Consider the following 57,671-nt stretch of genomic DNA (forward strand, 5'->3'; position numbering starts at 1 on the left):
AGCGGGCCCGACCAGCGGATCAAGGTGTTCCTGCCGCGCGCGGGCGAGGTCGTCCCGCACGTGCCCACGGGCCCGGACTGGTACGCCCGCTACCGCGAGCTGCCCGAGGCGGAGCGGCCGGTGATGCGCACCTACACGATCCGGCACGCCCGCGACGGCGAGGTCGACGTCGACTTCGTCCGGCACGGCGACGTCGGCCCCGCCTCGCGGTGGGCGGGCACCGCCGCCCCCGGCGACCGCGCCGTCCTGCTCGCGCCCGACCGGCGCTTCCCCGGCTACGCCCGCGGCGAGCGGGTGGGCGCGGACCACCTGCCGCCCGCCGGCACCGCCTGGCAGGTCGTCGTCGGCGACGAGACCGCGCTGCCGGCCATCTCCGCGATCGTCGAGTCGTTCCCCGCCGACACCGTCGCCCGCGTCTTCCTGGAGGTGCCCGCCGAGGGCGACCGGGCGGACTGGGCGCTGCCCCCCGGCGTGACGGTCACCTGGCTGGTGCGCGGCGGTTCGACCACGTCCGCCCTGGCGTCGGCGGTGCGCGCCGCCGCGCTGCCCGAAGGCCCCGGCTACGCCTGGCTCGCCGGGGAGTCCGGCCTGGTGCGCGAGCTGCGCCGGCACTTCGTCTCCGAGCGCGGCCTCGACCGCAAACGGGTCTACTTCTGCGGCTACTGGCGGCGCGGCAAGACCGAGGACGCGGCGTACGACTCCGCCGAGGACTGACACCGGCCCGGACGGCCCGACAGGGGGACGACAGCGCAGCCGTGGGCTCGACGCGGTAGAACCTGGGCCTGCCCGCGTACCAAGACCTGCCGGCGGTCGAGGCCGGGAAGTCCCTCGGCACCGGCAACTTCCACGCCCTGCACTACAAGGCGGCCCTGGCCTCCCAGGACGAGGCGGAGGAAGGTCCTCCAGGGCTTCCGACCGGATCAGGCCGCGCCCGGGTTCCGTCCGGTCCGGACGGAACCCGGAGGTCGTCGTCGACGTCCGACGTGCGTGGCTCAAGGTCGGACAACGGCTCGGATCGCGGCGGTCGTCGCGGTCGCCGTCGCGCTGGTGACGGTGAACCCGGCGGTGTCGGGGGCGTGCGCGTGCGGCGCGTTCGTGGCGAACGACAAGCTGCGCACCCAGCAGGAGACCGCGTTGGTCGAGCTGGACGGGCGCACCGAGTCGATCACCGTGGCGGTGCAGGCGCGGTCGCAGGCGCGGCAGGCCGCCTTCCTGATGCCGGTGCCCGCCCGCGCCCGGTTCGAGGTGGCCGACGGCGGGCTGTTCGCCGAGCTGGACCGCCTCACCCGGCCGCGCGTGGAGACCCGCCGGGTCGTGGTGGACGGCGACGGCGTCGGCGGGTCGGCACCCGGCCGGGGCGCGACCGTCGTGGACCGGGTCGAGGTCGGGCCGTACGACGTGGCCCAGCTCGGCGGGACCGACGAGTCGGCCGTCACGCAGTGGCTGGGGGACAACGACTTCACCCTGCCCGCCGCGTTGGGCGGCGCGCTGCGGCCCTACCTGGCGGACGGCTGGCTGGTCGTCGCGGTGCGGCTGTCGCCGGCGTCGGGCAGCCTCGCCGGCGGACTGCCGCCGATGCGCCTGACCTTCGAGACCGACACCCCGGTCTACCCGATGCGGCTGTCCGGGACGGCCGAGCACGTCCAGCCGCTGCGCCTCTACGTCCTGGCCGACCACCGCGTGGACGTCGGCAACCCCGCGCCGCAGGACGACGCCCCGGAGCTGACGTTCGCGGGCGAGGTCCGGGCCGACCCGGAGCACCCCGGGCTGTCCGCGCTGCTCACCGCGCCGCGCTACCTCACCCGGTACGACGCCGAGTTCCGGCCGGAGCGCATCACCGACGACATCCGCATCACCCGCGCCGCGACGGACGAGCCGTACCGGGCCGTCGTCGTGGTCACCGAGTACGTGCGGTCGCCGTGGCGGTCACCGGTCGTGCTGGTGGCGGCCGGGGGAGTGCTGCTGGTCGGGGTGGCGCTGCTCCTCGTCTGGCGCCGGAGGAGGAAAGCCACCCGGGAGTCCACTGAGGACGGTAGGTGACCGCCGCCCGGGTCGGCCGTGACGCGGCCGATCCGGGCGGCGGGGATCACGCGACGTCGAACCGGTCGAGGTTCATGACCTTGTCCCACGCGGCCACGAAGTCCTGCACGAACTTCGTGCGCGCGTCGTCGCTCGCGTAGACCTCGGCGACCGCCCGCAGCTCGGAGTTCGAGCCGAAGACCAGGTCGACGCGGCTGCCGGTCCACCTGACCTCGCCGGTGGCCCGGTCGCGGCCCTCGAAGGTGTCCGCCTCGGACGAGGTCGGCCGCCACTCGACGCCCATGTCCAGCAGGTTCACGAAGAAGTCGTTGGTCAACGACCCCGGCGTGGCGGTGAGCACGCCCAGCGGCGACTGCTGGTGGTTGGCGCCCAGCACGCGCAGGCCGCCGATGAGCACGGTCAGCTCCGGCGCGCTGAGGTCGAGCAGGTTCGCCCGGTCCACCAGCAGGAACTCCGCCGGCAGCCGGTGGCCCTTGCCCAGGTAGTTGCGGAACCCGTCGGCGGTGGGCTCCAGCGCGGCGAACGAGTCCGCGTCGGTCTGCTCGGCTGACGCGTCGGTGCGGCCGGGCGTGAACGGCACCACCACGTCGGAGCCCGCGTTCCGGGCGGCCTGCTCCACGGCGGCGACGCCGCCCAGCACGATCAGGTCGGCCAGCGAGACCTTCTTGCCGCCGGTCTGCGCGCTGTTGAAGCGCTCCTGGACACCTTCCAGCGCGCGCAGGACGACCGCGAGGGCGTCGGGCTCGTTGACCTCCCAGCCGCGCTGCGGCTCCAGGCGGATGCGCGCGCCGTTGGCACCGCCGCGCTTGTCGCTGCTCCGGAACGTCGAGGCCGAGGCCCACGCGGTGGACACGAGCTGGGAGACCGACAGCCCCGACGCGAGGATGTCGCGCTTGAGCGCGGCGACGTCGTCGGCGTCGACCAGCTCGTGGTCGACCACCGGGACGCGGTCCTGCCAGAGCAGCTCCTCCTGCGGCACCAGCGGGCCCAGGTAGCGCTGGATCGGGCCCATGTCGCGGTGGGTCAGCTTGAACCAGGCGCGGGCGAACGCGTCGGCGAACTGGTCCGGGTTCTCCAGGAAGCGCCGCGAGATCGGCTCGTACACCGGGTCGAACCGCAGCGACAGGTCGGTGGTCAGCATCGTCGGCGGGCGGGCCGGCGAACCGTCCTCCGGGTCGGGCACGGTGTTCGCGGCGGCGCCGTCCTTCGGCTGCCACTGGAACGCGCCGGCGGGGCTCTTGGTCAGCTCCCACTCGTGGGCGAACAGGGTCTCGAAGAACGTGTTGTCCCACCGGGTCGGCGTGGCGGTCCAGGTGACCTCCAGGCCGCTGGTGATCGCGTCCCGGCCCTTGCCGGAGCCGAAGCTGTTGCGCCAGCCCAGGCCCTGCTCCTCCAGCGGTGCACCTTCGGGCTCCGCGCCGACGTGCTTGCCCGGGTCCGCCGCGCCGTGCGCCTTGCCGAACGTGTGCCCGCCGGCGATGAGCGCGACGGTCTCCTCGTCGTTCATCGCCATGCGGCCGAACGTCTCGCGGATGTCGCGCGCGGCGGCCAGCGGGTCCGGCCTGCCGTTGGGGCCCTCGGGGTTGACGTAGATCAGGCCCATCTGGACGGCGGCCAGCGGGCCGGCCAGGTCGCGGTCACCGCTGTAGCGCTCGTCGCCCAGCCAGGTCCGCTCGGGACCCCAGTAGACGTCCTCGTCCGGCTCCCACACGTCGGCGCGACCGCCCGCGAAGCCGAAGGTGGTGAACCCCATCGTCTCCAGCGCGCGGTTGCCGGTGAAGATCATCAGGTCGGCCCACGAGATCCGGCGGCCGTACTTCTTCTTGACCGGCCACAGCAGCCGCCGCGCCTTGTCCAGGTTGCCGTTGTCCGGCCAGCTGTTGAGCGGCGCGAAGCGCTGCATCCCCGCGCCCGCGCCGCCGCGACCGTCCTGGATGCGGTAGGTGCCCGCGCTGTGCCACGCCATCCGGATCATCAGCGGCCCGTAGTGGCCGAAGTCGGCGGGCCACCAGTCCTGCGAGGTGGTCAGCACCGCGTCGACGTCCTCGGCCAGCTCGTCCAGGTCGACGGTCAGGAACTCCGCCGCGTAGTCGAAGTCCCCGCCCATGGGGTTGGCCACGGCGGGGTGCTTGCGCAGGATCTTCAGGTTGAGCTGGTTCGGCCACCAGTCGCGGTTCCCGCCGCCCTCGGTGGGGTGGCTGATGCGCCCCGCCGAGACCGGGCAGCCACCCGCGCCCTCCTCGTTCATCTCTCCAACGACGGCGTTCGGACTGTCGGACACTGGAATCCTTCCGGGTGGGGGATGCTCGTCAACTGGTTGCTGCGGAGCAGTCGGGGCACAGGCCCCGGTACACGACTTCGGCCTCGTCTATGACGAAGCCGTGGTGGTCCGAGGCGATCAGGCACGGCGCCGCGCCGACCGCGCAGTCCACGTCGGCGATCGTGCCGCAGGAGCGGCAGACGACGTGGTGGTGGTTGTCCCCGACGCGGGCTTCGTAGCGCGCCACCGAACCCGGGGGTTCGATGCGCCGCAAGAGGTTCGCGGAGGTGAGCGCGCGCAGCACGTCGTACACGGCCTGGTGCGACACCGCGCCGAGCTTCTCGCGCACGGCACCGATGATGGAATCGGTGTCGGCGTGGGGGTGGTCGTGCACGGCGGACAGCACGGCCAGCCGTGGGCTCGTCACGCGCAGCGACGCTCCGCGCAGCATCTGCCGGAAGTCGGAGGCCGTGGGCACGCGCCGCAGTGTTGTGCACCTTCTGGAATCAATCAAGTCTTGGCAGGGTTGCGAAGGACACAGTTGACGCCCGCCCCGCCGTCCGGAGAGAGTGTCCGTCCGCTCCGGTCGCAGTGGACGGAAACCGACCCGGTTCGCGGTCGCCCGGCGCGTGGTCGCCCGGCGCGCGGTCGGCTGCGGGGAAGGCGCGGCGCAGTTCGGCGCGCGAGGTCGTGCCGGTTGCGGCGTGCGCTTCCCGGACCAGGTCGCGGACGTTCTCCAGGCTCAGCGGCATTCCGTGCGCGATCTCGGCTTCCGAACGGCCTTCGGCGGCCGGCTCCGCCACCCGGCGCAGGCGCGGTGACAGGGCGTTGACCCGGCGCGGCCGGTCCGGGGTGGTGCCCAGCGCGGTCAGCCGGCGGGCGGTGTCCGCGCGCAGCGCGAGCGCCCCGCAGTCGTCGGCCGGCGCGAGCGCCTCGGCGGGCGTCCGGCGGGCGTCCGAGGTGTGCCCGGACCGCGCCAGCGCCCGGCCGAGGTCCGCCAGGGTGTGCAGGTAGTGCAGGCGGTCCGGCGCGTCGCGCAGCAGGCGGGCGGACTCCTCCAACGCACCCACGCCCGCGCCCAGCGCCGCCACCGCGCGCAGGGCACGCCCCCGGGTGGCCGGGTCGCCGAAGACCTCCGCCTGGTCGTGCGCGGTGGCGGCGATCTCCCGCGCCTCGGCCGGCGTCGAGTGGCGCAGGGCGCGGGCCGGCTCGAAGCGCCACGGGCACACCGCCGGGTTGGTGATCGGCGCGGCGTCGAGCCGGCGGCCCACCTCGCGCAGCGCCGTGATCGCCTCGTCGGACCGGTCCCGAGCCGAGGCCGGCGAGCCCGGCACGATCCCGGGCACCGGCCGGACGCGGTGATCCTGCCGGTGCCTGGGATCGTGCTGGGACACCACCGCCTCCGCCCGGGTCGGCTCGCCGCGCGCCAGGTACGCTTCGACGGGGATGCCGGTGGCGAACCACTCGGCGGGCGTGCCGTTGCCGCTGCGGGCCGCCGGCCGCAGGGGGATGTCGGCGTCGGCCACCGCGTCGGACAGCCGGCCGCACCGCAGCGCCGCACGCCCCCGGTTGGCGTGGGCGAAGGCGAGGTGGGTGCCGTGCCGGCCCTCGCGCTCGAACTCCCCGATCGCCCGGTCCAGCAGCGAGTCCGCGACAGCGGCCTCGCCGGCGTACTCCTGCGTGAACGTGGTGATGGTGGCGATCTCCATGCCCGTGAAGGCATCGGCGAACACGACACCGGGCCGGAGCACGCGCCGGGAGGAGGCCAGTACCTCGGCCCTCGGCCGCCCGCGCAGCACGAGGCTCCACGCGTGCAACGTGATCAGCAGCCGCTCCACCACGCCGTCGCCGGCCGGCGACGGCGCGATCCGGTCGAGCAGGCGCGTGCGGTCGGCCCGCAGCGGGTCGTCGACCCACCACGTGGCCCACAGGAGCTGCTCGGCCAACGCCTGCCGGCGCAGACCGGGGTCCGCGCAGCGGTCGATGGCGGCGTCGAGCAGCCGGACGCTCTCGCCGAGCTGGTGCGCGTAGCCGTGCGTCTTGGCCGGCGCGACGGCGGCCTCGGTGCGCAGCGCGTCGTCGGGGGCTTCGCGGTAGGCGTCGCACCCCGGCAGCGCGGCGGCGACCTGGCCGAGCGCGAGGGCCTGCCCGTAGCGCAGCCGGACGCGGCACCGCCGGTCGGCGGGCGGCGGCTCCTCCACGGCCCGCGCGAGGTGGCGGGCGGCGGTCGCGGACAGGCCCGCCGCCCGCGCCGCCTCGCCCAGCCGGTCGACACCCACGGGTCGCCGGCCGCCAGCACGTCGAGCAGGTGCGCGGCCACGACGTCGGCCGCCGCACCCTGCGCGTGCAGCAGCCGCGCCGCCTCCCGGTGCACGTCACCGCGCCGGGACGGGGCCAGCTCGTCGTAGACCGTGCTGCGGATGATCGGGTGCTGGAAGTCCGACGTCCGACCGGGTGCCAGGACCGCCGCGTCGCACAGCCGGTGGTACTGCGCCTTCGCCACGTCGGGTGCCGGCCCGGCAAGCCCCGCCGCGTACCCGAGCGGCGTGCCGGGGCCGAGCACCGCGAGCGCCTGGGCCGGCGAGGCGTTCCCTGAGGTACAGCACCACGTCGGGGTGGCGACGGCGTCGGCGTCCGACGCGGTGGGGGACAGGCCGCGCTCGCGCGCGACATCGAGCATCCGGCGCAGGTGGAAGGGGTTGCCGCCGCTGCGCTCGTGGAACGCGGCGCAGAACCGCTCGTCGACCGGGTGGCCGGCGGGCAGACCCCGGTCGACCACGGTCCGCACGGCGTCGAGCCCCAGCGGGCGCGGTCGCACCACCTCCCCGGCGCGCAGCGCGATCCGGGCCAGGGCGGCGTCGTGCCGCTCGTTCGGCCGGTAGGCCGGCAGCACCACGACGGGCAGCCCGGTGAGCCGGTCGGTGAGAAACTCCAGCCAGGAAGGGACTCCTCGTCCACCCAGTGGGCGTCGTCCACGGCGAGCAGCAGCCCCTCCCCGGCCCGGCCGGTGCCGGTGGGCGAGGTGGCGTCGACCACGAGCCGGCACAGCGCCTCGGTCAGCCCGATCACCGAGTCGGGGCCGCGCCGCCCGGCGCGCGGCACGGCCGGCGGGATCCGGGCGAACTCGGCCGCGCCGGCGAGCAGGGTCGCGCGTTCGCGGGCCGGGCGGCCGGTCACCCACCGCGTGAGCAGCGCTCGCGCTGGTTGCCGCGCACGGCGGCCTCGGCGCAGAGCTGCGCGGCCACCTCCGACTTGCCGATGCCGGCAGGGCCCTCGACGGCGAGGGTGGCTCCGGTGCGGGCGCGGACGGCGTCCAGGACCGCCGAACAGCGGTCCAGGTCGTCGTCGCGCTCCAGAATGCCCGCGTCGACGGCGGTGTGGCCGGGCAGCCGCAGGGCGTGCGAGACCCGCCGCGCGTCCAGCGGCGCGTGCCCGCCGGCGCGCGCGGAGACCAGGCACCCGGCGACCACCTTGGCCACGAACTCCCCGCGCGGGCGGCGCTTGCCGGACATCAATTAAAAAAACGCGGCGGGGGAGATCCCGCCGCGCCGCGAGAGCACGCTGTCGGGCGGCGACCCCATCACTCCGCTGGAGCGTGCGCGACCGCAGTCGGACGTTGCGGTCGGGATCCGCTTGAGCCGACCCTCGCCTCCGCACCGGCCGGACCGGGCCGGCGCGGCGCGATCCGGCCGGTTCTTCCACGCGGCCGGCGGACCCGCCGCGCACCGGTCATCCCGGCGCAGGACGACATCCCGGTGGACCACCCGGGAGACGGGGCGGAGGGCGGTCGCCGTGCTTCCCGGACCTCTCCGGTCGCCGCGTCAGGGGCGGCGGCCGGAGAGGTCGAGGAGCCGGTCCTGGAGCGGGCTGCCCTCGCCGAGGGCGCCGCTGGGGCCTGCGCCGAACACGCCCAGGCCGCCGATGACCGGTGCCAGGTCCCGCATGGCCTCCCAGGTCCGCGCCACCAGGTCCGGGTCCAGCACGTCGTCGACGTCCAGCGCGCGGGCCAGGTCCCAGGCGTGCACCAGGTGCTCGGCCACCCGGAACTCGACGGCCTGCCGTCCCGGGACGGGGCCGACCGGGTGCTGCACGACCCGGTCCAGCGCACCGGGGCCGCCGGCCGCCGCGTCCAGGGCTGCGGTGGCGGCGTCGAACGCGACCAGCGGGTCGTCGGCGGCCAGCCAGTCGACCGAGAACGCCTTCACCGCGACCCCGGTGGTGGCCCCGTCGAGCAGGGCGGCGGTCATGCGTTCACCGCCGACGACGTGGTTGACCAGGTCGCGGGCGGTCCAGTCCGGGCACGGCGTGGCGGCGGCCCACGTCTGCGGGGTGAGGTGGGCGAGGCGTCGGCGGAACTCCTCGCGGGCGGCGTCGAGCACGGTGTCTCCTGTCGGGTCGGCGGTCTACCGGGGGGCGTGGGTGATCGGCCAGCACACCTCGGTGCGCCGGGCGTCGAGGTCCAGCTCGGGGTCGAAGTACAACTCGCGCAGCGGACCCGGCGCGGCCACGCCGAGCGCGGTGACGTGCGCGCCGAGCGGGCCGTAGGTCTCGTCCAGGTCTTCGTAGCGGCCGAGGTGCACGGCGACCGCCAGCGTGGCCGCCGGGACGACGAGCGTCGCGGCGGCGGTGCGGACGGGTCGGAACGCGGTCACCTCGCCGACGCCCTCGGTGAACAGCACCTCCGGGAACAGCGCGCCGAGCGGACCGGTGCCGTCGTCGGGCAGGGCGGCGTGCGCCTCCTCGCAGAACGGGCCGACCTCGGTGCGCCGGACCCGCCGGGTGATCCCGGCCGCCGGCGTCGCGGGCACCGACCGGTACCGGACGGCGGCCCCGGGCGCGGGCCGGTCGAGCAGCCTGCGCAACCCGGCGATCGCCAGCCGGGTGCGGTCCAGCCCGCTCTCCAGCCGGTCGAGGTGGGCCAGCAGGACCCGGTCGCGGTCCACCGGGTGCGGCGCGTCGAGCAGGTCCTTGATGTCGGCGAGGGGCATGTCCAGCTCGCGCAGCCGGCGGATGGTGCGCGCCGGGCGCACCTGGTCGGCGTCGTAGGCGCGCAGACCGCTGCGCTCGTCGACGTGGCGCGGTTCGAGCAGCCCCAGCCGGTGGTAGTGGCGCAGCGCCTTCACCGTCAGGTGCGTCATCTTGGCGAACTCGCCGATGGGGATGGTGCCTGGCATGGGGAGAGCATCCAGGCTCCCCTCGGGGGAGGCGCAACCCCGTCCCGTGAACCCGGTGCGGGACCGCCTGTCCACAGAGGATGCGACGGGCCGGCGGGTCAGCGGGGGTTGTCGGCGACCAGCGCGTCCACGATGTCGGACAGCAGCCGGTCGCGGAACGCCGTGGCCGCTGTGCCGTGGATGAGTTCCTGCGCCGTCGTCCCCTCGTGCAGCGCGGTGAGGAGGCGGGCGACGTCCTCGGCCCGGTCGCGGCTCAGGCCCGGCAGGGAGCGTTCCAGCAGGGCCGCCAGACCGGTGGTCAGGCGGTCCTCGTGCGGGGCCAGCTCGGCGGCCAGGTCCGGGGTGCGGGCCGCGTGCAGGGTGAACTCCATGGACACCAGGAACCAGCGGTGGTTCTCGCGGCGGTGCGCGCCGACCCGGTCGATGATGTGGCGGACCGGGTCGTCACCGGGGGTGACGGTGTCCACGGCCTGTTCGATGTCGGCCAGCACCCGGTCTGCCTCGACGTCGTAGAGCGCCAGGAAGAGCTGTTCCTTGGTGCGGTAGTTGGAGTAGAACGCGCCCCGCGTCAGACCCGCGTGCCCGCAGATGTCGCTGATGGACGTCGCGTGGAAGCCGTGCTCGACGAATAGCGCGAGCGCGCTGCGCATCAGCGCCGTCACGGTCTTCGGGCGGGTCTTGGTCGGGGACTTCGGCATCGGCTTCCTGTCAGGGCTGGGGGTAGTCGTCGTAGAACCCGACGCCGCTCTTCACCCCGAGGCGTCCCCGGTCAATGTAGTCGCGCAGCAGCGTGCGCGGGCCTTCCGGGTACTCCGGGTGCTCGGCCGCGTAGTGCTCCTCGATGTCCAGCACGACGTCCAACCCGACCTGGTCCATCATCCGGAACGGGCCGCCCTTCATGCCGGTGTTGGCCTGGAACATGCCGTCCACGTCCTGCGGCGTGGCCACGCCCTCGGCGACCAGTTCGAGGCACTCGCGCTTGATGGCCGCCCACACCCGGTTGAAGATGAACCCGGTGCTCTCGCGCTTCGCCTCGAACGGCAGCACGCCGTACTCCGGCAACGTCGCCATGACGAAGTCGAGGACGTCCCGGTCGGTCTTGCCGCTGGACATCACGTCGACCGCGTTCTGCTTCGGCGGCATGTAGAAGTGCACGTTGAGCACCCGCTCGGGGTGTGTCACGCGGTCGAGGAACAGCCTGCTGGCGTATGACGACGAGTTGCTGGCCAGGATGGCGTCGGCCGGGGCGAGCGCGTCCAGTTCGCCGAACACCTGCGTCTTGAGGTCCAACTTCTCCGGCACGGCCTCCACGACCAGCCACGCCCCGTCGACTGCCGTGGCGAGGTCGTCCGTCGTGGACACGGTGCCGGGGCTGCCGCCGTCGACGGTGGCGGCAACGGCGTCGAGGTTCTCCCGGACGTAGGTGGCGGCAGCGTCGCGCTGCTGCCCGGCGGGGTCGTAGACGCGCACCTCGCCGCCGCGCGTGGCGAGCATGAGGGCGATCCGCCGCCCCAGGGTGCCCGCGCCGATGACGGTGGCCGGACGGTGTTGGTGGTCGGACGGCACGGTGAAGCTCATGGGTTGTTCCCTTCGTGGCGCTCCCGTGAGGGGGGCGTGTTCCGGCGGTCACGTCGTCGTGCGGCGGTCGCCGAAACGAGTACGGTATGTATCCGATACGAACTGTACTCGTTTGGAGGTCGACATGCAGCCCGACCGACTGCTCCACAGCCCTGTGACACCCCTGACAGCCCCGCCGTACCCGCTGCGGGCGACCCGGTTCGTGGACCGGGAGTACTTCAACGTCGTCTACCGCACCGATCCCGACGCGATGAGGGCGGTGGTCCCCACGCCGTTGGAGGTTGTCGAACCCTTGGTGCGCTTCGAGGTCATGCATATGGGCGACGTGGACGGCTACGGCCCGTACACCGAGGCTGGGCAGGCCCTCGCGGTCCGCTACGACGGCGAGGACGGCGAGTACCTGCACACGATGCACCTCGACCACGTGGGCGCGATCCTGGCCGGCCGCGAGCTGTCGGCCTACCCCAAGACCTCCGGCCGCCCGAAACTGTTCACCGAGGACGGTGCGCTGGTCGGTACGCTCGATCACGGCAGCCAACGGGTGGCCACCGCCACCATGGCCTACAAGCACGAGCCGCTGGACCCCGAGGAGGCGCGCGCCCAGATCGGCGTGCCGACGTTCGCGGTCAAGACCGTCCCCGACTACACGGGCGGCCTGCGCGTGTGCGACCTGGTCCGCACCGAGATCACCGAACTGGTGGTCAAGCAGGCGTGGCGCGGCCCGGCCCGGCTGCAACTGCTGGCCCACGTCCTGGCACCGCTGGCCGACCTGCCCGTGCTGGAGGTCGTCTCCGCCTCGCACGTGCTCACCGACCTCACCCTCGCCCCGGCGCTCCCGGTGCACGACTACCTGCGCCCGTGACCCGGCCGGTACCACCCGGGCGACGCCCCGACCTGCGCGTTCGAGGACATCACCCGGGTGTGGTCCCCGGGATTGTCGGTGGTCGCGGGTAACTTGTACGCCGTGAACGCTCGGGAACGGATCCAAGAACTCGCCGACCGGATCGTGGCGCTGCGCGAGGCGTACTACCAGGGCACGCCGTTGGTGGCGGACGCGGAGTACGACGTCGTCGAGGACGAGTTGCGGGGGCTGGTCGAGGCCAACCCGGAACTGGCACCCGACCCGAACCCGCTGGAGCAGGTCGGTGCCCCGGCGGTGCTGCACGCCCCGGTCCGCCACTCGCGGCCGATGCTGTCGCTGGAGAAGGCGACCAGGCCCGAGCAGGTGGCCGCCTTCTTCGACCGCTTCCCCGGCCAGCCGGTCGTGGTGATGCCGAAGCTCGACGGGCTGTCGCTGGCCGTGGTCTACGAGAACGGGCGGCTGGCCCGCGCGGTCACCCGGGGCGACGGCACGACCGGCGACGACGTGACGCCGCTGGTGCGCGCCATGGTGGACGGCGTGCCGGAGCGGGTGGACGTGCCCGGCCGGGTCGAGGTGCGCGGCGAGGCGGTGATGCTGCGCTCGACGTTCGCCGCGTACAACGCCGCGCACCCGGACAAGCCGCTGATCAACCCGCGCAACGCGGCGGCGGGCACGTTGCGCGCCAAGGACCCGGCCACCGTCGCCGGGCGGCGGATGCAGTACTTCGCGTTCGACCTCGACACCTCCGAGGGCGGTGCCGCCGCCGACCTGGAGCACGGGCTCCGGGCGCTCGGCTTCACCGTCGCGGACATGCGGCACTGCGACGACGCCGAGTCGGCGCAGGCCGTGATCACCGGCATCGAGCAGGGCCGCAACGACCTGGACTTCGACCTCGACGGCGCGGTGCTGCGGCTGGCCGACCGCAACGCCTTCGCCGCCGCCGGCACGCGGTCGAACTCGCCGCGCGGCGCGCTGGCGTTCAAGTTCGCCGCCGAGGAGAAGACGACCGTGCTGTCCGATGTGGTCTGGGACGTCGGCAAGACCGGCAAGATCGTCCCGGTCGCCTGGCTGGAGCCGGTGTTCGTGGGTGGCACGACGGTCACCAAGGCGACCCTGGCCAACCAGGAGGTGATCCGCGCGCGTGACGTGATGATCGGCGACACGGTGCTGATCCGCCGCGCGGGCGACGTGATCCCGTTCGTCGCGGGCGTGCTCGACCCGGCCGCGCGGACGGGCGCGGAGAAGGAGATCGTGCCGCCCGTGGCGTGCCCGTCGTGCGGGCAGGCGGTGGTCGAGCAGGGCAACAGCCGGGAGCTGTTCTGCACCAACGTGGCCTGCCCCGCGCAGACCGTGCGCCGGCTGATCCACTGGGCCTCGCGCGCGGCGGCCGACATCGAGGCCGTCGGTCCGGTGTGGATCGAGCGGCTGGCCGAGGCGGGCGTGCTGGAGCGCCCGTCGGACTTCTACGACCTGACCAAGGAACAGCTGCTGGAGTTCGACCGCATCGGCGAGACCTCCGCCCAGCGCATGGTCGACTCCATCGCGACCAGCCGGGCGGTCGGCTTGCGCAGGGCGCTGATCGGCCTGGCCATCCCGATGGCGTCCGAGGGCACCGCCGCCCGCCTGTGCCGCGCGGGCTTCGGTTCGCTGGAGGACGTCGCGGACGCCGGCGAGGAGCGCCTGGTGGCGGTCGAGGACATCGGCCCGAAGGTCGCCGCGTCGCTGACCGAGCACCTGACCCGGCTGCGCCCGGAGCTGGAGCGGCTGCGCGAGCGCGGCGTCTCGCTGGACGTGCGCGACGAGGACCTGCCGCCGGTCGTCGCGTCCGACGCACCCCTGGCCGGCAAGACGGTGGTGATCACCGGCGCGATCAGCGACCCGCGCTCCGGCGAGAAGATCCCCCGCCCGACCTTCCAGCGGATGTGCGAGAAGGCCGGCGCGACCACGGCGACGTCGGTGTCGGCGAACACGGACATGCTCATCACCGGCGCGGACGTCGGCGCGAGCAAGCTGACCAAGGCGGAGAAGCTGGAAGTGGCGGTCGTGGACCAGGGCGAGATCTGGCCGCTCCTCATCGCCGCCGGCATCGCCTAGCGCGCTGACCACGGACGTTCGCCGGGTTCGGGTAGGGGTGGCCGGAGCCGGTGATGACGAGGTGCGCAGTGGCCCGGACTGCGGTTCGACCGGGGGTGGCCCAGGAGGCGGGTGTCGGAATCGCGGATCCGCCGGTCGGGGTTGTGGTGCAGGTGGGTGGCGAGTCGCGCAGGCTCCACGCCTGGCGCATCCGGATCGTGCCCTTTTGCCCGAACCGGCCTCGGGCATCTTGTTCGGCGTGTCCCGACCCGGTGGACTCTGCCGAGGCCGGAGGGATGTTCGACGCCACGGCGTCCAAGCCTCGCCCGTCGGAGGAGCCGCGCCGTTTCGTGGCGTGACCTCTGCTTGGTGGTGGTGTCCCGGGTGCTGTGGGCGCGTTTCCGCATCGCCGGTGTCGTGGACGTTCCGAGACGGTGTGGCGGATGGGCGAGTGTCGCTCGATCGGTCGGGCCGAGGCCGGCTGTGACGTGCTTGCGTCATCGTTGTGGTGGTGGGGTTGTCCGCAGTAGTGCGTAGTGGTGTGGCCGGGGATGCGGTCGGGTGGTCGGCGTCCGGTGTGATCGTGTTCTGCACGGGTGGGTGGCCGGCGGGGGTGCTCGGCGTGGGTGTTGGTCGGGGGGACGGGTTCGGGGTCGGTCAGTCCGGGGTGGTGTCGGGCGGGGGAGCGGTCATCCAGGCGGGCCGCGACGTCACGATCCACCCGCCTGGACGCGGTGCGGCCGGGTGGTGGCGGGGTTCGCCTGATCCGGGCGCGGTGGCCGACCGGTTGGCGGCGGCGGTGTGGGCCCAGTGGAGCGCGGCGGCGTCCGACCGGGGACTGCTGCAACCGGCGGCTCTGCCGCTGCGCTGGCGTCGCAGCACCGCCCCGGTGGCCGGGCCGGTGTCGGCCGCGACCTCGCCGCGTCCGGGCGCGCTGGCGTTCGCCCCGCTTCCCGGACTCGCCCCCATCACCCCCGACCGGCTGCGCGACCGCACCCACCACACGCTGTACCAGGTCTACGGAGGGTTGCCGTCCGGCAGGGTGATCGTTACCGGCGGGCCGGGCACCGGCAAGAGTTCGGCGGCGATCCTGCTGTTGCTCGACGCCCTGCGCCATCGCCACCACCTCCCGCCCGAGGCACGCGCCCTCGTCCCGGTGCCGGTGCTGTTCACCCTGCACGGCTGGAACCCCGACACGACCCCCGTCGCCGACTGGCTGGTCGGCAGGCTCTCCGAACTCGGCCCCCTCGCCGGCCGCCGCGGCCGACGCCACGCCGCGCAACTGCTCGCCACCGGCGGGATCGCGGTGTTCCTCGACGGCCTGGACGAGATCCCCGACCACCACCGGCCCACCGCCCTGCGCGCCCTCGCCGACCAGGCCACCTTCCGACTCGTACTGCTCACCCGGACCCGCGAACTCGCCGCCGCCGCCGAACACCACATCCTCACCGGCGCGATCGCCCTCGAACTGCAACCGCAGACCCCATCGGACGCCGCCGCCTACCTCCGCGACGGCCTGCCCGACCCACCACCCCCGGCCTGGCGCAACCTCCTGCACGCCCTCGACAACCCCGCACGCCACCCGACCATCGCACGAGCCCTGGACAACCCGCTCACGATCACCCTGCTCCGCGACACCCACCACCCACCCCCGCCACCAGACTCGCCCGTCGCACCCCTGGACCACCTGCTCAACACCGCCTGGTTCCCCACCCCCGACCACATCACCCACCACCTCCTCGACCACGCGATCACCACCGCCTACACCCCACGCCCCGGCCGGCCACCACCCCGCTACACACCCCGCACCGCCCACCGCACCCTCACCGTCATCGCCCGACACCTCCGCGACACCGGCACCCGCGACCTACGCTGGTGGCACATCCCCACCTGGCCACCCCGGACCCACCGCATACTCCTCACCCTCCTGTCCTACTGGCTCGTCCTCGCACCCCTCTCCACACTCCCCACACTTCTCGAACAGTGGCACGGCAGCAGATACGAACCCTCCTTCTTCAGCATCTTCTCGACCTCGTTCGGGATGTTGTTCTGCCTGGCCAGCGTCGGAGGCCGGCCGCGATTCGGCAAAGACGCGCGTGGCCGGGCCCTGGCCGGGATGCTTGCCGGATGCCTTGCCGGAATAATCACCTTCGCCTCCTTTTCGGTCTTCGGCTGGCTGGCGCGAATCGATGTCATCTCGTTAACGTCGATCGACCTGGTTCTCACGACAATGCTGGTTCTCGTATTTACCGCCGGCCGCACGGCGACCAATTTTTCCACTCACGAGAAACGGCGCGGAGACCTCTCCTACCGGGCCACGTTCGGACTCCTCGCCGTTTTCGCGTTCACCACTCTGATTTCACTCGTCGATACCGGTGTGATATCTCAAGACGGGGTTCTAGCTATAACTGCGGTGACTGCAGGGCAGGGACTGATGTTCGGCATGGTGTTCAGTCTTGCCAACACCGGTGCCCCCTGCAGAATCGGTCGACACGGCCAAAGCCGCTTCGGCCGCAGTCGCAGTCGAACCTTGGCGATCATACTCAGCCTCGGGTTGGGCGCGGGCGCTCCGCTGGGGATCAGCACGAAGCTGCTTGCGGACGGTGCGGCGATAGAATCCGGAATTGTGCAGGTGGTGCTCATGGCGGTCATCTGCGTGCTGGCGGTCGGATGTGGCTTCGCGCTGGCCGACCGGTTCAATGTCGGCACCACCGCCTTGACCACTACTCCTCGCGGACAACGACGCGACGACCTCGCCTACTGGTTCGTATTCGGGGGCACAGCCGGGTTGGTATACGCGTTCTTCTTCCCTGCGATGACCGTGGTTCTGGGCTACCCGCCCGCCTTTCCGACGAGGGACCTCGTACTCGGCGCCATCACCGGACTCGCGCTCGGGTTGGTGTCCTCCTCGGCCTGGTGGACCGCCGTCGGCCAGGTCTATCTCACCCTCCGGTACCGCATCCCACTACGACTCGGCCGGTTCCTCGACGACGCACACCACCGCCACCTGCTGCGCACCGTCGGGCCCGTCTACCAATTCCGCCACGCCACCCTCCAGGACCGGCTCGCGCCAGTCCCGAGACCCCAGACGCCACCTACTGCTGCGTCGCAGCAGAACCCTCGTGGGGGACCGCCGTCGGTGGCATGGTGATCGTCCTCGACATACGGGCCGCCGACAGGGTCCGCACGACAGCCCGCCCGATCTCGCCCCGAGCGTCGGGACACCGAGGTGTTCTGGCAGCCGGTCCATGCTCCGGTCGAACTGACCGGCAGAAGCGTCCGCCATGCGGCAGATAGCCATCCCGCAGCGGTGGCCATCGCCGCAGACGGAGCCGTTTCCGGAACGGCCGCGCGGTATCACGCCAGTGATCGCCCGCTGCAACGTGGACACGGCTCCGGGTCTGGACAAGGTCCGCCGGCCGGTCGAACGCACCTTCGCCTGTACCAAGGGCTTCCGCCGACTCCGCATCCGCAGCCAACGTCGAGCCGACGTCCACCACATCCCAGGTCGGTGGGGAGCCGCCGAGGGCGTTGCCTGCGTTTGCCGCCATGCCGCGAAGCGGCGGCACGACGGCGATCAGCGGGACCGACCGGGCTCGGCCCGGTGTCGGCCCCTTCGGGGACACGCAGGTGCTGGAGTCCACCAGCGTGGCGGACAGGCCCGGCAGGCCGGCGGCGTGCAGCTCAGCGAGCAGGAATTCGTGCAACCGCTCCCGCACGCCGGCCTCGTGCCACTCGGTCAACCGCTGCCAACAGGTGGTGCCGGTCACGGCACGGCCCGCTGCGTGCCATACCGGGCGCTCCTCCACAGCAGGGGTGCCTACTCGGTGACGGTGGTCTTCAGCCACGGCACCAGGATGGGCAGGACGGTGGTCGCCTGCATGGCGCTCATGTGGTCGGTGCCCGGCACCAGGTGCACCGACCACCCCCGGCGCACCAGCTCGTCGCGGTGGCGCTTGAGCACATCGGCGATGACGACGTGGGCGTCGTCCCACTGCGCGCCATAGGTGATGTTGTCGTTCTCGCCGGCGAACGCCAGCCGTGGCACGGTCACCCGGTCCAGCGCCGCTCGGTCGTCGAAGTCCTGAAGGGACTCGTAGAGGGTCACGTACTGCCCGGTCTGGTCCTCGTCCAGGTCGACCTGCACGGTGTCCCAGTCGCCCGGGACGGACGGGGTGGTGGCGGGTGCGCGGTCGGTCCGGGCCATCCGGTGGGCGGCCCGGGTGACGGTGAGCATCGGCCCGTACGGGCCGTCGAGGGGCGGGAAGCCGCCCATGGCCAGGCCCGTCAGCCGGTCGGTGCGGATCGCCAGTTGGAGGCCGGCGAGCGCGAGCCACGAGTAGCCGTAGTAGGCGAACCGGTCCGCGCCCGCCGCGTCGGCCATCGCCAGCAGGTCGGCGGCGGCTGCGGCGGCGTCGAGCGTGCGGGGTTTGGGGTGGCGGGCGAGGTGGCCCTCGTAGTCGGCGGCGACGACGCGGAAGCCCTCGTCGGCCAGCGCCGTGGCGAGGGTGTGGCCGAGGTTCGGGTCCGCGCCCCACGCGCGCGCCTGCTCGGCCGCCTCGTCGTCGCGCACCTCCGTGCCCACCGGCAGCAGGACCGCCGGCCCGTCGCCCAGCACCGCCACCTCCAGGGGCGAGCCGTCGTGGAGCCGTGCCGTGACCATGGTGAACCCCCTGCGTCGAGAACCGGATGAAAACACTATACAGTGTAAGGACTATGGTGACGAACGACGAGGACGCCCACGTCCGCCGGCTCTGGCGGCACCGGGGCACGACGCTGCCCACGCCGCGCCGAGGCCCCCGGCAGCAGCTCGACCTGGACGACATCCTCGACGCCGGCATCGCGATCGCCGACGTCGACGGCCTGGTCGCGGTGTCGACCCGGGCGGTCGCCGCGCGGTTCGGCAAGACCGCCATGGCGCTCTACCCGTACGTCGGCACCAAGGAGAACCTGCTGGCCCTGATGCAGGACCACGCCTCCGCCCTGCCCACCTGGGAGAACCCGGCGACGAGCCTGGCCGACGCGCTGCGGGCGTGGGCGGAGGCCCTGTTCGGGGTGTGCCTGGCCCACCCGTGGCTGACCGAGCGGTCGTGGTCGCAGGCTTCCCAGGGGCCCAACGAGCAGGACTGGCTGGAACGCCTGCTGGAGATCTTCGACGCGTGGGACGTCCCCGCCGAGGCACGTCCCCCCGCGCTCACCATGCTCTACGCCACCGTCCGGGCCACCGCCGCCACCGCAGCCGCCTACGACCGCCTGGACGGGCGGGAGATCACGGAGTGGACCCGGCACGCGCGGGCGACGGCGGCGCACGTCCCCGACCTCGGCACCCGCTACCCGCTCTCGACCGGCCTGGCGCCGCTCACGCCGGAGTGGCGCGACAACCCCCGCGCCGCGCTCCTCGGAGCCGTCCGGCTCGTGGCGGCGGCACTGGGTGCGACCGACCCGCATCCCTGAGCGCGGGCACGGTGTGAGGGTGCCCGCCGGCGCGCGGTCGAGCACGAGCCCGTCGGCCGAGGCTCGGGCGGACGCGTCGGCCGGAGGCCGGTGCCCGGCACGCTCACCGCCCGCACCTGCCGCCGCCCGCGCCCTGCCGCCGCCCGCACCTGCCGCCGCGCGCCCCGCCCGCGCCCTGCCGCCGCACGGTGCCGAAGCGGCAGGGGGTGCGGGCGTCAGCCGGCGCGGGTGATCCAGTCGGCCCGGTGCGGGGCCTCGGTGCCGATGGTGGTGTCGTCGCCGTGCCCGGTGTGCACGACGGTGTCCTCCGGCAGCACCAGCAGCCGGTCGGTGATCGACCTGATGATGGTGTCGAAGTCCGAGTAGGACCGGCCGGTCGCACCCGGCCCGCCGTGGAACAGGGTGTCGCCGGTGAAGACCGCGCCCAGGTCCGGCACGTGGAAGCAGCACGCGCCGGGCGCGTGACCGGGGGTGTGCAGGACGTGCAGCGCGGTGCCCGCGACCTCCACCACCTGCCCGTCGGCCAGGTCGCCGTCGGGTGCCGAGTCCGGGTGCACCAGGTCCCACAGCACCCGGTCGGCGGGGTGCAGCAGGACCGGCGCACCGGTCGCCGCGCCGAGGGCGGGCGCGACCCGGACGTGGTCGTCGTGGGCGTGGGTGGCCAGGACGGCCTTCACCTCGCGGTCGCCGACGACCTCCAGGATCCTGTCCACGTCGTGCGGCGCGTCGATGACGACGCACTCCCGGTCGTCGCCGATCACCCACACGTTGTTGTCGACGTCGAAGGTCTGCCCGTCGAGGCTGAACGTGCCCCGGGTGACGGCGTGGTCGACGCGCACCATCAGAACACCACCACCGAGCGCAGCACGTCACCGTGGTGCATCTTCGCGAACGCCGCCTCGACCTCGTCCAGCGCGATCGTCTCGCTGACGAACGCGTCCAGGTCGAGCCTGCCCTGCAAGTACAGGTCGATCATGTACGGGAAGTCGCGGGAGGGCAGGCTGTCGCCGTACCAGGACGACTTGAGCGCGCCGCCGCGCGAGAAGAAGTCGATCAGCGGCATGTCGATGCGCATGTCCGGCGTCGGCACGCCGACCAGGACCACCGTCCCGGCGAGGTCGCGCGCGTAGAACGCCTGCCGCCACGTCTCGGGCCGGCCGACCGCGTCGATCACCACGTCCGCGCCGAACCCGCCGGTCAGCTCCTGCACGCGGGCCACGGCGTCCTCGGTGGAGGCGTCCACGGTGTGCGTGGCGCCCAGGCCGCGCGCCCACTCCAGCTTGCGCGGGTCGATGTCGACGGCGACGACCGTGGTGGCGCCGGCGAGCCGGGCGCCGGCCACCGCCGCGTTGCCCACGCCGCCGCAGCCGATCACCGCGACGCTGTCCCCGCGCCCGACGTTGCCGGTGTTGACCGCCGCGCCGAACCCGGCCATCACGCCGCAGCCGAGCAGGCCGGCCACGGTCGGCGACGCCCGCCGGTCGACCTTCGTGCACTGGCCCGCGTGCACGAGCGTCTTCTCCGCGAACGCCCCGATGCCCAGCGCGGGGGCCAGCGGCGTGCCGTCGGCCAGCGTCATCGGCTGACGGGCGTTGTGGGTGTCGAAGCAGTACCAGGGCTTGCCCTTGAGGCAGGCCCGGCACGCGCCGCAGACCGCGCGCCAGTTGAGCACCACGAAGTCGCCCGGTTCGACGTCGGTGACGCCCTCGCCGACCGCCTCCACGACGCCGGCCGCCTCGTGGCCGAGCAGGAACGGGAACTTGTCCTCGATGCCGCCTTCCCGGTAGTGCAGGTCGGTGTGGCAGACCCCGCAGGCCTGCACCTTCACCACGGCCTCACCCGGACCGGGGTCGGGGACGACGACGTCCACCACCTCGACCGGAGCGCCCTTGCCCCGTGCGACCACGCCGCGAACCGTCTGAGCCACGAAGTTCCTCCTCGAATGCGTGCAGTCCGAGTCTGTTCTATGTCACGCGGCGCTGCACGCGAAACCCGGTGCGCGGGAGACCCGGCGCACGCGAGAGGAGGCTCACCGCCGGCGTTCCACTGTGGAGGCACCCGGCGTCGCCGCGCGAACCCGACCCCGTGGAGGGTGCGGCCGTGTTCGGGGACTGCGCGGCGGCGTCGGCACCGCTCAGGGGCGCAGCAGGGCGTCGCCCAGTCCGGTGCGGTGGTAGTGGACCTCGTGGCCGTGCCGGGTGGTGGCGAGCAGGCCGGCGGCGCGCAGCGCGGTCAGGTGGCCGGACACCGTGCTCGGGGCGAGGCCCAGGCGGCGGGCCAACTCCGTCGTGCCGGCCGGGCGGTTGAGGGTGTCCAGCAGCGCGGCCTTGGTCCGGCCGAGCACGCCCGTGAGCGCGCCGGGTGGCCGGTCCGGTGCCGACCACAGCTCCGCCACGCCGCGCGCGGGGTAGAGCAGGGCCGGCTGCCACGGCCCGCCGGCGACCACGCCGAGACCGGGCCAGGCGAACACGCTGGGCACGAGCTGCAACCCCCGGTCGTCGAGGTGGATCCGCTCGCGGGACGCGCTGTCCACGCACACCGCGTCGCCGGTCAGCCGGACGCCCGGGTGCAGGTCGGCGAGCGCGTGCGCGAGGCCGCCGAGGGCGAGCCGCCGCGCGCGGTGCCCGATGTCGGCGAGCAGGGCGTCCCGCAGCCGGGGCCAGTCCGGCTCGACCAGCTCGGTCCACGCGATCTCCAGCTGGTCGGCCAGCAGGTCGCGGGCGCGCTCCGGGTCGTCGGGCAGCGCGCCCAGGTCCGCGTCCACGCGGGCCAGTTCCAGCGCGACCTGCTCCGGCGGCGTCGCCCGGACCTGCGCCAGTTGCGCGGCGGCCGTGGTCTCGGGCGTGGTCGGCGGAGGGCTGAGGAAGTCGGTCAGGTAGTGCCGGTGGCCCAGTACCCGGAACAGCTCGCCCAGCGGCAGCCGCCGGGCCCGTTCGGCGGCCCCGCGCAGCCACGGCAGGTGCGCCGGGTGGCCCCGGCTGCCGGTGATGACCTGGATCGCGCCCAGCGCCTCCTCCAGCGGCGAGACGGCGAACCGCAGCCGGTGCGCGCCCGTCGTGCCCAGCACCAGTTCGATCACCGCGTGCTCCCGGATACGGCCATGTCCGAAGCAGTGTGCCGGCGGGACCGGGCCGCGCACCGTGGCCACGTGACCCACGTCGTCCCGGACCCGCTGCGCACCAGGGCCTACTGCCGCTGGTCGGCCGGTGCCCAGCTCTCCCGCCTGCCCCTGGCCATGGCCCCGCTCGCGTTCACCCTGCCGACCACCGCCACCACCGGCTCCCACCGGCTCGGCGGGCTGATGATGGCCGTGTTCGTCGCGGCGGAGCTGGTCGGCGCGGTGCCCCTCGGCCGGCTGTTCGACCGCGTCGGGCCGGGGAGGGGCCTCAAGCCCGCCCTGGTGGTCGCGGCGGCCGGGCTGTGCGGGGTGGCGGCGGCCTCGGCGCTGGGGGCGTCCGGCCCGGTGCTGACCGCCGCGGTCGTGCTGCCCGGGGTGGTCGGCGAAGGGGTCGCGGGCGGCTTCCGCACCCTGCTCGCCCGCGCGGTGCCGCCCGCCGCGCTGCCGAGGGCGGTGGCCCTCGACATGATCGTGTTCGAGTGCGTGCTCGTCGCCGGGCCGGTCCTGGCGAGCGCGGCGGCCCTGGTCCACCCCGTCGTGCCGGCGCTGGTCATGGGAGCGTCCTGCCTGCTGTCCGCGCTGCTCGTGCCACGCGGCGAATCCGGCGGGACGCCGCGCCCGGCGACCGGCACCCGGCTGCCGTGGCGCTCGGCCGCAGGCCGGCCGGCCACCGCGTACGCGACCGGGCACCTGCTGTCCACGGTCGAGGTCGCGCCGTGCCGCTCGTGCAGCGGATCGGGGCCGACCCGGCGGCGTCACCCGCCGTGCCGATCGCGCTGTGCCTGGCGAGCGTGGTCGGCGGCGCGTTCTACGCGTGGCGGGGCCTGGCAACGCGCTCGGCCGCGCGCACGCGGGCGGTCGTCCTGTTGGGCGCGTTCACGGCCGGCGCGCTCACCCTGCCGGCCGCCCCGACCTGGCCCGGACTGCTCGCCGGCACCGCGCTGATCGGCCTGGCCACCGCGCCGCTGGGTGCCGTCGCCTCCACCGAACTCCAGCGCGCCGTGCCCGCCGACCGCTGGGCCGAGGGGTTCTCGCTGGTGTTCGTGGTGCAGGAGCCGGGTTCGTGGCCGGCTCGCCGGCGGTCGGTCTGCTGCCGACGCCCGTGACGATCGCGGTCGCCGTCGTGGCCGTCGCGGTCGCCGGGTGCGGCCTCGCCCTCGGGGCGGGCGCACGGCCCGGCTGGACGGGTTCGTAGCGGAACGCGGACATCGCGTGGATCGGGCGGGGACATCGCCCGGACAGGGTCGGAGGTGTCAGGTGCGGCTCTACCGGTGAGGAAGCGATGTACAGCATTGGGGATCGTGTGGGCGGTGGCCGGCGGGTGCTGGCGGTGGTCGGGGTGCTCGCCGTGGCCTTGTCGGGCTGCGCGGCCGAGTTCTCCGGGAGGGCCGCGAACGGGCACGCCGCCGGCCGTGCCGAGGAGGACGGCAGCATCCCCGACAACGGCAGCATCGCGCTGTCCGAGGTCGGTCACGCCGCGATCCGCAAGCTCGACCCCGACCTGCTGGCCGCCGTGCGGAAGGCGGCCGAGGACGCCCGCGCGGCCGGTGTCGAGCTGCGCGTGACGTCGGGCTGGCGCAGCAAGCCCTACCAGCAGCGCCTGCTGGACGACGCGGTGACCCGGTACGGCAGCCTCGCGGAGGCGCGGCGGCTGGTGAGCACGCCGGAGACGTCCAAGCACGTGGTCGGCCAGGCGATCGACATCGGCCCGACCGACGCCGCCGACTGGCTCGTCCGCAACGGCGCGGAGTACGGGCTGTGCCAGACCTACGCCAACGAGATGTGGCACTTCGAGCTGTCGACCACACCGGGTGGCCAGTGCCCCGTGCCGCGCAGCGACGCCTCCGGCTGACCGGGCGCGGCACGGCCGGCGGGCGGTGGTGCGGCGGGCCGGGAGGTTGCCACGGAATGCCGAAGCGGTGGTCGGGGCCGGTCGCTTGACGTGGTGGCGGCTCTCCCGGATGCTGGTGGTGCGGAGGGGAGTACCCGCCCGGTTCGTGATCGTCATTACGGCCGCTCCACAGCGGCTCGGTCACGACGTCGTCGCCTTGCGACGACCGGGGAGACCTCCGGTTCGGATGAGCCGGAGGAGTCCTGATGCGTTCCCACGTCGCACTCGCGTTGTCCGCTGCCACCCTCGCCGTCGTCGTGGGCGGGTGCGGTGCCGCGCAGAGCGTCGCCGACACCGCCAACGCGGTCGCCGACACCGCGACCACCGTGCAGGTGTGCACCGACGCGCTCAGCCGGGCGTCGCAGGTCTTCGACGTGACCTCGCCGGAACGCGCGGTGGACAGCGCGCACGCCGCCGCCGCGTCGCTGGGCGAGCTCGCCGCGTCCGCCGCCGACACGACCGTCACCCAGGCCGTGTCCGCGCTCGCCGCCACGCTGCGCGACGTCACGGTGGACGACCTGGTGGGCCGCCCGGCGGCCTGGCTGGCGACGAAGGCCGACCAGGTGGCGGCGCTCACCAGCGCCTGCGCCCCCTGACCCCGACCGGTCCGGGGCTCGCCGGCCGCAGCGCTCGGTGGCTCGCCTGCGCCGAAACCCGGGGTCCGGCGTTCAGCGGCGGTCGCCGCGCTGGGCGCGGTCCCGGCGGCGGCGGGCCATCCGGTCGGCCACCGGGGCGATCGGCGCGGTGCCGCCGCCCGTGCGCAGGTACTCGGCCAGGCCCGCGACGGTCGGGTGGGCGTAGAGGGCGGTCAGCGGGAAGTCCCGGCCTAAGCTGCCGACCAGTCGGTGGTGGACGGTCGCGGCGGTCAGGGAGTGGCCGCCGACGTCGAAGAACCGGTCGTCCGGCCCGAACCCGCCCCGGCCCAGCACCTCGGCCCACACCGCCGCGATCCGGGCTTCCAGGCCGGGACCGGCGTCGGTCGGGGCGGCGGAGTCGGTGGGGTGGCACGGGAAGCGGGCCAGCAGCGCGGCGGTGTCGACCTTGCCGGTCGGGGTCAGCGGGAGGTCGGCGACCACGTCGACCACCGCCGGCACCAGGTGGTCGGGCAGCACGCGGGCGACGGCCGGGCGGACCTCGTCGGCGCGCAGCCCGCCCGCGTCCGTGACGAACGCGCGCAGCACCTGCTCGCCGGAGCGCCCGTCCGCGACCACGACGGCGCGGCCGACACCGGGCAGCCCGTCCAGCACCGCCTCCACCTCGGCGGGCTCGACCCGGTGGCCGCGCACCTTCACCTGCCGGTCGAGCCGGCCCAGGTAGAGCAGCCGGCCGTCCGGCAGCCGGCGGGCGAGGTCGCCGGTCCGGTAGCGGCGCACGCCCGCCTCGTCGGTGTCGAACCGCGAAGGACCCGGATCGTCCCAATAGGACCCCAGGTGGTCGCTCGTGATCACGATCTCGCCCGCGACGGCGGCCGGTGACCCGTCCGGCGCGACCAGGTCCACCCGCGTCCCGTGCAGCGGCCACCCGATCGGCAGCACCCCTTGCCCGCCACCGGGTTCGGCGTCCAGCGGCAGGTGGTTCTGGACGGCGAAGCTGATCTCCGTCGCGCCGTAGCCGTTGACCAGCACGCCGTGCGGCGGCAGGTGCGCGCGGCAGCGGTCGAAGTCGGCGCGGGTGACCGGTTCACCGCCCAGCACGACGGCGCGCAGGCGGGGCAGCGCGGTGCCGGCCAGGCAGTCGCCCAGGTAGCGGAAGACGGTCGGCGTCGAGTGGTAGACCGTGATCCCGTGCTCCCGCAACGCTTCGGCGAGCCCGACCAGCCCGAGCGCGCGGACGTCCACCGGCACGCAGCACGCGCCGGTCAGCACGGCGGAGAACATGTCCGTGACGGCCATGTCGAAGCTGAACGACGAGACCACGCTGAGCCGGTCGTCCGCCGTGATGCGAAGGTTGTGGTGGTGCAGGCGAACCTGGTGGAGCACGTTGCGGTGGGTCTGCGCGACACCCTTCGGCACGCCCGTGGAACCGCTGGTGTGCAGGACGTACGCGGTCGCGCCGGGCGCGGACCGGTGCCCCGGCCGGGGCGCGGACGCCGGCGCGTCGGCGAGGTCGAGCACGCGGGTCCGGTAGCCGTCCGCTAGCGCGCGGTGCGCGGCGGCGGTCAGGATCACCGACACGCGGGCCTGGGCGACCATCGCGGCGAGCCTCGGTGCCGGGTAGCGCGGGTCGAGCGGCACGTAGGCGCACCCGGCCGCCAGCACGGCCAGGACGGCGACGACGGTGTCCGGCCCGTGGTCGAGCAGCAGGCCCACCCGGCTGCCGGGTTCGGTGTCGCGCAACAGGGTCGCGCACCCCGCCACCCGCTCGCCCAGTTCCCGGTAGGACAGCGCGCCCGCGCCACCGATCAGCGCGGGCCGGTCGGGGCAGCGGTCCACCTGCTCCCAGAACACCTCCGGGATGGACCGCTCGACGTCCCCGCCGGGCGGCTGCGCCGGTGGCGCGAGGCGGTGCGCGGCGGTCTCCGGCAGCGGGTCGGCGGCCGGGTCGGCGCGCAGCCGCTCGACGGCGGCGGCGAGGTCCTCCGCCATGCAGCGGGCGAACGCCTCCGGCACCTCGACGCCGTCGAACACCAGGCGCGGGCGTCCGTCCACGACCACGAGCCGCGCCTCGCGCGGGATGCCGGTCAGGTCGTCAAGAGCGCTTGAGGGCACTGCCGAATCAACGATCCGGGCGTCGGGCGAGCCGCTGTAGCAGCGCAGCACGGCCAGTGCCGCCGCGACTTCGGTGGTCGTCATCGAGCCCCCCAACCTCGCGCAACCGGTCCGGAGCGTACTCGCCCGCAGCCGCCGAAGGCAGACCTTCCAGCGCAGGCCGGTCGTATGTAGCATCCGTGAACACGCGACGAACAGCCGGTTTCGGGCCGGCCGAGCGTGGCGCGGCAGTCTCTGGGGAGAGCGCGACGCTGCTTGGGGGGCGCGCACGTGCACAGGATCGCAGTCATCGGCACCGGGGACCTCGCCCGCGCGGTCTGCCACTCGCTGGCGGTGACGGCGAGCGTGCCCGTCGAGGTGGTGGTGATCGGCCGGGACCCCCTCAAGACCGGGCGGATGTGCTTCATCGCGAACGCCCGCGCGGCGGCGCGAGGACGCGGCGGTGCCCGCTTCACACCGTTCACCGGAGAACTCGAACAACCGCTGGCCGAAGTGGCCGGGGCGCTGGTCTGCGCGTCCAGCCAGTCCCCTTGGGAACGGCTGACCTCGCCGTCCGCGTGGACCGGTCTGGTCGACCGCGCCGGCTACGGGATCACGCTGCCGTTCCAGGCGGAACTCGCGCTGCGCGCCGGGCGGGCGCTGCCCGGGGGCGCGTGGCTGGTCAACGGGTGCTTCCCGGACGCGGTCAACCCGCTGCTCGCGGCGTCGGGCGTGCCGGTGCTGTGCGGCATCGGCAACGTGGCGGCGCTTGCCGCCGGCGCGCAGGTCGCGCTGGGGCTGCCGGACCAGTCGGCGCTGCGGCTGCTCGCCCACCACGTCCACCTGCACGCGCCCGCCGAGGGACAGGACGAGGTCCGGGCGTGGCACGGCGGCGACCCGGTCGCCGCGCCCGCCGACCTGGTCGCCGCGCTGCGGGATGCCGAACGGACGCAGCTCAACCAGATCACCGGCGTCGCCGCCGCCGCGCTGCTGGACGCGGTGCTGACCGGCGCGGTGCTGGAGACGAACCTGCCGGGACCGCTGGGCCTGCCGGGCGGCTACCCGGTCACGGTGACCGGCGCGTCGGTCGCGCTGCGCCTGCCCGCCGGCGTCGGGCAGGCCGAGGCGGTCGCGTTCAACCAGCGCGCGGCGGCGGCGGACGGGGTCGTGGTCGACGGCGGCCGGGTGGTCTTCGCGCCGGCCCTCGCCGAGCACCTGCCCGAGTTCGCCGACGCGATCGCGGTCGACGACTTCGCCGTGGCCGCCGCGCGGCTGCACGGATTACGCGAGCGACTGCGCGGCGAACCGCCCGCGCGGCAACGGGGTGGAGTGGAGATGCCGGTCTGATGCCGAATTCCGCGACGACAGCACCCGCGACGACAGCACCCGCGACGACAGCACCCGCGACGACAGCACCCGCGACGGCGGGCACCCCGGCGCCCGCGCCCGGCGGTTCCGCGAACCTGCTCACCGACTTCTACGACCTGCTGCCCAAGGCCATCGAGCGCGCCGTGCCCGACCGCGAGCCGCTCACCGCCGACCCGGCCGCGTTCTCGCCCGGGTTCGCACTGCCCGAACTGGACGACCGCGTCCGGCACTTCCTGGCGGCGGCCACGGCGCAGTGGCTGCCCCTGGGCGAGTACGGCGGCCACCGGCTCACGCTGCTCGACCTGACCGGCAACCCCGGCACCGGCACCACCAAGACGTTCGCCTCGCTGCTGATCGTGGCCCGCGCGGTGGAGTACGTCCGCCGCACCGGCGAACCGGTCGTGATCTTCTCGCCGACGTCGGCGAACAAGGGCGTCGCGCTGCGCGACGCCGTGTTGAGGGCCATCGACGCGGGATTGGTCGAGCCGGAGCAGCTCCGCGTGGTCGTGCTCGCGCCCGCGTCGTGCCGGCAGAAGCTGCGGGCCAGCCGGCTGTCCGAGGACGACCGCCTGCGCGCGCTCAACCCGTTGCTGCTCTACGGCGGCGCGAACCCGGAAGGGGTCAAGCCGCTGGGCCGCGAGTACGTCGACCAGTACGCCCCGGCGCTGCGCCGGGACGGCCTGAACGTCTGGTTCTCCCTGCAACTGGGCAACTACCTGACCGCCGACGTGGCGCGCGCGTTCTTCGAGCACCAGGTCGACCCGACCGACGCGACCGGCGCGGCGCCCCGGCTGCACGCGCACGCGGTGTCCAGCGCGTTCGGCCTGCTCGGCTACCACCAGGGCCGTGCGGTGCTGGAGGACCTCGGCCTGGCGACCCGGTCGACCCGGCCCGCGAGCCTGCTCGTGCAGCACCTCGGCACGCCCGACATGGTGGTCAACCTGCGGCACGGCGACTTCGACCACGCCCACCGGCCGGACTACCGGTTCGACCCGGGCACCGGGCTGCACCGGCAGACCGCCGACCCGAGGTTCCCGGAGGTCACCTACGACCCGGACGAGGTGCTCGACCCGACCTTCTACACCCGCCGGCCGATCACCTCGCCCGCGATGAACGAGCTGATCGCCACCTTCGGCGGGGACGGTGTCGTGGTGTCGCTGGCCGAGTGCGTCGCCCGGTACCCGGCGCTGCGGGTGCTGCTGGGCGGGGACCGGCTGCCCGCCGACCTGCGCACGCTGCGCGAGTGGTCGCTGGTGATGGCGCTGACCGGCGTGTGCAACGCGATCGACCGGGGCCTGGTCGAGGAGGGGCGCGACATCGTGGTGCACGGGTCGGGCTGCTACTCGACGGCCGACTACGAACCGATGGCCGCCGGGGCGATGACCCCCGTGCACACCGTGGAGGACGTCGCGCGCGCAGTGTCCGGCTGAGGGTCCGGCCGGGTCGACCGGGGGTGGGGGGAGCCCATGGGGTACAGCGGGGACGAGATCGCCGTGGTCGGGCTGGCCGGGAGGTTCCCGGGTGCCCCCGACGTGCCGTCGCTGTGGCGCAACCTGCTCGACGGGGTCGACGCCGTGCACGACCACACCGACGACGAGCTGCGCGCGCTCGGCGTGCCGGAGTCGCTGATCGCGGACCCCGGCCTGGTGCGCGGGCACGGCCGGCTGGCGGGCGTCGCCGACTTCGACGCCGCGTTCTTCGACGTGCCCGAGGCCGAGGCCCGGCTGATGGACCCCCAGCAGCGCCTGTTCGTCGAGCAGTCCTGGGTCGCGTTGCAGGACGCGGCCGTCGACCCCGCCGACCCCGGCCGCGCGGTCGGCGTGTTCGCGGGCGCGTCGGCCAACCGGTACTTCCTGTTCCGGCTGCCGGCCGGCACCGAGGACTGGGAAGACCGGCTCGCCGCCCGCTGGGCACCGGACTACCTGCCCGCCCAGGTCGCCTACCGGCTCGGCCTCACCGGACCCGCCCTCGCCGTGCAGACCGCGTGCTCCAGCTCCCTGGTCGCGGTGTGCACGGCCGCGCAGAACCTGCTGGACTTCCGCTGCGACGTGGCGCTGGCGGGCGGCGTGAGCGTGACCGAGCCCCGGTTCCGGCACACCCCGGGCGGGCTCGTGTCGCCCGACGGCCGGTGCCGCGCGTTCGACGCCGACGGCCAGGGCAGCGGCTACGGCAGCGGGGTCGCCGTCGTGGTGCTGGAACGGCTCGCGGACGCCCTGGAACGCGGCGCGCAGGTGTACGCGGTGCTGCGCGGCTGGGCGGTCAACAACGACGGCGCGGCGCGCGCCGGGTTCGCGGTGCCGGGGCTGGACGGCCAGGTCGCCGTGGTGGCCGAGGCGCTCGCGAGCACCGGGCTGACCGGCGCGGACATCGGGTACGTCGAGGCGCACGGCAGCGGCACGCCGGTCGGCGACGCGATCGAGGTGGCCGCGCTGGCGCAGGCTTTCGGCGGGTCGGCGGGGCCGTGCGCGCTCGGCTCGGTCAAGTCGAACCTCGGCAACCTCGACGCCGCCGCCGGGGTCGCCGGGCTGGTCAAGGCGGTGCTCGCGGTCCGGGACGGGATGATCCCCGCCACGCTGCACCACGACGTGCCCAACCCGGAGGCCGACCTCGCGGGCGGTCCGTTCTTCGTGCCGGTCAAGACGACCGGGTGGGCGCGGCCGGACCGCCGGGCCGGCGTCAGCTCGTTCGGGCTCGGCGGCACGAACGCGCACGTGGTCGTCGAGCGCGCCCCGCTCGACCCGCCGCGCCCCGCCCCCGCCGGTCCGCGCGCGCTGGTCGTCTCGGCCCGCACCCCGGAGGCGCTGCGGCTGCTCGCCGCGCGGCTGGCCGCCCGCCTGGCGGCGGAGCCGGGGCTGCGGCTGGACGACGTCGCCCACACGCTGGCCGGCCGGGCGCGGTACGCCTGCCGGGCCGTGCGGACGTGCCCCGACCTGCCGTCGGCAATCGCCTGGCTGGACGGGGTGGCCGCCGGCGGCCCGGTCGAGGACGCGGAGGTCGGCCGGGTGCCCGGCGGGCGCGTGGTGCCGCTGCCGCACCACCCGCTGCACCCGCGCCGGCACTGGGTCGAGGTGGCGCCGTGAACGGGCACCTGGTGCCGCTGGGCACGACGGGCTGGTCGGTGTGGCGCGACGCCGTGCTGCGCAGCACCGGCTTCCCGGTCGACCGGCTGGACGGGACGACCGCGCCCGGGGCCGCCGAGGCGGCGGACGCGTTCCTGGCCGGCGGGGACGAAGCGGCGTTCGACGCGGAGTTCGAGCGGGCGCTCGCGGCGGGCAGCGCGGTGTGCCGCGAGCTGGCCGCCGACCCGGCGCTGCGCGAAGCGGTCACGTGGCAGAGCACCGCCGCGCTCGCCGCGCTGGACGGGCTGCTGCGCGCCGACCCCGACGAGCCCCGGCGCAACAAGCGGCGCGAGCGGGAGCGCCTGGTCGTCCGGTACTGGCAGCGGTACTGCGCCAAGAACGAGACCATCGGGTTCTTCGGCCCGGCCGCGTGGGCGACCGTCGACCCGGACGCGCCCCCGCTCACCACCCGGCCCGGCCCCGGCCTGCTGCGCGCCCGCGCGGTGCGCTTCGAGCACTGGGCGCTGACCGCCGTCGCGCGCCGGCTGGCCGAGGACCCGGCGGTGCGCCGCTGGCTGCCGCCCGCGCGGCACCCGCACCTGACCGTGGACGAGGCGGGTCGGCGGGTGCTGCGGCCCGTGCAGCCGCCGCTGCCGCTGGCCCCGGCCGACCTGGCGGCGCTGGTGCGCTGCGACGGCCGGCGGCCGGCCGGGTCGGTCATCGCAGACCTGGTCGACGGCGGCGTCGTGCGCACGGCGGACGACGGCCACCTGCTGCTGGAACGGCTCGCCGACCGGGGGCTGCTGAGCTGGCACGGCGACCTGCCGCAGGGACCGGGCGCGGAGGACGCGCTGCACGCGCTGGTCGCGGGCATCGGCGACCCGCAGGCGCGGGAGCGGGCCCGCGCCGACCTCGCCCGGCTGACCACCGCCCGGGACGCCGTGGCGTCGGCCGCCGGCGACCCCGACCGGCTCGCGCAGGCGCTGGCCGGGCTCGACGCCGAGTTCACCGCCGTGACCGGCCGGTCACCCCGGCGGCGGGAGGGCCGGACCTACGCCGGGCGCGCGCTGTGCTTCGAGGACACCGCCCGCGACGTGGAGGTGGTGGTCGGCGGGCGGCTGCTGGCCGACCTCGCCGCACCGCTGGCCCTGCTGCTCGGCGCGGCGCGCTGGCTGACCGCCGAGCTGGCCGACGCGTACGGCGCGGCGCTGCGCGAGCTGTACGACGACCTGGCCGGCGACCAGGACGAGGTGCGCCTGGCCGACCTGTGGTACCTGGCCCAGGGCCCGCTGTTCGGCACCGGCGACCGACCCGTGGACGCGGTGGCCCGCGAGTTCGCCGCCCGCTGGGCGACGCTCTTCGGCCTGGACGACCCGACACCCCGGCACACCGACGCAGGTCCGGCCGAGGCGGTGCGTGCCGGCGCGGGTCGGGGCGACGCGGGTCCGGCCGGTGCCGGCGCGGCTGGCGTGGGCGCGGGTCCGGCCGGCGCGGGTTCGGGCGACGCCGGCCGAGGTGGCGCGGGTTCGGGCGACGCCGGCCGAGGTGGCGCGGGTTCGAGTGGCGTGGGTGCGAACGGCGCGGGTTCGGGGCGGTGCGGTCCGCTGCACTTCGCGGCGGGCGACCTCGCGTCCGCCGCCGCTGCCGCGTTCCCCGCCGACCGCCCCGGCTGGTCGGCCGGGCGGCTGCACAGCCCCGACCTCCAGCTCTGCGCCGCCGACGTGGCCGCCGTCGAGCGGGGCGACTACCTGGTCGTGCTGGGCGAGCTGCACACCGCGTGGCCGACCTTCGACTGCGCGGTGTTCACCCAGTGGCACCCCGACCCGGCCGCGCTGGCCCGCCACCTGGCCGACGACCTCGGCGGGCACCGGGTCCGGCCGCTCCACCCGGTCGACTGGCCGCGCTACTCCGGCCGGGTCGCGCACACCCTGGACGGCCCGGGGGACCGGCAGCTCGGCATCGGCCCCGCGCCGGGCGGCGACCCGGACCGGCTGCTGCCCGCCACGTCCGTCGTGGTCACGCCCGACCTGGTCGCCCGCGCGCCGGACGGCCGGACCTGGCCGCTGCTGGAGGTCTTCTCGGCGCTGCTCGCCATCCACGCGGTCGACGGGTTCAAGCTCGTCCACGGCCGGCCGCACAGCCCCCGGATCACCGTCGACAAGCTGGTCGTGGCCCGCGAGACCTGGCGCACCACGGTCGCCGACACCGGCCTGGCCGACGTGGTGGGCGAGCGGGAGCGCTACCTCGCGGTGCGCCGCTGGCGGCGCGCGCTCGGCCTGCCCGACCGGGTCTTCGTCAAGCTCGGCACCGAGGTCAAGCCGGTCTTCGCGGACCTGACCAGCCCGCTGCACGCCGCGTCGCTGTGCACGATGGTCGCCGGTGCCGCCCGGGTCGACCGCGCGGCGGCGGTGACCGTCTCGGAGGTGCTGCCCGACGTGGGCGAGCACTGGCTGACCGACGCGGAGGGCCGCCGGTACTCCAGCGAGCTGCGGTTGCACCTGGTCGACCCGGAGGCCGCCCGATGACCACCGTCCCCGCGCTCGTCCTGGCCCAGGCCCGCCGCACGCCCGGCGCGGTCGCCGTGCGGCAGTGGGACGACTCGCTGACCTACCGCGAGCTGGTGGGCCGCGCGGGCGCGCTCGCCGACCGGCTGCGCGCGGCCGGGGTCGGGCGCGGCGCGCTGGTCGGCGTGTGCGTGGACCGGCGGCCGTCGATGGTGGTCGCGGTGCTCGGCGTGCTGATGTCCGGTGCCGCGTACGTGCCGCTGGAACCGGCGCTGCCGCGCCTGCGGCTGGCCGGGATCGCGGCCGACGCGCAGGTCGCCGCGCTGGTGGTCGACGGGCCGGACCGCCCGCTCGACGGCTACCCGCTGGTGCCGGTGCCCGACCGCACCGCCGAACCGGTCGACTCGTCCGGGCCGGACGACCTCGCGCACGTCATCTACACGTCCGGCTCGACGGGCCGGCCGAAGGGCGTGCTGACCACCCACCGCAACGCGGTCGCGTTCGCCACCCGGTCCGCGACGGCGGTCGGGGCCGACGCGCTCGCCCGGACGGCCGGGCTGTCCTCCTACGCGTTCGACGCGTTCACCTTCGACGTGTTCGCGCCGCTCGCGGCCGGCGGCTGCGTGCACCTGGTCGGGGCCGAGGACCGGGCCGACCCGGCGCGGCTGCACCGGTTCCTGCGCGAGCACCGCGTCACCCTGCTGGTGGTCACCCCGGTCGTGCTGCGGCTGCTCGACCCGGACCTGCCCGACCTGCGGGTGGTGGCGGCCGGCGGTGACGTGGTGGAACCGGAGCTGGTCGGGCGGTGGTCGGCCGGCCGGCGGTTCTGGCACATCTACGGCCCGACCGAGACGACCGTGGTGGTGCTCGCCGACCAGGTGACCGGGCGGTGGACCGACCCGCTGCCGCTCGGCGCCCCGCTGCCCGGCCACCGGGTGCACGTGGTGGACGGGGACGGGGTGGAGGTGCCGCCCGGAGCGGTCGGCGAGCTGCTCGTCGGCGGGCCGGGCGTGGCGCGGGGCTACCTCGGCCGGCCGGGCCTGACCGCCGACCGGTTCGTGCCCGACGCGTTCTCCGGCGTGCCGGGGGAGCGGCTCTACCGCACCGGGGACGTGGTGCGGCGGCGGCCGGACGGGCGGCTGGACTTCCTCGGCCGGCGCGACCGCCAGGTCAAGGTCCGGGGCCAGCGCGTCGAACCGGGCGAGGTGGAGGCCGTGCTGCGCGAGCACCCGGCGGTCGGCGCGGTCGCGGTGGAGGCCGCGCCCGGACCGTCCGGTGTGGAGCTGGTGGCGTTCGTGGACGGCCCGGACGCCCCGCCGGAGCGGGCGGTCCGCGAGCACTGCGCGCGGCGGCTGACTCCGGCGATGGTGCCGGGCCGGGTCGTCCGGCTGGACCGGTTGCCGGTCGACGGGGCCACCGGCAAGCTCGACCGCGCCCGGCTGCGCGCGCTCGCGGCGGACGCGGTCCGCACCGCGCCCGCCGACCCGCGCGCGGCCGGCGACCCGCTGGCGGCGATCTGGCAGCGCGTCCTGGGCACCGCGCCGGCCGACGACCACGACTTCTTCGCCGCCGGCGGGCACTCCATCTCGGTGATGCGGTTCCTCGCCGCCGTCCGCGCGGAGCTGGGCCGCGAGATCGGGGCCGGCGACGTGTTCGCGCTGCGCACGTTCGGGGCCGTCGCCGCGCACGTCCGGCGGGCCGCCCCGCGCCGGGGCCCCGCACCGGCCACCGGCAACCCGCCGACGCTGTCGCCGTCGCAGCGCCGGCTGTGGTTCCTCGACCAGCTCGCCCCCGACAGCGCCGCCTACAACATCGCGTTCGCCGACCGCCTGCACGGCCCGCTGGACGTCGACGCCCTGCGCCGGGCGCTGCGCGCGGTCGCCGAGCGGCACGACGTGCTGCGCTGGCGGATCACCGCCGACGCCGGGGTGCCCGTCGCCGTCTGCGACCCGCCGGCGGACGTGCCGCTGCCGGTGGTCGACACGGGCGAGGCGGACCTGCCCGGCCGGCTCGCGCACGCGGCCGGCACGCCGGTCGACCTGGCCGCCGGACCGGTGTGGCGGGCCGTGCTGCACCGCCTCGGCCCCGACGACCACGTGCTGGCCTTCGTGCTGCACCACGCCGTCGCCGACGGCTGGTCGCAGTCCGTGCTCTACCGGGACCTGGCCACCGCGTACGCCGGGGCCGCGCTGCCGCCGCCGGCCGTGCGGTACGCCGACTACGCGGTGTGGCGCGCGGACCGCGACCGGCGCGACGGGGCCGCCGACCTCGCCTGGTGGGCCGACCACCTGGCCGACGCGCCCCCGGTGCTCGACCTGCCGCGCGACCGGGCCCGCCCGCCGGCCCAGACCTACGCGGGCGCCACCGCCTCGGCGGCGTTCCCGCCCGGCCTGGACGAGGCCGTGCGCGAGTTCGCCGGTGCCCGGGGCTCGACGCCGTCGCTGGTGCTGCTCGCCGCGTTCGGCCAGGTGCTGCGGAGGCTGACCGGGCGGCCGGACAACGTGGTGGGCGTCGTGGTCGCCGACCGCGCGGAGGCCGGTGTCGAAGACCTGGTCGGCTTCTTCGTGGACGTGGTGCCGGTGCGCCTGCGGGTCGACGACGACGCCGGCTTCGCGGCGGCGGTGCGCGCCTGCCGCGAGGAGTTCCTCGGCGCCACCGGGCACCCGGCCGCGCCGCTGGAGCGGATCGTGGACGCGCTGGGCGTGCCGCGCGACCCGGCCCGGTCGGCGCTGGTGCAGGTGCTGTTCAACGTCTTCAACTTCGCCGAGCCCCGGCTCGCGCTGCCGGGCGTGCGGTCCCGGCCGGTGCCGGTCGCGCCGCCGGGCTCGCCGTTCGACCTCACCGTCTACCTGGTGGAGCGGGACGGGCGGTTCGCGCTCGACACCGCGTACAACCCCGACCTCTACGACCGGGCCCGCGTCGAGGCGCTGCTCGCCGACTACCTGCGGCTGCTCGGAGCGCTGGTGGCCGCCGGGGACCGGCCGGTGGCCGGTGTCGCCGCCGACTGCCCGGACACCGCGCGGCCCCGGTTCCGGGACACCCCCGCACCACCGGGACCGCCGCCGGTCGCGGCAGGCGGCGCGGAGCCGCGCACGGCGACGGAGGCGGCCGTGGCCGGGGTGTGGCGCGAGGTGCTGCGGCTGGACGCGGTGCGGGCGACCGACAACTTCTTCGACGTCGGCGGGCACTCGCTGGCCGTCGTGGCGGTCCAGACCCGGTTGGCCGCGCTGTTCGACCGGCAGGTCTCCGTGGTGGACCTGTTCCGCTACCCCAGCGTGCGCGCCCTGGCCGCGCACCTGGACGGCACCGCGCGGGACGGCCGGCTGGCCGGGGCGGCGCAGCGGGCCGCCGCCCGCAAGGGCCGCGCCCGGCGCAGGCCCACCGCCCGCTCCTCCGAACAGGAGATCGACACATGACGCACGAGGAGACGGGCGACGGCGTCGAACCGATCGCCGTGATCGGCATGGCGGCGCGCGTGCCGGGGTCGGACGACCTCGACCGGTTCTGGCGCAACCTGGTGGACGGCGTCGAGTCGATCACCTTCTACAGCCGGGAGGAGCAGCTCGCCCTCGGCGTCACCGAGGAGGAGCTCGACGACCCGAGCTGGGTGTCCGCCGCGCCCGTGGTCGACGGCCTGGAGCAGTTCGACGCCGGGCTGTTCGGCATGTCGCCGCGCGAGGCCGCCCTCGCCAACCCGCAGCACCGGCTGTTCCTGGAGACCGCCCACTCGGCGCTGGAGGACGCCGGCCACGACCCGGCCCGCCACCCCGGCGCGATCGGCGTCTACGCGGGCACCGGGGCCGACCACTACCAGTGGACGAACCTGGTCCGCAACCAGGAGCTGTGGCAGCAGGCCGCCGGGAACCTGGCGATCTCCAGCTCGAACTACCCGGACTACGTGGCGACCCTGGTGTCCTACAAGCTCAACCTGCGCGGGCCGAGCCTGACCGTGCACACCGCCTGCTCGACGTCGCTGGTCGCCGTGCACCTGGCCGTCGAGGCGCTGCGCAACGGGGAGTGCGACATGGCGCTGGCGGGCGGCGTGTGCGTGGAGCTGCCGCACGGCAAGGGCTACCAGGGCATGGAGGGCTACACCTCGCCCGACGGCCACTGCCGGCCGTTCGACGCGCGCGCCAACGGCACGCTGTGGGGCAGCGGCGTCGGCGTGGTGGTGCTCAAGCGGCTGGCCGACGCGGTCGCGGACGGCGACCACGTGCGCGCCGTGGTGCTGGGCAACGCGGTCAACAACGACGGCTCCGAGAAGGTGGGCTTCTCCGCGCCCAGCGTGGAGGGCCAGGTCGAGTGCGTCGCGCAGGCGCTGGCCGTCGCGGGCGTCGACCCGCGCACGGTCGGGTACGTCGAGGCGCACGGCACCGGCACCGCCCTGGGCGACCCGATCGAGGTGGCCGCGCTGTCGGCCGCCTACGGGCAGGGCACCGGGGACCGGCAGTGGTGCGCGCTGGGCTCGGTGAAGTCCAACCTCGGCCACCTCAGCCAGGCGGCGGGCGTGGTCGGCCTGATCAAGGCGGTGCTGGCGCTGGAGCACCGGCTGATCCCGCCCACGGTCAACTTCGAGTCGGTCAACCCGGCCCTGGACATCGGCAGCACCCCGTTCCACGTCGCCACCACGCTGTCGAAGTGGGAGGCCGGGAGCACGCCGCGCCGGGCCGGGGTCAGCTCGTTCGGCATCGGCGGCACCAACGCGCACCTGGTCCTGGAGGAGGCCCCGCCCCGGGCCGAGGCCCCTGCGGCGGCCCGCCCGGCGCACCTGCTCCAGGTGTCGGCACGCGCCGAGGCCGCGCTGTCCGAGGCCGTGCGGCGGCTGGCCGAGCACCTGGCGGCCGACACCGACCGCGCCGGCACCGATCTGGCCGGTGCCACCCCGTCCGGCACCGATCTGGCCGACACCGCGCACACGCTCCGGGTGGGCCGGACCGCGCACCCCCACCGCGCCTTCGTCGTCGCCGCCGACGCGGGAGCCGCCGTCAAGGCGCTGCGCAAGCCCGTCACCGGCCACGCCCGGGGCACGCCGCCGCGCGTGGCGTTCCTGTTCACCGGCCAGGGCTCCCAGTACGCGGGCATGGGCGCGGAGCTGCACGCGACCGAGCCGGTGTTCCGCGCGGTGGTCGACGAGTGCGCCGCGACCCTGGACCCCGTGCTGGGCCTGGACATCCGCACGGTGATGTTCACACCGGGTGATGACTCGCCGCTGGGGCGGACCCAGTACGCGCAACCCGCCCTGTTCGTCCTGGAGTACGCGCTGGCCGCGCAGTGGCGGCACTGGGGCGTGGAGCCGGCGGCGATGATCGGCCACTCGGTCGGCGAGTACGTCGCGGCCACGCTCGCCGGCGTCTTCGCGCCGGCCGACGCGCTGCGGCTGGTGGCCGAGCGCGGCCGGCTGGTGCAGTCCCTGCCCGAGGGGTCGATGCTGTCCGTGCCGCTGGACGAGGCGGAGGTCACCGCGCGCCTGGCGGGGACGGGCTGCGCCGTCGCCACGGTCAACGGGCCCGGCGCGTGCGTCGTGTCCGGTCCGACCGGGGCGGTGGCCGCGCTGGCGGAGGGCTTCGCCGCGCAGGGCGTCTCCTGCCGGCTGCTGCGCACCTCGCACGCCTTCCACTCGCCGATGGTGGATCCTGTCCTGGACCGGTTCGCGGCCACCGTCGCGGCGGTGCCCAGGCGCGCACCGGCCGTTCCGTTCCACTCCGACGTCACCGGCCTGCCGATCACCGACGAGCAGGCGACCGATCCGGCGTACTGGGCGGCGCACCTGCGGCAGCCGGTGCGCTTCGCGGCGTGCCTGGAGTCGCTGCTCGCCGACGGCGACTGGGCTCTGGTCGAGTGCGGCCCCGGCCGCCAGCTCTCCGGCCTGGCGCGCAGGCTGCTGCCGGCCGGCGCGCTGCCGCCGCTGCCGAGCCTGCCCGGCCCGGAGGAGCGCGTCCGGGACGTGGCGACCCTGTACGCCGCAGCGGGTCGGCTGTGGCTGGCGGGCCACGACCTGGCCCGGTTCGGCCCGGCCGGCCGCCGGGTGCCCCTGCCCACCTACCCCTACCAGCGCGAGCGGCACTGGGTCGACCCCTCGCCCGAGAACGGCACCGGAACCGGGAGCGCCGCCCCGAGGACCGGACCGCTGCCGCTGGACGAGTGGTTCGCGGTGCCGACGTGGCGGCAGCTCCCGCCGCTGCCCCGGTCCGCAGCCGGACCCGCCGACGCCGTGGTGGTCGTCGCGGGGGAGCGGGGCGCGGAGCTGGCCCGCGAGCTGCGGGCGGACGGCGTGGCGGTCACCGAGGTCGCACCCGGTGCCGACGTGGTGCCCGGCGCGGGTTGGGTCGTGCACGCCGCCGGGCTGGACGCCGCCCCCGCGGGCCAGGACCCCGACGCCGCGTGGCGGGCCCAGGACACCGGCTTCTTCGACGTGCTGCGCTGGGTGCGGGCGCTGGCCGGCCGGGACGAGGTCGCCGACGTGCGGCTGGACCTGGTGACGGCGGGCGCGCGGGACGTGCTGGGCCCCGATTTGGTGCGGCCCGAGCAGGCCCCGCTGGGCAGCCTCGCGCTGGTGCTCCCGCTGGAGCTGCCGTGGCTGACCGCCCGCCACCTCGACGTGGTGGACGCGACCTCGCGGCTGGTCGCCGAGCTGCGCTCGACCGGCCCGTCGGTCGCGCTGCGCGCGGGCCGGCGGTGGGTGCTCGACCACGAGCAGGTGGCGCTGCCCGCCGGCGGACCGGGTGCCCTGCGCGAGAGGGGCCGCTACCTGGTGACCGGTGGCCTCGGCGGCATCGGGACCACGCTCGCCGAGGACCTCGCGGAGCGCTTCGCGGCCCGGCTGGTGCTGGTGTCGCGCGCCGGCCTGCCGCCGCGCGCCGAGTGGGACACCCACCTGGCCGTGCACGGGCCGGCCGGGCGGACCGGCCGGGCGATCGAGGCCGTGCGCCGGATGGAACGGGCCGGTGCCACCGTGCTCGTGCTCGCCGCCGACGTCACCGACCCGGCGGCGCTGCGCGGGGTGCGGGAGCGGGTGGACGCCGAGCTGGGCGGCCTCGACGGGATCGTGCACGCCGCCGGCGTCGCGGGCGGCGGCGTCGCCGAGGCCAAGGACCCGGCGGTGGCCCGGGACGTGCTCGCGCCGAAGCTGGCCGGCACGCTCGCGCTGCGCGCGGTGTTCGGCGACCTGCCGCTGGACTTCGTCGTGCTGTGCTCGTCGGTCACCGGCGTGTTCGGTGGCTTCGGCCAGGTCGACTACTGCGCGGCCAACGCCTTCCTCGACGCCCACGCGCGCAGCGACCACGGCTGGCCGTGCCGGGTGCTGTCGCTGGACTGGGGCGGCTGGCGGGACGTCGGCATGGTGGTCGACGGCCTGGCCGGCACCCGGTCGCCGGAGGTCTCCGCGCCCGTCGACCACCCCGTGCTGGACCACCGGGGCGAGACGGCCTGCTGGGGCGTGATCAGCCCGGGGACGCACTGGCTGCTCGACGAGCACCGGATCGCCGGCGTCGGCGTGGTGCCCGGCACCGGGCACCTGGAGAACGTGCGCGCGGCCGTGGTGCGGTGCCTGCCCGCGCCCGACGACGACGCCGTCGTGGAGCTGACCGACGTGGCGTTCCTGGAACCGCTGTCCGTGCCCGACGGGTCGGCCGCCGAGTACCGGGTCACCTTCGACGGCACCGAGTTCGCGGTCACCAGCCTGCGCGACGGCGTGCGCCGCGAGCACGTCCGGGGCAGCGCGGGCTGGACCCGTCCGCCCACACCGGACCGGCTGGACGCGGCGGCGGTCAGGGCCCGCTGCACCGCAGTGGACGACGGCGGCACCCCGTTCCGCACCGGGGGCCGGACCTCCGCGCTCACCTTCGGCCCGCGCTGGGCCGCGCTGCGGGAGGCGCACGTCGGCGACGGCGAGGAGCTGGCCCTGGTCGAGGCGTCCCCGCAGGCCCTGGCCGACTTCGACCGCTGGGTGCTGCACCCGGCGCTGCTCGACGTCGCCACGTCGTTCGGCAGCCGGGGCGAGGGCTCGTACCTGCCGCTGGGCTACGGCCGGGTGCAGGTGCTGGCCCCGCTGCCCGCGCGGTTCCTCAGCCACCTGCGCCACACCGCGTCCTCGCCCGAGGTGCTGACCGCCGACCTGCTGCTGGCGGACGAGGCGGGCACCCCGCTGGTGGTGGTCACCGACTTCACGCTGCGGCGGGTGGACACCGGCGCGGTGGCCCGCGACCTGGCCGGCCACCCGCCCGCCGAGCCGGTGGACCGGCCGGGCGGCCGGGGCATCGCGCCGGTCGACGGCGCGGAGGCGTTCCGCCGCGTGCTGGCCGCCGACCTCGGGCCCCAGGTGGTCGTGGCGACCGAGCCGGTCGCCGACCTGGCCGCCCGGATCGGCGCACCGGTCGCCGACACCGCCGAGGAGCCCGCCGCCGTGGCGGGCTCGGCGGACGAGCCCACCGGCACGGAGGCGCTGGTGGCCCGCATCTGGGCCCGCACCATCGGCGTCGAGCACGTCGGCGTGGACGACGACTTCTTCGAGCTGGGCGGCAACTCGCTGGTGGCCGTGCAGCTCATCGCGCAGATCCGCAAGGCGGTGGGCGTCCGGCTCCCGATGCGCAGCCTGTTCGACACGCCGACGGTCGCCGGGCTGGCGGCCGTGGTCGAGTCGCTGCGCGCGCAGCAGCCGGCGGCCGAACCCGCCCGCACCATCCCCAAGCTGCGCCGCAACACCTGACGACGGAGGGCGAGAGATGTTCAAGGTGGTCGTGAACGACGAGGAGCAGTACTCGATCTGGCACGCGGACCGGCCGAACCCGCCGGGCTGGCACGACGAGGGGTTCACCGGCGGGCGTGACGAGTGCGTGGCGCACGTGGACGAGGTGTGGACCGACATGCGCCCGCGCAGCCTGCGCGAGGCGTTGGCCGAGCAGGGCTGAGTCGTGGCCGACCGGTCGGAGGCCCAGCTGTTCCCGGCGTCGTTCGCCCAGGAGCGGCTGTGGTTCGTCTCCCAGCTCGCACCCGACCTCGGGGTCTACAACATCGCGTTCCCGGTGACGCTGCCCCGGGCGCTGGACGTCGAGGTGTTCCGGGAGTCCTTCGGGCGGTTGGTCGAGCGGCACGAGGCGCTGCGCACCTCGCTGGGCGAGCGCGACGGCGGCCTCCGGCAGGTCGTGCACCGCCGCGTGCCGATCGGACTGCCGGTCACCGACGCGGCACCGGACGAGGTCGGCGCGCTGGTGGCCGGGGACGGCGCCCGCCCGCTCGACCCGTCCGCCGCCCCGCTGTGGCGGGCCCGGCTGATCCGGCTGCCCGAGGACCGCTGGGTGCTCGGCTTCGTGGTGCACCACGCGGTGTTCGACGCCCGGTCGGTGGGCGTGCTGATCGGCGACCTGACCGAGCTGTACCGGGCGTGCCTGCGGGGCCGGGCGGCGCGGCTGCCCGAGCTGGAGGTCCAGTACGCGGACTTCGCGGCGTGGCAGCGCGACCAGGTGGCGTCCGGCGAGCTGGACGGGCAGCTCGCGCACTGGCGGCGGCGGCTGGCCGACCTGCCGCCGGAGATCGGGCTGCCCACCGACCGCCCGCGCCCGCCGCGCCCCGGCCACCGGGGTGGCGAGGTGTGGCTCGACCTGGCCGTCGAGCACCACCGGGAGGTCAAGCGGCTGGCCGCCGCCGAGGGCACCACGGCGTACGCGGTGCTGCTCGCGGGGTTCGTCGCGGTGCTGCACCGGCTGTCCGGCCAGGACGACGTCGTGGTGGCGTGCCCGGTCGCCGGGCGGCAGCTGCCCGAGCTGGAACCGGTCATCGGCATGTTCGTCAACACGCTGGTGCTGCGGGTGGATTGCGCCGGGCCGCCGGCGTTCCGCGCGCTGGTGGGGCGCTGCACCGAGGCGGTCCGCGACGCGGTCGACCACGCCGAGGTGCCGTTCGACCGGCTCGTGGAGGAGCTGGCCCCCGACCGCGACGCCGCGCGGCCCCCGCTCTACCAGGTGGTGCTCAACCTGGTGCCGGGCACCGGCAGCCCGCAGACCGGCAACGGCACCGCCAAGGTCGACCTCGTCCTGGACCTCGCCGAGGACGCGACCGGGCGGCTGCGCGGCCGGCTGGAGTACAGCGCGGACCTGTTCGACGAGTCGACCGCGCGGGCCACCGCCGACCGGTTCACCCGGCTGCTGCGCGCCGCGCTCGCCGACCCGGACCTGCCGCTGGACCGGCTGCCGCTGCTGCTCGACCACGAGCGGCCCGGCCCGCCGCCACACCCCGCCCCGGTGGACCCGACCACGTCCGCGCCGGCCCGCTTCGCGCGGGCCGCCGACCGGTGGCCCGACGCGGTCGCGGTGTGCGACTCGGCAGGCGGCCGGCTCACCTACGCCGGCCTGCGCGGGCGCGCGATCCGGCTGGCGCTGCGGCTGTCCGCGCTCGGGCCCGGCCCGGTCGCGGTGCTGCTCGACAACACCGTCGACCTGGCCGTCGCGGTCCTCGGCGTGCTCGCCTCCGGCCGCCCGTACCTGGCGCTGGACACCGGGCACCCGCCCCAGCGGCGGCAGGCGCTGCTGGCCGACGCGGGCGCCGTCGCCGTCGTCGCCGGGGGACCGGTCGACGCCGACGTGCCGGTGCTCGTCCTGGACGGGGAGGTCGCGGCGCCGCAGGCGGTGGTGATCCGGCCGGAGTCGCTGGCCTACCTGGTGCACACCTCCGGGTCGACCGGCCGGCCGAAGGCGGTCGGCGTGACGCACGGCAACCTCGCCGCCTACCTCGACGGGCTCGCCGCCCTGCTCCGGCCGCCGCCGCACCCGGTGTGGACCTCGCTCCAGCCGCTGACCTACGACTTCGCCGTCACGGCGTTCTTCGGCGCGCTGTGCGCGGGCGGCACCCTGCACCTGGTGGGGCGCGACCGCGCCACCGACTCGGCGTGGCTGGGCGAGCACCTGCGGCGCGAGTCCGTCGACTACCTCAAGATCACCCCGTCGCACCTCGCGGCCCTGGACGCCACCGAGGTCCGCCCGCGCCGCGCGCTCGTCCTCGGCGGTGAGGCGTCCTCGGTGCAGCAGGTGCGGGAGCTGCGCGAGGCCGTGCCGGTGGTCAACCACTACGGGCCGACCGAGACCACGTGCGGCGTGCTGGCGCTGCCCGCCGACCGGGACGCGAGCCCCCTCGGCTCGTCCACCCCGCTGGGCTGGCCGATGGCCCACGCCGAGGCGCACGTGCTGGACGCGCGGGGCGAGCCGGTGCCCGACGGCGTCGTCGGGGAGCTGTGCGTCGGCGGCGCGACGGTCGCCCGGGGTTACCTCGGCCGGCCCGGCCCGACCGCCGAGAAGTTCGTGCCCGACCCGTTCTCCGGCCGGCCGGGTGCCCGGCTGTACCGGACCGGCGACCGGGTGCGCCGGCTGCGCGGCGGCGCGATCGAGTTCCTCGGCCGGTCCGACGACCAGGTCAAGGTCCGGGGCCACCGGGTCGAGCCGGGCGAGGTGCGGCACGTGCTGGCCGGCCACCCCGACGTGGCGGACTGCGCGGTCACCGCCTCACCCGAGCTGACCGCGCACCTCGTCCCGCTCGCGGGCCGGGAGCTCGACCCGGAGTCCGTGCGCGCGCACGCCGCCCGCCTGCTGCCCGACGTGATGGTGCCGACCGCGTTCACCGTGCTCGACGCGCTGCCGCTGACCCCGCACGGCAAGCTGGACCGCGCGGAGCTGGCCCGGATCGGGCGGGCCGCGCCGCCCCCGCCGCAGCCGGTCGGCGACGAGCCGGTCGGCGAGTTCGAAGAGGTCGTGGCCGGGCTGTTCGGCACCCTGCTGGGCCGCGAGCACGTCCGGCGCACCGACGACTTCCTGGCGGTCGGCGGCCACTCGCTGCTGGTCATCCGGCTGATCACCCGGATGCGCCGGGCGTTCGGGGTGACCCTGCCGCTGCCCGTGGTGTTCGCGCGGCCCACCGTCGCCGCCCTGGCCGCCGAACTGGCGGGCCGGCTGCGGACCGGCGAGCTGCCGCCGATCACCCCCGTGCCGCCGGGCGAACCCGAACCGGCCTCCTACGGCGAGCAGCGCCTGTGGTTCACCGACCAGCTCACCCCCGGCTCCACCGCGCACCACGTCCAGTACCTGCGCCGGCTGTCCGGCCCGCTGGACGCCGGCGCGCTGGAGCGGGCCCTGCGCGAGATCGCCCGGCGGCACGACGTCCTGCGGACCCGGTTCACCGCCGGGCCCACCGGCCTGACCCGCGTCGTGGACCCCGACCCGGACTTCCCGTTCGACACCGCCGACCTGAGCGGCCTCGACCCCGTCGAACGGGAGGAAGAGCGCCGGGCGCTGCTGGACGAGCACGGCGCGCTGCCGTTCGACCTCGGCACCCGGCCGCCGCTGCGGGCCCTGCTGGTGCGGCTGGCGCCCGAGGACCACTCGCTGCTGCTGACCGTGCACCACGCGGTCTTCGACGGCCCGTCGGTCGAGGTGCTGACCGCCGAGCTGGCCGAGCTGTACCCGGCGCTGCGCGACGGCCGCCCGCCCGTCCTGCCCGACCTGCCCGTCCGGTACGCGGACTTCGCGGCGTGGCAGCGCGCGGCGGTGTCCGGCGGCGCGGCCGACGCCCAGCTCGCGCACTGGCGGCGGCGCCTGGCCGGGCTGCCCGGCCGGCTCGACCTGCCGACCGACCGGCCCCGGCCGGCGCGGATCGGCACCAGCGGCGCGCACCTGCGGTTCGACGTGCCGGCCGACGTGGTGGAAGCGCTGCGGGCGATCGGCGCGGCGGAGGGCGCGACGCTGTTCATGGCCGGCCTCGCCTGCTACGTCGAGCTGCTGCGGCGGCGCACCGGGCAGGCGGACCTCGCCGTGGGCGTGCCCATGACCACCCGGCAGCGGCCCGAGCTGGAACCGCTGATCGGGTTCTTCGTCAACACCCTGGTGCTGCGCGTGGACGCCGGCGGCGGACCGTCCTACCGGGAGCTGCTGCACCGGGTCCGGCAGGCGACGGTCGAGGCGTACAGCAACGCCGACGTGCCGTTCGAGGTGCTGGTCGACGAGCTGGCGCCGCGCCGCGACCCGGGCACCACCCCGTTGGTGCAGACCATGTTCATGCTCGCCGACGACCGCCGGGCGCTGCCCGCCGACCTGGGCGGCGTGCGGTCGGAGTTCGAGCCGTTCGGGCTGGGCACGGCCAAGTTCGACGTCCTCCTCTACCTGTGGCGGCGGCCGGACGGGCTGACCTGCGCGCTGGAGTACCGGCCGGAGCTGTTCGACGAGCCGACCGCGCGCCGGTTCGCCGACCAGTACGCCGAGCTGCTCGCGGCGGTCGCTGCCCGGCCCGACGACCCGCTGGCGGACGTGGCGGCGGAGCGCGCCGATGGCTGAGCCCGCCGGGTCGCTGCGGCGGCACCCCGACTTCCTCAGGCTGTGGGGCGGCCAGACGCTCGCCGTGTTCGGCGCGCAGGTCGCCCGGACCGTCCTGCCGCTCGTCGCGGTGATCCTGCTGGACGCCTCCGCGACGCAGATGGGCGTGCTCAGCGCCCTGTCCCAGTTGCCCTTCCTGCTGTTCCTGCTCGCGGGCGCCTGGGTGGACCGGGTGCGCCGGCGGCGGGCGATGGTGTGGACCGACCTCGGCCGGTTCGCGCTGCTGGCCTCGGTCCCGGTGCTGCACCTGGCCGGCTGGCTGCGGATCGAGGTGCTGTGGGTGGTGGTGCTGGGCCTGGGTGTCCTCGGCGTGCTGTTCGAGACCGCCTACCACGCCTACCTGCCGTCGCTGGCCGGCCGGTCGCTGCTCGCCGAGGGCAACCAGAAGCTGGAGCTGAGCCGGTCGGCCGCGCAGTTCGCCGGTCCCGGCGCGGCGGGCCTGGCGGTCACGGCGGTGACCTCCGCGCTGGTGCTGGTCGCCAGTGCGGTGACCTACCTGGCGTCCGCGCTGCTGCTCGCGCTCATCCGCAAGCCCGACCCGGCACCGCCGCCCGCGCACCAGCGCCCGAACGTCCTCAAGGCCGTCGGCGAGGGGCTGCGCTGGGTGCTGCGGCACCCCGTGCTGCGCGCGATCACCGTGGCCACTGCGGTGTTCTGGCTGTTCTACAGCGCACTCCAGACGTTGTACGTGCTCTACCTGGTGCGGGAGCTGGACGTGCCGGCGGGCTGGGTCGCGGCGATCTTCGCCGCCGCCGGGCCGGGCGCGGTGGTCGGCTCGTGGCTGTCGATCAGGGCCGTGAAGCGCTTCGGCGTCGGCCGGACGGTGATGTGGTCGGTCGGCAGCGCGGTCACCGCCCTGCTGCTGGTGCCGGCGGCGTCCTGGGCGCGGGCGCCGTGGCTGGTGATCGGGCTGTTGGCGGTGTCGCAGTTCGGCTACGGGCTGTTCTCCCAGATCGGCACGGTGGTCCAGACGACGCTGCGCCAGGTCGTGACGCCGGACGGGTTGCAGGGCCGCGTGGTCGCCACGCTGCGCGCGCTGTCGCTGGCGATGGTCCCGGTCGGCGCGCTCGTCGCCGGCGTGGCGGCCGACGCGGTGGGCGTGCGGGCCGTGGTGTGGGTGGCTTCGATCGGGGTGCTGACGCCGGTGGTCGTGTACGCGACCTCGGTGATCCCCGGGATGCGTGATCTGCCGAGCGAGGAGGAGGCTGCCGCGATGGCGCCGGACAGGGGGGACCATGCCGGGTGAGACCACGACTGTGGCACGGCCGGGCGCGGACGCGTCCCGCGCGGAGGTCGAGGAGGCGTTGCGCGCCGGGGGAGTCGTGCTGCTGCGCGGCCTGGACGTGCGCACGCCCGAGCAGTTCCACGCGGTCGTCGCCCGCTACGGCGACCCGCTGACCAGCTACCGGGGCGGGAACACCCCGCGCAGCAAGGTGTCCGACGGCGTGTTCACGTCCACCGAGTACCCGCCGGAGTACGCGATCTCGCTGCACAACGAGCTGTCCTACGCCGGCGCGTGGCCGCGCTACCTGTTCTTCTGCTGCCTGGTGGCGGCCGAGACCGGTGGTGAGACGCCGGTCTGCGACGGCCGCGCGCTGCTGGCCGCGCTGGACCCGGACGTGCGCGCCCGGTTCACCGAGCGCGGCGTGACCTACCGGCGGCACCTGCACGGCGGCTACGGCCTGGGCAAGTCGTGGCAGCAGACCTTCGAGACCGACGACCGCGCCGAGGTGGAAGACTTCCTGACCCGCTCCGACACCGGCTTCGAGTGGACCGCCGACGGCGGCCTGCGCACGGCGGCAACCCGCCCGGCGACCCGCGTGCACCCGGAGACGGGGGAGGAGGTCTGGTTCACCCAGGCCGACCAGTGGCACCCGTCGTCCCTGCCGCCGGCGGAGCGCGAGGCGCTGCTGGAGCTGGTCGAGGACGAGGCCGACCTGCCGCACTCGGCGACCTACGGCGACGGCCGGCCGATCCCGGTGTCGGACCTCGACGCGGTGCGCGCGGCGGCGGACGCGCACGAGGTGGCACTGCCCTGGCAACCGGGCGACGTGCTGGTCGTGGAGAACATGCTGGCCCTGCACGGCAGACGCCCCTACACGGGCGCGCGCCGCATCCTGGTGTCGATGACCTGAGCAACCAGCGGGCGTCGGCGTCCGCAGACTCCAGCGACACCGGCCCGCGCGACCAGCCGGTCGCACGGGCCGGGTCACGTCGTCAGAGTTGCGCGGGGACGGGGCGGGCCGGGCCGGCCACCAGGTCGCTCAACCGGACGACGGTGAACTCGACCTGGGACTGGCTCTCCTCCCAGTTGGCCACCACCGAGCAGCCCTCCTCCGCCAGGACGTCCCCGGTGGACCGCAGGTACAGCAGGCCGTCGCTGCCGTCGCCGCAGTAGTGGGAGAGGTGCGCGCGCAGACCGGGGTCCTCGACCGCCGCCAGCGGCTCCGCCCACTCCTCGTCCGCGTCGGCCTCCAGCGGCAGCACGCTGTCCGGTCCGTCGCCGAGGGTCAGCGCCACCCGCATCGCGTCCCACAGGGTGCCGTCCGAGGCGAGCCTCGGGTAGGCCACGTACCAGCGGCGGTGCCACGTCTCGTCGGCGAGGTCGACGCCGTGCCGCTCGACCAGCACCGCCAGGTCGCCGCCGCGCACGAGGCTGCGGGTGAACGACGCCTCGGCCAGGTCGGCGGCGAACGCCGGGTGCCCGGCACCGGCCACGTCCTCGAACTCGAAGATTGAGTTCGCCGCGTCGAACCGCGACGGCGGCTCGCCCGCGTCGAACAGCGAGCAGTCCAGCACCACCGGCTCCGCACCGCTCAGCGCGGAGGGCCGCACCCAGTCGGCGACCCGGTTGTAGCCGAACTCGGAGAACACGTTCCCGCCCACGTACGTGGCGTACACCGCGTCGGAGGGGTGATCGGACAGGGGGCCGCCGAGCAGGATCTCGAAAGCCCCGGTGAGCTGCCGACGCCAGTCGTCGGACAGCGGGGATGCACTGGTCACCCGCGAACCCTAGAGCCCATTGTGGATCTTCGGGTCGAAATCGCCGGTTTTCCGTGCACCTGCGCCGAAAGCGTCACGCCGCACCGGCCGACGATCCCGGGCGGCACAGTCCGAACGGGTCGTCGGCCTACCCCGGCAACCGGGTCGGGCTCTTGCCCAGGACCCGGTCCAACGCCGTCCGGCCCGCCGGACCCCACGCCGGCTTCCCGCCCGGCAGGCCGAGGTTCCCGTTCTGCCCCATCACCATCAGGAACAGGCTCTTCAGCACGGCCAGCCCCCGGGCACGTCGGACCGTCGCCCCGTCGGCGCTCCCGTACGCGGTGAAGAAGCGCCCGGCCGTGCCCTCCGGCAGCAGCACCCAGGCCGCCGCAAGGTCCACCGCCGGGTCGCCCACGGACAGGTCGCCGAAGTCGACGACGCCCGCCAGCGTCCCGTCCTCGACGACGACGTTCGCCGGGTGCAGGTCGCCGTGCACCCACACCGGCGGGCCCTCCCAGGCCGGGGCCGCGACGGCGTCGTCCCAGACGGCCCGGACGTCGGCGGCGTCGGAACCGAGCGCGTCGGCGTCGAGGGCGTCGAAGAACTGCTCGAAGCCGCCCGCGCAGTCCTTCGGGTGCGCGGCGCGGAGCGTGCCGACCGGTGCGTCGGCGGGCGCCGCCACGTGCAGCGCCCGGAGGAAGCCCGCCAGGGTGTCGGCCGCGTGCCCGCCACGGGTGATCGACCCCCGGTCCAGCGGCAGGCCCGGCACCCACGTCATGACCGTCCAGATCCTGGGGCAGCGCTCGGAAGGCGCACCGCTCCGCACCGGGACGGGGACCGGCAGCGGCAGGCGCGGTGCGAGCAGCGGCAGCCACCGGCGTTCCTTGAGCTGGTGGTCGTGGTCGGTGTCCATGCGCTGGATCCGCACCGCCAACTCGTCCCCGAGCCGCCACATCTGGTTGCCCCAGCCGCCCTCCACCTCGCGCAGCGGCAGCCCGGCCAGGTCCGGGTGCTGGTCCCGCAGCAGGTCGCGGACGAGTGCCGCAGTGATCCCGGGCTCGATCTCGGTCATGGGAGCGACCTTACGGAGTGCGTCGTCCGAGGCGTGACGGGCCGCTGCGCCTCGGTGGCGTCCTCAGTTCGTCGATCCGAGCCGGCGGTAGGCGTCGCTCACGCGTGCCAGCCACGCGGCGTCGGCGTCCAGGTCCGCGCCGGCGGTCAGCACGGGGACCGCTCCGCCGACCGGCAGGCCGCGCCCGCGCTTGAGCCCGATGGCCTCGGCGATGACCCGGGCCTCGGCGCGGGCGTCACCACCGGGCACCGGCTCCCGCAGGAACGGGCGCAGCGGGCCGATCAGGGCGTCCCGGATGCCGATGACGCGCTGCTGGTAGCGCACCTGGAACCGGAGCGGCCGGTCGTCGCCGGCGAGTTCCGGGCACGCCTCGCGCACCGCCCGCGCCAGCGGCGCCATCCGCCGGTAGCGCCGCAACCGCACCCAGCGGCGAGCCGCCCTCGGGCCCCAGGACGGCAGGGTGGTGCCGACCATCAGCAGGACGGTCGCCGGGACCAGCAGCACCGCCTGCACGCCGTAGGACCCGCTCTCCTGCCACGGCAACCGCCCGCCCGCGTTCACCGTCACCTGGTAGACGACCTTGTGCGCCACCTGGAGCAGGGCGACCGCAGCGCCGGCCGCCATCATGGCGACGCCGACCCGCAGGTGCTTCCCGGTGATCGGGGGTCGGTGCCACCAGAGCTGCACGATGTCGACCAGCACCAGGCACAGGTAGCTCTGCCACGCCAGCACGTACACCGTGATCGAGACGTCGGCGTGGCCCTCCGGCGCCAGGATCGGCAGACCCAGCCGCAGCGGTCCCACCGCGTAGCAGAAACCCAGCAGCAGCAGGAAGACGAGCAGCAGCCGCCGTCGCCATTGCACCGCCCGGTCGGGTCGCGCCGAGGCGACGCGGACCATGAACACCTCGGCGTAGTAGGCCATGAGCATCGCCAGGCAGTGCTGGAGGAGTTGGGGAACCAGCGGTGTCCCGCCCAGCAACCGGTGCACCGGCCAGTAGAACTGCGGCAGCCCGATCAGGAACACCAGCGTCAACGACAGCAGGCCGAGGAAGATCGCCCGCGCGGTCGGGTCCCCGGCGTTCCGGCGCAGCGACCGCAACCGGTACGCGCACGCGAGACCGGACGCGGCGATCAACCCCACCTGGACCCAGTTGGCTGGTGTCACCGCGACTCAGTCCCCCAGCGCTCGCCCGAGCCGGTCGGTGACCTCGTCGTCCTCACGCGACCGGAACGCGCGGTCGGCACGTGCCCGCACCTCGTGCGCGAACGCCTCGGCCTCCCACTCCTCGACGCTGGTGTAGGCGTCGTGGCGACGGGCCACCATGCGGCCGACCACCTCCGGGTCCAGGTCGGGGAACAGCGCGGCCAGCACCTCGTCCGAGGACCCGGACCCGCCGTGGTTGCACAGGATGTGCCCCAGCTCGTGCAGGACGACGTGCTCCCGGTGCGGTGCCGAGGTGTTCTGCTCGTACCAGACGTAGTCGAGGTGTTCGGCCGCCAGCCACAACCCGGACAGCCCCAGCGCGGCCAGGGGAGCGGGCACCAGCTCGATGGGCCGCCCCCGGGCCCGCCCCGCCCGCCGGCACAGCTCGGCCAGGTCGAAGGGGTCGGGGAAGTCCAGCCGCGCCACCACCCGGCGGCAGCGGCGGCGGACCCGGAGCCTCGACCACCACATCAGCGGTCGTCCGCCTCCAGGCCCTCCAGCCTGCGCAACTGCTCGGTCATCGCCTGCACTGCCTCCAGGCTGCCCTGCGACAGCCCGACCATCCGGGCGGCGACCTGGGCGATGCCCGCGTCCCGCAGCATCGCCGCCAGCGCGACCTGCGCGGTGACCTGGTCGGTGGTCTGCTCGTCGAAGAAGAACGCCTCCGGCACGCCGAAGAACCGCGCGAGCCGTTCCAGGGTGTCCTTGGTGGGGTTCTGGTTCTTGCCCGACCGCAACGCCGACAGCAGCCCGGTGGACAGCCCGGTCCGCTCGGCGATCTCCGGGTGCGTGTACGGCTTGCGCCCGCGCGGGTGCACGTTGCGGATCAGGTAGTCGACCTTCTCCGGCAAGGTGCGCGGCACCGGGCTGGACGCCCCGTCCATGACCCCCTCCTCCTGTCACGAGCAGCCTACCGACCACGGCGGCTGCTCCCAGTGGCAGCCACACCCACGCACCGCTCAACTCCCGGGGCCGTTGCAGCCCGACCGGCCTTTCCTCCAGCGCCGGACGTGCTTCCGGACGTGCTTTCAGCGTGCTTCCGGGAGTGCCGACATCATCCGTTCGGGCTACGCCGGCCCCCGTCTCGGTCCAGTCCTAGACTTCCGTCGTGACGAGCTTCCCCGCCGCTGCCCGGCGGGTGCGTGACGATGACCTCGGCTTGCGGGACAGGGTGCCGGCGCTGCGGGAATGCGTGCTGCGCTTCGCTCCGTACGGCTTCCGCGCCACCTGGCACCACTTGGTCGTCGGTGTCGCCGAGCGCAGGCCGTTCGACCCGAAGTCGCTGCGGTGCGCGGTGGACGAGCTGGAGCAGGCCCGTGCGGTGTGGTTGCCGAAGGGTGCGGACTACGCGGCACGTCGTCGTCGGGAGAAGGCAGCCGGTTCGCGGACACCTTCCCGTGCCGACCGGTGGCACAGCTGGGCGGGAGTTCTGGCTTTCTGCCCCGACTTCGAGAAACACCCCACGGAGCGGCTGGTCGTGGTGGTCCGGCGTGTGGTGGCCGCGTCCGAGTCCGGCACCGATCCGTCGACCACGTGCCGCGCGTGCGGGCGGAGGCTGACCAAACCCCGGCCCTGCCCCGACTGCGGCGTTGCTCCTCCGGGCCTGGACGCACGCCGCTTCGGCATTCACGACCAGACCGCTACCCGCTGGCGCGAGGTCTGGCAACGCAGCACGGCACACACCACGCCCGACCGCTGACACGAATGCGAAGCACCGATGACGAACTACGACCACGACGGCTGGCTGGGGGCTCTGGCGGAGGCGGTCGGCGACCTGCTCCGCGACTTCCAGGCCCGATTCGGCTACCCGCCGGGCGAACCCACGCTGGGCGAGCCCGCGCGACCTGGCGAACTGGCTGCCGCAGCGACCGTCGTGCCGCCGGTGTTGCTGGAGTTCCACCGGAGGGTGGGAGAGGTGGCGCTGCCCGACGCGGACAACGGATTCTTCATCCACCCGTTGGGTCTGGTGTTGGCGGACCGGTCGGACCCGCGCTCGCCGAAGCGCGCACCGGCCCTGACCGACGCGGAGCTGGTCGTCTTCGGCAGCGACGGCGGCGGCACGCTGTTCGCCCTGGGAGCCGTGGAGGGCGCTCCGGTCTACCTGCTGCCGGTGGGCGAGATCGTGGACGGCGTTCACCACGGGAAGGGACGGGAGTTGTTCCCGACCTTCCCGGACTTCCTCGACTGGCTACTACGCGTGGTGCGCGAGCACGCGCGCACGTCGTGAAGACTGTTGAGGACCGCGTCCCGACGTGGTGGAGCCCGACCACGGTGCCGTCTTGATCACCCTCAACGGCTCCGCCGTCCTCTGGGCCGCGCTCGCCGCCACCGCGCTGCCGCGCTCGGTTCGGACCACCTGACGGTCGGACCTGGGAAATTCGTCTGACAATCCCGACCGGACAGCAGATGATGCGGCGATGATCTCAAGGCGCGACCGCGCGACGGCTGCGCGGAGAGGAACCACGGATGCGTGCTTGGCTTGACGAGGCGCTCGCGGGACGGCACTACGCGCAGTTCGCCTTCGACTCGGTGCACGTCGACGAGGTGACGGACGACTACACCGAGTCCCGTGCCCTCGAACTCGGCTTCCACTACTTCGACCAACTGGTGGTGGCCTACGAGGACCGGGCCGCCGACCTGATGGCTCGGATGGTGATCGTCCTCCGGGATGAAGGCGAACTGGACCTGCGAGCGCCGGAGCTGACGGAGTTGGGCTCCGAGTGGGACGGGTTCACCCCGCCCGATCTGTACATCACGGCGCGGAAACCGATACCGCGACCCTACTTCGTGGAAGAGTACAAGAAGCCGTACCCCGTTGGGTCTTTCCGCGCTCCACACGGTGTCTACCACGCGTACTACCGCTCCCACCGCCAGGACGACACCATCGACTTCGGCCGTACTGTGAACATCGAGCACTACCCCTTGGCGTGACCGCACAACGACATGGAGCACGCCGTTCCGCAGAACGTGGACAACCGCTGCGCGGCCGGTGGACGCGCAGCGGTTGTCGTGCCGGTCGGTGTCCTGACGAGCCGGTGCCTTAACGAGCCGGTGGCGTGGCGAAGACCAAGCCCTGGGAAGGGCTTGACGAGAGGGAGAAGTAGCTCCTCGTGACGATCTTCACGCGGTGCTGGGTGTCGGGGTCGAGTCCGGTGACGGTCGTGGACTTCTCGTGCACGGACGCGACCTTCGCGCCGTCGAGGTACACCTCGTAGGCGGTGTCCGGGTACCACCACGGTTGCGTCTGCCAGGTGATCGACGCGCTGGTCGGCGTCAGGGCTGTCATGGTCACGCCGGTCGGGCGGTTCGGGCGTTCCATGATGATGGTCTCCACGAACAGGGTGCCCAGCACGTGGGTCTGGCCCGGGGCGCGGGTGCAGGTGGTCGTGATCGTCCCGAGCGGCCTGCCGTTGGCGAGTTCCGGGCGCAGGGTCAGCCTCAGGTCGCCGGGGTGGAGGGTGTGGTCACCTCCGCGCCACAGGGTCAGGGCCGGGAAGCCGCCGGCGGCCTTGAGCGAGAGCGGTCCGCGACCGACGCGGGTGGGCGCGAAGGTCAGGTTCGCCTCGGCGGTCTTCGGCCCGCTCGGTCCCTCGAACGTCGTGGTGAACGTCGCGGTGCTGTCGCCGTCGATGCGCAACCCCGCTCCGCCGCCGGTCAGCGCCTTGTGGTCGAGGCTGAGCGCCACGTCCACGTCGATGAACTGCTCGTCCAGGTAGGCCGCGCTGTTGGGGCGCCACGACAGCTCGTCGGGCAGCCCGGCCGTGATGTCGGCCCGCACCGGCAGGCTCTGCCCGGTCGGCAGGGCGCACAGGTAGTCGTACCCCGCGGTGACCGGAGCGGCCGACGCGGTCCCGCCGGTCGCCACCGCGAGCCCGGAGCACAGCAGCCCCAGGACGAGCGATCTGATCGCGACACGCAGGGGTTTGGTGGTAGAACGCACGAGATCTCCCTCTCTACAGGGAAGTACACCGAAGGTAGTGCCTGGTCGTGCGCCCACGAAGAGGATGCCACACCCCTCGGACGTTCGGCACCGTTCCGGACGCCTGCGTACGGGTTCGCACCGAGCGCGGGAGCGCGGGCCGGGCGGTGAACCGCGCGAATCCGTTGGCAGAACGGAGCATTGGTCACGTTTCGTCGGGCGGTGCCGAGGCGGCGGGGCTCGGTGCAGCGCTTGGTCTGTTCGGCGGTAGCAGCACCCTGTCAACGGTGGCCTGATCGAGTGGCGGGGAACACCGTTTGGCTGCTGTGGAAGGGGGATGTGCCACCGGCGGTCACCGAGACCGCCGCACAGGCGGCCGCCGAGCTCGCCGGTGCCGCGCCGACCAAGGGCTTCACCGGTCTGGGAGGTCGGGGTCAAGCGGCCGGTGGACGGGGCACTCATGTCGGCACGCGGTGCCGGCGCGGTTCCCTGGACGTTCGTCACCACCGCGTTCCGGTGCGCAAGAACAACGGCCAGGAGGCGATCCTCACCGCCGAGCACTGCGGGACGGACTGGGACTGGAACACCCCGGACGGGGACCGGCTCGTGGGGCGCAGTGAGGGCGGCCGGGCAGACCTGGACACCACCGTGCTGACGGGACCCGGGTACGGTTCCGCGATCTGCGTCGGCCCCTGGGACGCGGAGACCACCTCGGCCCGGCCGGTCGTGGGGGCCGGCAACCCGGGTTCGCCTCCGGTTCGTGGTCGGGGGCCTCCACGTTGCGCGTGACGGCCCTGAACGCGTACATCCTGCTCGACGACGACCACCGGGTCGGCCCCGGTTTCTGGACGGAGAACGAGGAGCACACGGCTTCGGCCGGCCAGGGTGACAGCGGCGGGCCGACCGCCGTGCTCAACGGTTCCGACACCACGAAGGTCTTGGCCCGGGGGATGATCTCGGTGATCTCGCCGAGTGCGCTTGGTCCGTGCACGGGGTTCGACACCAGCGGTCGCCAGTGCGGATGGTGGGCGTTCCACATCGACATCGACGACGCCCCGGGCGGACTCGGCCTGAC

The 57,671-nt window shown here is 74.9% G+C and carries 45 protein-coding genes and 1 pseudogene (2 of these 46 running past the window's edge); 26 read left to right on the forward strand and 20 right to left on the reverse strand.

All coding sequences use genetic code 11. From position 1 onward, the window contains the following. Together AB0I60_RS18850 and AB0I60_RS18855 are read left to right on the forward strand one after the other, a co-directional pair. A protein-coding gene (locus tag AB0I60_RS18850; protein WP_360731452.1) for a siderophore-interacting protein crosses the window boundary here: on the forward strand, positions 1-714 show its 3' portion. 132 nt of this gene lie to the left of the window's left edge; the window shows 714 of its 846 coding nt (coding positions 133-846); its start codon lies off the left edge, out of view; the stop codon is at positions 712-714. A gap of 273 nt (positions 715-987) precedes the next feature. Continuing rightward, entirely contained in the window at positions 988-2,040 is a 1,053-nt protein-coding gene (locus AB0I60_RS18855; RefSeq protein WP_360731454.1) for a DUF2330 domain-containing protein, read from the forward strand. Positions 2,041-2,086: 46 nt separating this feature from the next. On the opposite strand, the gene katG is transcribed toward AB0I60_RS18855, so the two are convergent. The 3 genes from katG to AB0I60_RS18870 are packed head-to-tail and all read right to left on the reverse strand — an operon-like array spanning position 2,087 to position 6,579. After that, positions 2,087-4,321 (reverse strand): catalase/peroxidase HPI, encoded by a 2,235-nt coding sequence (gene katG / locus AB0I60_RS18860; protein ID WP_360731455.1) that lies wholly within the window; start codon positions 4,319-4,321, stop codon positions 2,087-2,089. A gap of 28 nt (positions 4,322-4,349) precedes the next feature. After that, a complete protein-coding gene (locus tag AB0I60_RS18865; protein WP_360731456.1) occupies positions 4,350-4,778 on the reverse strand; it encodes a Fur family transcriptional regulator in 429 nt (142 codons plus the stop codon). Positions 4,779-4,806: 28 nt separating this feature from the next. Continuing rightward, a complete protein-coding gene (locus AB0I60_RS18870; protein ID WP_360731457.1) occupies positions 4,807-6,579 on the reverse strand; it encodes a hypothetical protein in 1,773 nt (590 codons plus the stop codon). Between the two features lie 141 nt (positions 6,580-6,720). Here AB0I60_RS18870 and AB0I60_RS18875 point away from each other — a divergent pair, with 141 nt between their 5' ends. Beyond that, on the forward strand, positions 6,721-7,182 hold the full coding sequence (locus tag AB0I60_RS18875) for a hypothetical protein (RefSeq protein ID WP_360731458.1): 462 nt from the start codon (positions 6,721-6,723) through the stop codon (positions 7,180-7,182). 291 nt (positions 7,183-7,473) lie between these two features. Here AB0I60_RS18875 and AB0I60_RS18880 read toward each other — a convergent pair whose 3' ends face one another. From AB0I60_RS18880 to AB0I60_RS18900, 5 genes are all read right to left on the reverse strand, one after another. After that, positions 7,474-7,812, reverse strand: coding sequence for a hypothetical protein (locus tag AB0I60_RS18880; protein WP_360731460.1), 339 nt, complete (start codon positions 7,810-7,812; stop codon positions 7,474-7,476). A 309-nt stretch (positions 7,813-8,121) separates the two neighbouring features. Then, the gene (locus AB0I60_RS18885; protein ID WP_360731461.1) at positions 8,122-8,679 is read right to left on the reverse strand and encodes a TIGR03086 family metal-binding protein; all 558 of its coding nucleotides are present in this window, start codon (positions 8,677-8,679) and stop codon (positions 8,122-8,124) included. Positions 8,680-8,703: 24 nt separating this feature from the next. After that, positions 8,704-9,474: a MerR family transcriptional regulator gene (locus AB0I60_RS18890; RefSeq protein WP_360731462.1), complete on the reverse strand. Its 771-nt coding sequence runs from the start codon at positions 9,472-9,474 to the stop codon at positions 8,704-8,706. 98 nt (positions 9,475-9,572) lie between these two features. Next, positions 9,573-10,172: a TetR/AcrR family transcriptional regulator gene (locus AB0I60_RS18895; protein ID WP_360731464.1), complete on the reverse strand. Its 600-nt coding sequence runs from the start codon at positions 10,170-10,172 to the stop codon at positions 9,573-9,575. A 10-nt stretch (positions 10,173-10,182) separates the two neighbouring features. After that, positions 10,183-11,052, reverse strand: a complete 870-nt coding sequence (locus AB0I60_RS18900; RefSeq protein WP_360731465.1) for a 3-hydroxyacyl-CoA dehydrogenase NAD-binding domain-containing protein — start codon at positions 11,050-11,052, stop codon at positions 10,183-10,185. Positions 11,053-11,176: 124 nt separating this feature from the next. Between AB0I60_RS18900 and AB0I60_RS18905 the strand changes: the two genes are divergently transcribed. From AB0I60_RS18905 to AB0I60_RS18915, 3 genes are all read left to right on the forward strand, one after another. Then, positions 11,177-11,914: an acetoacetate decarboxylase gene (locus AB0I60_RS18905; protein ID WP_360731467.1), complete on the forward strand. Its 738-nt coding sequence runs from the start codon at positions 11,177-11,179 to the stop codon at positions 11,912-11,914. Positions 11,915-12,016: 102 nt separating this feature from the next. Then, positions 12,017-14,008 carry an NAD-dependent DNA ligase LigA gene (gene ligA / locus AB0I60_RS18910; RefSeq protein WP_360731469.1) on the forward strand — a complete coding sequence of 664 codons (1,992 nt, stop codon included), beginning with the start codon at positions 12,017-12,019 and terminating at the stop codon, positions 14,006-14,008. 520 nt (positions 14,009-14,528) lie between these two features. After that, positions 14,529-17,138: a hypothetical protein gene (locus AB0I60_RS18915; RefSeq protein WP_360731470.1), complete on the forward strand. Its 2,610-nt coding sequence runs from the start codon at positions 14,529-14,531 to the stop codon at positions 17,136-17,138. A 517-nt stretch (positions 17,139-17,655) separates the two neighbouring features. Here AB0I60_RS18915 and AB0I60_RS18920 read toward each other — a convergent pair. Beyond that, positions 17,656-17,754, reverse strand: a pseudogene (locus AB0I60_RS18920) (IS5/IS1182 family transposase); the annotation flags it as partial. A 53-nt stretch (positions 17,755-17,807) separates the two neighbouring features. Continuing rightward, complete coding sequence (locus AB0I60_RS18925) at positions 17,808-18,650, reverse strand: alpha/beta hydrolase (RefSeq protein WP_360731472.1); 843 nt, start codon at positions 18,648-18,650, stop codon at positions 17,808-17,810. Between the two features lie 53 nt (positions 18,651-18,703). Here AB0I60_RS18925 and AB0I60_RS18930 point away from each other — a divergent pair, with 53 nt between their 5' ends. After that, positions 18,704-19,441: a hypothetical protein gene (locus AB0I60_RS18930; RefSeq protein WP_360731473.1), complete on the forward strand. Its 738-nt coding sequence runs from the start codon at positions 18,704-18,706 to the stop codon at positions 19,439-19,441. A 215-nt stretch (positions 19,442-19,656) separates the two neighbouring features. On the opposite strand, the gene AB0I60_RS18935 is transcribed toward AB0I60_RS18930, so the two are convergent. The 3 genes from AB0I60_RS18935 to AB0I60_RS18945 all read right to left on the reverse strand — a co-directional run bounded on the left by AB0I60_RS18935 (position 19,657) and on the right by AB0I60_RS18945 (position 22,520). Next, positions 19,657-20,286, reverse strand: a complete 630-nt coding sequence (locus AB0I60_RS18935; RefSeq protein ID WP_360731867.1) for an MBL fold metallo-hydrolase — start codon at positions 20,284-20,286, stop codon at positions 19,657-19,659. Further along, on the reverse strand, positions 20,283-21,368 hold the full coding sequence (locus tag AB0I60_RS18940) for an S-(hydroxymethyl)mycothiol dehydrogenase (protein WP_360731475.1): 1,086 nt from the start codon (positions 21,366-21,368) through the stop codon (positions 20,283-20,285). Before AB0I60_RS18940 ends, AB0I60_RS18935 begins: the two co-directional genes overlap by 4 nt. Positions 21,369-21,575: 207 nt before the next feature. Next, positions 21,576-22,520 carry a DUF5937 family protein gene (locus tag AB0I60_RS18945; RefSeq protein ID WP_360731477.1) on the reverse strand — a complete coding sequence of 315 codons (945 nt, stop codon included), beginning with the start codon at positions 22,518-22,520 and terminating at the stop codon, positions 21,576-21,578. A 69-nt stretch (positions 22,521-22,589) separates the two neighbouring features. Between AB0I60_RS18945 and AB0I60_RS18950 the strand changes: the two genes are divergently transcribed. The 4 genes from AB0I60_RS18950 to AB0I60_RS18965 all read left to right on the forward strand — a co-directional run bounded on the left by AB0I60_RS18950 (position 22,590) and on the right by AB0I60_RS18965 (position 25,046). Further along, positions 22,590-23,504, forward strand: a complete 915-nt coding sequence (locus tag AB0I60_RS18950; RefSeq protein WP_360731479.1) for an MFS transporter — start codon at positions 22,590-22,592, stop codon at positions 23,502-23,504. After that, on the forward strand, positions 23,426-23,665 hold the full coding sequence (locus AB0I60_RS18955) for a hypothetical protein (RefSeq protein ID WP_360731480.1): 240 nt from the start codon (positions 23,426-23,428) through the stop codon (positions 23,663-23,665). The genes AB0I60_RS18950 and AB0I60_RS18955 overlap by 79 nt, the downstream gene beginning before the upstream one ends. Before the next feature lie 197 nt (positions 23,666-23,862). Then, entirely contained in the window at positions 23,863-24,411 is a 549-nt protein-coding gene (locus AB0I60_RS18960) for a M15 family metallopeptidase (protein WP_360731482.1), read from the forward strand. 245 nt (positions 24,412-24,656) lie between these two features. Beyond that, a complete protein-coding gene (locus AB0I60_RS18965) occupies positions 24,657-25,046 on the forward strand; it encodes a bacteriophage spanin2 family protein (RefSeq protein ID WP_360731483.1) in 390 nt (129 codons plus the stop codon). A gap of 72 nt (positions 25,047-25,118) precedes the next feature. On the opposite strand, the gene AB0I60_RS18970 is transcribed toward AB0I60_RS18965, so the two are convergent. Next, a complete protein-coding gene (locus tag AB0I60_RS18970; protein ID WP_360731485.1) occupies positions 25,119-27,242 on the reverse strand; it encodes a non-ribosomal peptide synthetase in 2,124 nt (707 codons plus the stop codon). Between the two features lie 186 nt (positions 27,243-27,428). Between AB0I60_RS18970 and AB0I60_RS18975 the strand changes: the two genes are divergently transcribed. Genes AB0I60_RS18975 through AB0I60_RS19020 form a run of 10 tightly spaced genes read left to right on the forward strand, consistent with a single transcriptional unit; the run spans position 27,429 to position 49,552 of the window. After that, positions 27,429-28,484, forward strand: coding sequence for a hypothetical protein (locus tag AB0I60_RS18975; protein WP_360731487.1), 1,056 nt, complete (start codon positions 27,429-27,431; stop codon positions 28,482-28,484). After that, positions 28,484-29,935, forward strand: coding sequence for a DUF6002 family protein (locus AB0I60_RS18980; protein WP_360731489.1), 1,452 nt, complete (start codon positions 28,484-28,486; stop codon positions 29,933-29,935). Before AB0I60_RS18975 ends, AB0I60_RS18980 begins: the two co-directional genes overlap by 1 nt. Before the next feature lie 36 nt (positions 29,936-29,971). Beyond that, positions 29,972-31,585, forward strand: coding sequence for a beta-ketoacyl synthase N-terminal-like domain-containing protein (locus AB0I60_RS18985; protein WP_360731491.1), 1,614 nt, complete (start codon positions 29,972-29,974; stop codon positions 31,583-31,585). Then, a complete protein-coding gene (locus AB0I60_RS18990) occupies positions 31,582-34,089 on the forward strand; it encodes a lantibiotic dehydratase (protein ID WP_360731493.1) in 2,508 nt (835 codons plus the stop codon). Before AB0I60_RS18985 ends, AB0I60_RS18990 begins: the two co-directional genes overlap by 4 nt. Next, the gene (locus AB0I60_RS18995; protein ID WP_360731494.1) at positions 34,086-37,484 is read left to right on the forward strand and encodes an amino acid adenylation domain-containing protein; all 3,399 of its coding nucleotides are present in this window, start codon (positions 34,086-34,088) and stop codon (positions 37,482-37,484) included. The genes AB0I60_RS18990 and AB0I60_RS18995 overlap by 4 nt, the downstream gene beginning before the upstream one ends. Further along, positions 37,481-42,772 carry an SDR family NAD(P)-dependent oxidoreductase gene (locus tag AB0I60_RS19000; protein WP_360731496.1) on the forward strand — a complete coding sequence of 1,764 codons (5,292 nt, stop codon included), beginning with the start codon at positions 37,481-37,483 and terminating at the stop codon, positions 42,770-42,772. The genes AB0I60_RS18995 and AB0I60_RS19000 overlap by 4 nt, the downstream gene beginning before the upstream one ends. Before the next feature lie 16 nt (positions 42,773-42,788). Further along, positions 42,789-42,974 carry an MbtH family NRPS accessory protein gene (locus tag AB0I60_RS19005; protein WP_360731498.1) on the forward strand — a complete coding sequence of 62 codons (186 nt, stop codon included), beginning with the start codon at positions 42,789-42,791 and terminating at the stop codon, positions 42,972-42,974. A 3-nt stretch (positions 42,975-42,977) separates the two neighbouring features. After that, a complete protein-coding gene (locus tag AB0I60_RS19010; RefSeq protein WP_360731500.1) occupies positions 42,978-47,378 on the forward strand; it encodes an amino acid adenylation domain-containing protein in 4,401 nt (1,466 codons plus the stop codon). Continuing rightward, the gene (locus tag AB0I60_RS19015) at positions 47,371-48,663 is read left to right on the forward strand and encodes an MFS transporter (RefSeq protein ID WP_360731502.1); all 1,293 of its coding nucleotides are present in this window, start codon (positions 47,371-47,373) and stop codon (positions 48,661-48,663) included. Before AB0I60_RS19010 ends, AB0I60_RS19015 begins: the two co-directional genes overlap by 8 nt. Next, entirely contained in the window at positions 48,653-49,552 is a 900-nt protein-coding gene (locus AB0I60_RS19020; protein WP_360731504.1) for a TauD/TfdA family dioxygenase, read from the forward strand. Before AB0I60_RS19015 ends, AB0I60_RS19020 begins: the two co-directional genes overlap by 11 nt. Positions 49,553-49,634: 82 nt before the next feature. On the opposite strand, the gene AB0I60_RS19025 is transcribed toward AB0I60_RS19020, so the two are convergent. From AB0I60_RS19025 to AB0I60_RS19045, 5 genes are all read right to left on the reverse strand, one after another. After that, a complete protein-coding gene (locus AB0I60_RS19025) occupies positions 49,635-50,420 on the reverse strand; it encodes a hypothetical protein (RefSeq protein ID WP_360731505.1) in 786 nt (261 codons plus the stop codon). Positions 50,421-50,547: 127 nt separating this feature from the next. Continuing rightward, on the reverse strand, positions 50,548-51,471 hold the full coding sequence (locus tag AB0I60_RS19030) for a phosphotransferase (RefSeq protein WP_360731507.1): 924 nt from the start codon (positions 51,469-51,471) through the stop codon (positions 50,548-50,550). Between the two features lie 63 nt (positions 51,472-51,534). Then, on the reverse strand, positions 51,535-52,638 hold the full coding sequence (locus AB0I60_RS19035; RefSeq protein WP_360731509.1) for an MAB_1171c family putative transporter: 1,104 nt from the start codon (positions 52,636-52,638) through the stop codon (positions 51,535-51,537). A 6-nt stretch (positions 52,639-52,644) separates the two neighbouring features. Further along, on the reverse strand, positions 52,645-53,148 hold the full coding sequence (locus AB0I60_RS19040) for a hypothetical protein (RefSeq protein WP_360731511.1): 504 nt from the start codon (positions 53,146-53,148) through the stop codon (positions 52,645-52,647). Continuing rightward, entirely contained in the window at positions 53,148-53,561 is a 414-nt protein-coding gene (locus AB0I60_RS19045; RefSeq protein WP_360731513.1) for a helix-turn-helix domain-containing protein, read from the reverse strand. Before AB0I60_RS19045 ends, AB0I60_RS19040 begins: the two co-directional genes overlap by 1 nt. 224 nt (positions 53,562-53,785) lie before the next feature. On the opposite strand from AB0I60_RS19045, the gene AB0I60_RS19050 reads away from it, so the two are divergent. From AB0I60_RS19050 to AB0I60_RS19060, 3 genes are all read left to right on the forward strand, one after another. Next, the gene (locus AB0I60_RS19050; RefSeq protein WP_360731515.1) at positions 53,786-54,376 is read left to right on the forward strand and encodes a hypothetical protein; all 591 of its coding nucleotides are present in this window, start codon (positions 53,786-53,788) and stop codon (positions 54,374-54,376) included. Positions 54,377-54,394: 18 nt separating this feature from the next. Further along, entirely contained in the window at positions 54,395-54,904 is a 510-nt protein-coding gene (locus AB0I60_RS19055; protein ID WP_360731516.1) for a hypothetical protein, read from the forward strand. Positions 54,905-55,143: 239 nt separating this feature from the next. Further along, a complete protein-coding gene (locus tag AB0I60_RS19060) occupies positions 55,144-55,608 on the forward strand; it encodes a hypothetical protein (protein ID WP_360731518.1) in 465 nt (154 codons plus the stop codon). Positions 55,609-55,717: 109 nt separating this feature from the next. Here the strand turns inward: AB0I60_RS19060 and AB0I60_RS19065 are convergent, their stop codons facing one another. Next, positions 55,718-56,617 carry a fibronectin type III domain-containing protein gene (locus AB0I60_RS19065; RefSeq protein ID WP_360731519.1) on the reverse strand — a complete coding sequence of 300 codons (900 nt, stop codon included), beginning with the start codon at positions 56,615-56,617 and terminating at the stop codon, positions 55,718-55,720. Positions 56,618-57,112: 495 nt separating this feature from the next. Between AB0I60_RS19065 and AB0I60_RS19070 the strand changes: the two genes are divergently transcribed. Together AB0I60_RS19070 and AB0I60_RS19075 are read left to right on the forward strand one after the other, a co-directional pair. Then, positions 57,113-57,385, forward strand: coding sequence for a hypothetical protein (locus AB0I60_RS19070; RefSeq protein WP_360731520.1), 273 nt, complete (start codon positions 57,113-57,115; stop codon positions 57,383-57,385). Continuing rightward, positions 57,382-57,671 carry the 5' portion of a hypothetical protein gene (locus AB0I60_RS19075; protein ID WP_360731521.1) on the forward strand. Its footprint extends 16 nt past the window's final position, so the window shows 290 of its 306 coding nt (coding positions 1-290); the start codon lies at positions 57,382-57,384; the stop codon falls past the right edge of the window. Before AB0I60_RS19070 ends, AB0I60_RS19075 begins: the two co-directional genes overlap by 4 nt.

This window comes from Actinosynnema sp. NPDC050436 (assembly GCF_040655415.1).
Lineage (GTDB): Bacteria > Actinomycetota > Actinomycetes > Mycobacteriales > Pseudonocardiaceae > Actinosynnema.

Bases quoted from the DNA above. Each gene is read 5' to 3' on its own strand.
- AB0I60_RS18875 (WP_360731458.1), top strand. From the start codon at position 6,721: ATGATCGGGTGCTGGAAGTCCGACGTCCGACCGGGTGCCAGGACCGCC.
- AB0I60_RS18880 (WP_360731460.1), bottom strand. From the start codon at position 7,812: ATGTCCGGCAAGCGCCGCCCGCGCGGGGAGTTCGTGGCCAAGGTGGTC.
- AB0I60_RS18890 (WP_360731462.1), bottom strand. From the start codon at position 9,474: ATGCCAGGCACCATCCCCATCGGCGAGTTCGCCAAGATGACGCACCTG.
- AB0I60_RS18895 (WP_360731464.1), bottom strand. From the start codon at position 10,172: ATGCCGAAGTCCCCGACCAAGACCCGCCCGAAGACCGTGACGGCGCTG.
- AB0I60_RS18900 (WP_360731465.1), bottom strand. From the start codon at position 11,052: ATGAGCTTCACCGTGCCGTCCGACCACCAACACCGTCCGGCCACCGTC.
- AB0I60_RS18905 (WP_360731467.1), top strand. From the start codon at position 11,177: ATGCAGCCCGACCGACTGCTCCACAGCCCTGTGACACCCCTGACAGCC.
- AB0I60_RS18925 (WP_360731472.1), bottom strand. From the start codon at position 18,650: ATGGTCACGGCACGGCTCCACGACGGCTCGCCCCTGGAGGTGGCGGTG.
- AB0I60_RS18930 (WP_360731473.1), top strand. From the start codon at position 18,704: ATGGTGACGAACGACGAGGACGCCCACGTCCGCCGGCTCTGGCGGCAC.
- AB0I60_RS18965 (WP_360731483.1), top strand. From the start codon at position 24,657: ATGCGTTCCCACGTCGCACTCGCGTTGTCCGCTGCCACCCTCGCCGTC.
- AB0I60_RS18970 (WP_360731485.1), bottom strand. From the start codon at position 27,242: ATGACGACCACCGAAGTCGCGGCGGCACTGGCCGTGCTGCGCTGCTAC.
- AB0I60_RS18980 (WP_360731489.1), top strand. From the start codon at position 28,484: ATGCCGAATTCCGCGACGACAGCACCCGCGACGACAGCACCCGCGACG.
- AB0I60_RS18985 (WP_360731491.1), top strand. From the start codon at position 29,972: ATGGGGTACAGCGGGGACGAGATCGCCGTGGTCGGGCTGGCCGGGAGG.
- AB0I60_RS18995 (WP_360731494.1), top strand. From the start codon at position 34,086: ATGACCACCGTCCCCGCGCTCGTCCTGGCCCAGGCCCGCCGCACGCCC.
- AB0I60_RS19000 (WP_360731496.1), top strand. From the start codon at position 37,481: ATGACGCACGAGGAGACGGGCGACGGCGTCGAACCGATCGCCGTGATC.
- AB0I60_RS19005 (WP_360731498.1), top strand. From the start codon at position 42,789: ATGTTCAAGGTGGTCGTGAACGACGAGGAGCAGTACTCGATCTGGCAC.
- AB0I60_RS19015 (WP_360731502.1), top strand. From the start codon at position 47,371: ATGGCTGAGCCCGCCGGGTCGCTGCGGCGGCACCCCGACTTCCTCAGG.
- AB0I60_RS19020 (WP_360731504.1), top strand. From the start codon at position 48,653: ATGCCGGGTGAGACCACGACTGTGGCACGGCCGGGCGCGGACGCGTCC.
- AB0I60_RS19030 (WP_360731507.1), bottom strand. From the start codon at position 51,471: ATGACCGAGATCGAGCCCGGGATCACTGCGGCACTCGTCCGCGACCTG.
- AB0I60_RS19040 (WP_360731511.1), bottom strand. From the start codon at position 53,148: ATGTGGTGGTCGAGGCTCCGGGTCCGCCGCCGCTGCCGCCGGGTGGTG.
- AB0I60_RS19045 (WP_360731513.1), bottom strand. From the start codon at position 53,561: ATGGACGGGGCGTCCAGCCCGGTGCCGCGCACCTTGCCGGAGAAGGTC.
- AB0I60_RS19055 (WP_360731516.1), top strand. From the start codon at position 54,395: ATGACGAACTACGACCACGACGGCTGGCTGGGGGCTCTGGCGGAGGCG.
- AB0I60_RS19060 (WP_360731518.1), top strand. From the start codon at position 55,144: ATGCGTGCTTGGCTTGACGAGGCGCTCGCGGGACGGCACTACGCGCAG.